This is a genomic window from Celeribacter sp. HF31 (assembly GCF_011806455.1).
Taxonomy (GTDB): domain Bacteria; phylum Pseudomonadota; class Alphaproteobacteria; order Rhodobacterales; family Rhodobacteraceae; genus Celeribacter.
This window is the reverse complement of record NZ_JAATOT010000005.1, coordinates 110,451-166,277: the sequence shown is the minus strand read 5'-3', so window position 1 is coordinate 166,277 and position 55,827 is coordinate 110,451. Positions and strand designations below refer to the sequence as shown.

Annotated in this window: 54 protein-coding genes and 1 riboswitch (2 of these 55 running past the window's edge); of the genes, 21 read left to right on the top strand and 33 right to left on the bottom strand. The window is 60.8% G+C overall.

The window, feature by feature from the left end; translation table 11 throughout:
- From pepN to HCZ23_RS12385, 3 genes are all read left to right on the top strand, one after another.
- On the top strand, nucleotides 1–2,302 hold the 3' portion of the coding sequence (gene pepN, locus HCZ23_RS12395) for an aminopeptidase N (protein ID WP_167602043.1). It extends 284 nt beyond the left edge of the window; only the last 2,302 of its 2,586 coding nucleotides appear in the window; the start codon falls outside the window, past its left edge; its stop codon occupies nucleotides 2,300–2,302.
- Between the two features lie 223 nt (nucleotides 2,303–2,525).
- Nucleotides 2,526–2,996 (top strand): cytochrome c, encoded by a 471-nt coding sequence (locus HCZ23_RS12390; RefSeq protein WP_167602042.1) that lies wholly within the window; start codon nucleotides 2,526–2,528, stop codon nucleotides 2,994–2,996.
- Nucleotides 2,997–3,013: 17 nt separating this feature from the next.
- On the top strand, nucleotides 3,014–3,610 hold the full coding sequence (locus tag HCZ23_RS12385; RefSeq protein ID WP_167602041.1) for a cytochrome b/b6 domain-containing protein: 597 nt from the start codon (nucleotides 3,014–3,016) through the stop codon (nucleotides 3,608–3,610).
- Between the two features lie 43 nt (nucleotides 3,611–3,653).
- Here the strand turns inward: HCZ23_RS12385 and HCZ23_RS12380 are convergent, their stop codons facing one another.
- From HCZ23_RS12380 to HCZ23_RS12370, 3 genes are all read right to left on the bottom strand, one after another.
- A complete protein-coding gene (locus HCZ23_RS12380; RefSeq protein WP_167602040.1) occupies nucleotides 3,654–3,890 on the bottom strand; it encodes a hypothetical protein in 237 nt (78 codons plus the stop codon).
- Between the two features lie 131 nt (nucleotides 3,891–4,021).
- The gene (locus HCZ23_RS12375) at nucleotides 4,022–4,477 is read right to left on the bottom strand and encodes an Lrp/AsnC family transcriptional regulator (RefSeq protein WP_167602039.1); all 456 of its coding nucleotides are present in this window, start codon (nucleotides 4,475–4,477) and stop codon (nucleotides 4,022–4,024) included.
- Nucleotides 4,474–4,932, bottom strand: coding sequence for an Lrp/AsnC family transcriptional regulator (locus HCZ23_RS12370; protein ID WP_167602038.1), 459 nt, complete (start codon nucleotides 4,930–4,932; stop codon nucleotides 4,474–4,476). The genes HCZ23_RS12375 and HCZ23_RS12370 overlap by 4 nt, the downstream gene beginning before the upstream one ends.
- A gap of 173 nt (nucleotides 4,933–5,105) precedes the next feature.
- On the opposite strand from HCZ23_RS12370, the gene ilvC reads away from it, so the two are divergent.
- The 6 genes from ilvC (at nucleotide 5,106) to HCZ23_RS12340 (ending at nucleotide 9,969) form a co-directional block, all read left to right on the top strand.
- Nucleotides 5,106–6,128: a ketol-acid reductoisomerase gene (ilvC, locus tag HCZ23_RS12365; RefSeq protein WP_167602037.1), complete on the top strand. Its 1,023-nt coding sequence runs from the start codon at nucleotides 5,106–5,108 to the stop codon at nucleotides 6,126–6,128.
- Between the two features lie 85 nt (nucleotides 6,129–6,213).
- Nucleotides 6,214–6,693, top strand: a complete 480-nt coding sequence (locus tag HCZ23_RS12360; RefSeq protein WP_167602036.1) for a cupin domain-containing protein — start codon at nucleotides 6,214–6,216, stop codon at nucleotides 6,691–6,693.
- A 166-nt stretch (nucleotides 6,694–6,859) separates the two neighbouring features.
- Nucleotides 6,860–7,933 carry an acyltransferase gene (locus tag HCZ23_RS12355; protein ID WP_167602035.1) on the top strand — a complete coding sequence of 358 codons (1,074 nt, stop codon included), beginning with the start codon at nucleotides 6,860–6,862 and terminating at the stop codon, nucleotides 7,931–7,933.
- Nucleotides 7,934–8,085: 152 nt separating this feature from the next.
- Nucleotides 8,086–8,967 (top strand): DMT family transporter, encoded by an 882-nt coding sequence (locus tag HCZ23_RS12350; RefSeq protein ID WP_254870298.1) that lies wholly within the window; start codon nucleotides 8,086–8,088, stop codon nucleotides 8,965–8,967.
- A 49-nt stretch (nucleotides 8,968–9,016) separates the two neighbouring features.
- Nucleotides 9,017–9,430: a hypothetical protein gene (locus HCZ23_RS12345; protein ID WP_167602034.1), complete on the top strand. Its 414-nt coding sequence runs from the start codon at nucleotides 9,017–9,019 to the stop codon at nucleotides 9,428–9,430.
- A gap of 74 nt (nucleotides 9,431–9,504) precedes the next feature.
- Nucleotides 9,505–9,969: a hypothetical protein gene (locus HCZ23_RS12340; protein ID WP_167602033.1), complete on the top strand. Its 465-nt coding sequence runs from the start codon at nucleotides 9,505–9,507 to the stop codon at nucleotides 9,967–9,969.
- Between the two features lie 79 nt (nucleotides 9,970–10,048).
- Here the strand turns inward: HCZ23_RS12340 and glmM are convergent, their stop codons facing one another.
- From glmM to HCZ23_RS12300, 8 genes are all read right to left on the bottom strand, one after another.
- The gene (glmM, locus tag HCZ23_RS12335) at nucleotides 10,049–11,395 is read right to left on the bottom strand and encodes a phosphoglucosamine mutase (protein ID WP_167602032.1); all 1,347 of its coding nucleotides are present in this window, start codon (nucleotides 11,393–11,395) and stop codon (nucleotides 10,049–10,051) included.
- The gene (gene folP, locus HCZ23_RS12330) at nucleotides 11,385–12,416 is read right to left on the bottom strand and encodes a dihydropteroate synthase (protein WP_167602031.1); all 1,032 of its coding nucleotides are present in this window, start codon (nucleotides 12,414–12,416) and stop codon (nucleotides 11,385–11,387) included. The genes glmM and folP overlap by 11 nt, the downstream gene beginning before the upstream one ends.
- A 1-nt stretch (nucleotide 12,417) precedes the next feature.
- Nucleotides 12,418–13,323 (bottom strand): dihydroneopterin aldolase, encoded by a 906-nt coding sequence (locus HCZ23_RS12325; protein ID WP_167602030.1) that lies wholly within the window; start codon nucleotides 13,321–13,323, stop codon nucleotides 12,418–12,420.
- Between the two features lie 149 nt (nucleotides 13,324–13,472).
- The gene (locus tag HCZ23_RS12320) at nucleotides 13,473–14,153 is read right to left on the bottom strand and encodes a cell wall hydrolase (protein ID WP_167602029.1); all 681 of its coding nucleotides are present in this window, start codon (nucleotides 14,151–14,153) and stop codon (nucleotides 13,473–13,475) included.
- A gap of 207 nt (nucleotides 14,154–14,360) precedes the next feature.
- On the bottom strand, nucleotides 14,361–16,916 hold the full coding sequence (locus HCZ23_RS12315) for a pyruvate, phosphate dikinase (protein ID WP_167602028.1): 2,556 nt from the start codon (nucleotides 16,914–16,916) through the stop codon (nucleotides 14,361–14,363).
- A gap of 123 nt (nucleotides 16,917–17,039) precedes the next feature.
- Nucleotides 17,040–19,268: a glycine--tRNA ligase subunit beta gene (glyS, locus tag HCZ23_RS12310; RefSeq protein ID WP_167602027.1), complete on the bottom strand. Its 2,229-nt coding sequence runs from the start codon at nucleotides 19,266–19,268 to the stop codon at nucleotides 17,040–17,042.
- Between the two features lie 2 nt (nucleotides 19,269–19,270).
- Nucleotides 19,271–19,798 (bottom strand): DUF6446 family protein, encoded by a 528-nt coding sequence (locus HCZ23_RS12305; RefSeq protein ID WP_167602026.1) that lies wholly within the window; start codon nucleotides 19,796–19,798, stop codon nucleotides 19,271–19,273.
- Nucleotides 19,795–20,739 (bottom strand): glycine--tRNA ligase subunit alpha, encoded by a 945-nt coding sequence (locus HCZ23_RS12300; protein ID WP_167602025.1) that lies wholly within the window; start codon nucleotides 20,737–20,739, stop codon nucleotides 19,795–19,797. Before HCZ23_RS12300 ends, HCZ23_RS12305 begins: the two co-directional genes overlap by 4 nt.
- Nucleotides 20,740–20,826: 87 nt before the next feature.
- On the opposite strand from HCZ23_RS12300, the gene HCZ23_RS12295 reads away from it, so the two are divergent.
- Together HCZ23_RS12295 and HCZ23_RS12290 are read left to right on the top strand one after the other, a co-directional pair.
- Nucleotides 20,827–21,048 (top strand): hypothetical protein, encoded by a 222-nt coding sequence (locus HCZ23_RS12295; RefSeq protein ID WP_167602024.1) that lies wholly within the window; start codon nucleotides 20,827–20,829, stop codon nucleotides 21,046–21,048.
- Nucleotides 21,049–21,056: 8 nt separating this feature from the next.
- A complete protein-coding gene (locus HCZ23_RS12290) occupies nucleotides 21,057–22,826 on the top strand; it encodes a serine protease (protein ID WP_167602023.1) in 1,770 nt (589 codons plus the stop codon).
- A 60-nt stretch (nucleotides 22,827–22,886) separates the two neighbouring features.
- On the opposite strand, the gene HCZ23_RS12285 is transcribed toward HCZ23_RS12290, so the two are convergent.
- The 6 genes from HCZ23_RS12285 to metZ form a co-directional block, all read right to left on the bottom strand.
- Nucleotides 22,887–23,621: a DUF998 domain-containing protein gene (locus HCZ23_RS12285; RefSeq protein ID WP_167602022.1), complete on the bottom strand. Its 735-nt coding sequence runs from the start codon at nucleotides 23,619–23,621 to the stop codon at nucleotides 22,887–22,889.
- Nucleotides 23,622–23,624: 3 nt separating this feature from the next.
- On the bottom strand, nucleotides 23,625–25,073 hold the full coding sequence (locus HCZ23_RS12280) for a TrkH family potassium uptake protein (RefSeq protein ID WP_167602021.1): 1,449 nt from the start codon (nucleotides 25,071–25,073) through the stop codon (nucleotides 23,625–23,627).
- Between the two features lie 104 nt (nucleotides 25,074–25,177).
- Entirely contained in the window at nucleotides 25,178–26,584 is a 1,407-nt protein-coding gene (locus tag HCZ23_RS12275; RefSeq protein ID WP_167602020.1) for a PepSY domain-containing protein, read from the bottom strand.
- 78 nt (nucleotides 26,585–26,662) lie between these two features.
- Nucleotides 26,663–27,034, bottom strand: a complete 372-nt coding sequence (locus HCZ23_RS12270; RefSeq protein WP_167602019.1) for a DUF2946 family protein — start codon at nucleotides 27,032–27,034, stop codon at nucleotides 26,663–26,665.
- A 57-nt stretch (nucleotides 27,035–27,091) separates the two neighbouring features.
- The gene (gene folE2 / locus HCZ23_RS12265) at nucleotides 27,092–28,195 is read right to left on the bottom strand and encodes a GTP cyclohydrolase FolE2 (protein ID WP_167602018.1); all 1,104 of its coding nucleotides are present in this window, start codon (nucleotides 28,193–28,195) and stop codon (nucleotides 27,092–27,094) included.
- A gap of 77 nt (nucleotides 28,196–28,272) precedes the next feature.
- Nucleotides 28,273–29,475 (bottom strand): O-succinylhomoserine sulfhydrylase, encoded by a 1,203-nt coding sequence (gene metZ, locus HCZ23_RS12260; protein WP_254870294.1) that lies wholly within the window; start codon nucleotides 29,473–29,475, stop codon nucleotides 28,273–28,275.
- Nucleotides 29,476–29,537: 62 nt separating this feature from the next.
- A riboswitch (SAM riboswitch) is annotated at nucleotides 29,538–29,616 on the bottom strand.
- 160 nt (nucleotides 29,617–29,776) lie between these two features.
- Between metZ and HCZ23_RS12255 the strand changes: the two genes are divergently transcribed.
- The 3 genes from HCZ23_RS12255 to HCZ23_RS12245 are packed head-to-tail and all read left to right on the top strand — an operon-like array spanning nucleotide 29,777 to nucleotide 32,579.
- A complete protein-coding gene (locus HCZ23_RS12255) occupies nucleotides 29,777–30,700 on the top strand; it encodes a hypothetical protein (RefSeq protein WP_167602016.1) in 924 nt (307 codons plus the stop codon).
- A 50-nt stretch (nucleotides 30,701–30,750) separates the two neighbouring features.
- Complete coding sequence (locus HCZ23_RS12250) at nucleotides 30,751–31,470, top strand: glutathione S-transferase N-terminal domain-containing protein (protein WP_167602015.1); 720 nt, start codon at nucleotides 30,751–30,753, stop codon at nucleotides 31,468–31,470.
- Nucleotides 31,467–32,579, top strand: a complete 1,113-nt coding sequence (locus HCZ23_RS12245; RefSeq protein ID WP_167602014.1) for an alpha/beta fold hydrolase — start codon at nucleotides 31,467–31,469, stop codon at nucleotides 32,577–32,579. Before HCZ23_RS12250 ends, HCZ23_RS12245 begins: the two co-directional genes overlap by 4 nt.
- A 3-nt stretch (nucleotides 32,580–32,582) precedes the next feature.
- Here HCZ23_RS12245 and HCZ23_RS12240 read toward each other — a convergent pair whose 3' ends face one another.
- The 5 genes from HCZ23_RS12240 to HCZ23_RS12220 form a co-directional block, all read right to left on the bottom strand.
- The gene (locus HCZ23_RS12240) at nucleotides 32,583–33,227 is read right to left on the bottom strand and encodes an inner membrane-spanning protein YciB (RefSeq protein WP_167602013.1); all 645 of its coding nucleotides are present in this window, start codon (nucleotides 33,225–33,227) and stop codon (nucleotides 32,583–32,585) included.
- Nucleotides 33,228–33,236: 9 nt separating this feature from the next.
- The gene (locus tag HCZ23_RS12235; protein WP_167602012.1) at nucleotides 33,237–34,139 is read right to left on the bottom strand and encodes a DMT family transporter; all 903 of its coding nucleotides are present in this window, start codon (nucleotides 34,137–34,139) and stop codon (nucleotides 33,237–33,239) included.
- A gap of 68 nt (nucleotides 34,140–34,207) precedes the next feature.
- A complete protein-coding gene (locus HCZ23_RS12230; protein ID WP_167602011.1) occupies nucleotides 34,208–34,636 on the bottom strand; it encodes a GNAT family N-acetyltransferase in 429 nt (142 codons plus the stop codon).
- Entirely contained in the window at nucleotides 34,636–35,997 is a 1,362-nt protein-coding gene (gene ftsY, locus HCZ23_RS12225; protein WP_167602010.1) for a signal recognition particle-docking protein FtsY, read from the bottom strand. The genes HCZ23_RS12230 and ftsY overlap by 1 nt, the downstream gene beginning before the upstream one ends.
- 41 nt (nucleotides 35,998–36,038) lie before the next feature.
- Nucleotides 36,039–36,680, bottom strand: coding sequence for a lysoplasmalogenase (locus tag HCZ23_RS12220; RefSeq protein WP_167602009.1), 642 nt, complete (start codon nucleotides 36,678–36,680; stop codon nucleotides 36,039–36,041).
- 84 nt (nucleotides 36,681–36,764) lie between these two features.
- On the opposite strand from HCZ23_RS12220, the gene HCZ23_RS12215 reads away from it, so the two are divergent.
- Together HCZ23_RS12215 and HCZ23_RS12210 are read left to right on the top strand one after the other, a co-directional pair.
- Nucleotides 36,765–37,835: an alkane 1-monooxygenase gene (locus HCZ23_RS12215; RefSeq protein WP_254870291.1), complete on the top strand. Its 1,071-nt coding sequence runs from the start codon at nucleotides 36,765–36,767 to the stop codon at nucleotides 37,833–37,835.
- 171 nt (nucleotides 37,836–38,006) lie between these two features.
- Nucleotides 38,007–38,402: a hypothetical protein gene (locus HCZ23_RS12210; RefSeq protein ID WP_167602242.1), complete on the top strand. Its 396-nt coding sequence runs from the start codon at nucleotides 38,007–38,009 to the stop codon at nucleotides 38,400–38,402.
- Nucleotides 38,403–38,605: 203 nt separating this feature from the next.
- Here HCZ23_RS12210 and xseA read toward each other — a convergent pair whose 3' ends face one another.
- Nucleotides 38,606–40,201, bottom strand: coding sequence for an exodeoxyribonuclease VII large subunit (gene xseA / locus HCZ23_RS12205; protein ID WP_167602008.1), 1,596 nt, complete (start codon nucleotides 40,199–40,201; stop codon nucleotides 38,606–38,608).
- 87 nt (nucleotides 40,202–40,288) lie between these two features.
- Between xseA and purD the strand changes: the two genes are divergently transcribed.
- Nucleotides 40,289–41,554 (top strand): phosphoribosylamine--glycine ligase, encoded by a 1,266-nt coding sequence (gene purD, locus HCZ23_RS12200; protein WP_167602007.1) that lies wholly within the window; start codon nucleotides 40,289–40,291, stop codon nucleotides 41,552–41,554.
- A 696-nt stretch (nucleotides 41,555–42,250) separates the two neighbouring features.
- Here the strand turns inward: purD and HCZ23_RS12195 are convergent.
- Entirely contained in the window at nucleotides 42,251–42,976 is a 726-nt protein-coding gene (locus tag HCZ23_RS12195) for a VCBS repeat-containing protein (protein ID WP_167602006.1), read from the bottom strand.
- Nucleotides 42,976–43,299, bottom strand: coding sequence for a 2Fe-2S iron-sulfur cluster-binding protein (locus HCZ23_RS12190; RefSeq protein ID WP_167602005.1), 324 nt, complete (start codon nucleotides 43,297–43,299; stop codon nucleotides 42,976–42,978). Before HCZ23_RS12190 ends, HCZ23_RS12195 begins: the two co-directional genes overlap by 1 nt.
- Before the next feature lie 379 nt (nucleotides 43,300–43,678).
- On the opposite strand from HCZ23_RS12190, the gene HCZ23_RS12185 reads away from it, so the two are divergent.
- Nucleotides 43,679–44,137, top strand: coding sequence for a peptidoglycan-binding protein (locus HCZ23_RS12185; RefSeq protein ID WP_254870290.1), 459 nt, complete (start codon nucleotides 43,679–43,681; stop codon nucleotides 44,135–44,137).
- Between the two features lie 76 nt (nucleotides 44,138–44,213).
- On the opposite strand, the gene HCZ23_RS12180 is transcribed toward HCZ23_RS12185, so the two are convergent.
- The 5 genes from HCZ23_RS12180 to rpiA form a co-directional block, all read right to left on the bottom strand.
- A complete protein-coding gene (locus HCZ23_RS12180; protein WP_254870312.1) occupies nucleotides 44,214–45,638 on the bottom strand; it encodes a Do family serine endopeptidase in 1,425 nt (474 codons plus the stop codon).
- A gap of 455 nt (nucleotides 45,639–46,093) precedes the next feature.
- Entirely contained in the window at nucleotides 46,094–46,966 is an 873-nt protein-coding gene (gene hflC, locus HCZ23_RS12175; protein WP_167602002.1) for a protease modulator HflC, read from the bottom strand.
- The gene (hflK, locus tag HCZ23_RS12170) at nucleotides 46,966–48,129 is read right to left on the bottom strand and encodes an FtsH protease activity modulator HflK (RefSeq protein WP_167602001.1); all 1,164 of its coding nucleotides are present in this window, start codon (nucleotides 48,127–48,129) and stop codon (nucleotides 46,966–46,968) included. The genes hflC and hflK overlap by 1 nt, the downstream gene beginning before the upstream one ends.
- A 152-nt stretch (nucleotides 48,130–48,281) precedes the next feature.
- Nucleotides 48,282–49,643 (bottom strand): glutathione-disulfide reductase, encoded by a 1,362-nt coding sequence (gene gor, locus HCZ23_RS12165; RefSeq protein WP_167602000.1) that lies wholly within the window; start codon nucleotides 49,641–49,643, stop codon nucleotides 48,282–48,284.
- Between the two features lie 116 nt (nucleotides 49,644–49,759).
- Nucleotides 49,760–50,545 (bottom strand): ribose-5-phosphate isomerase RpiA, encoded by a 786-nt coding sequence (gene rpiA, locus HCZ23_RS12160; RefSeq protein ID WP_167601999.1) that lies wholly within the window; start codon nucleotides 50,543–50,545, stop codon nucleotides 49,760–49,762.
- Nucleotides 50,546–50,739: 194 nt separating this feature from the next.
- On the opposite strand from rpiA, the gene HCZ23_RS12155 reads away from it, so the two are divergent.
- Both HCZ23_RS12155 and HCZ23_RS12150 read left to right on the top strand, forming a co-directional pair.
- Entirely contained in the window at nucleotides 50,740–51,108 is a 369-nt protein-coding gene (locus tag HCZ23_RS12155) for a YbaN family protein (RefSeq protein ID WP_167601998.1), read from the top strand.
- An 84-nt stretch (nucleotides 51,109–51,192) separates the two neighbouring features.
- Nucleotides 51,193–52,131 (top strand): DMT family transporter, encoded by a 939-nt coding sequence (locus HCZ23_RS12150; RefSeq protein ID WP_254870288.1) that lies wholly within the window; start codon nucleotides 51,193–51,195, stop codon nucleotides 52,129–52,131.
- On the opposite strand, the gene HCZ23_RS12145 is transcribed toward HCZ23_RS12150, so the two are convergent.
- Nucleotides 52,128–52,817, bottom strand: a complete 690-nt coding sequence (locus HCZ23_RS12145) for a thiamine diphosphokinase (RefSeq protein ID WP_167601997.1) — start codon at nucleotides 52,815–52,817, stop codon at nucleotides 52,128–52,130. The genes HCZ23_RS12150 and HCZ23_RS12145 overlap by 4 nt on opposite strands.
- 132 nt (nucleotides 52,818–52,949) lie before the next feature.
- Here HCZ23_RS12145 and HCZ23_RS12140 point away from each other — a divergent pair, with 132 nt between their 5' ends.
- A complete protein-coding gene (locus HCZ23_RS12140; protein ID WP_167601996.1) occupies nucleotides 52,950–55,223 on the top strand; it encodes a hypothetical protein in 2,274 nt (757 codons plus the stop codon).
- 51 nt (nucleotides 55,224–55,274) lie between these two features.
- Here the strand turns inward: HCZ23_RS12140 and HCZ23_RS12135 are convergent, their stop codons facing one another.
- Nucleotides 55,275–55,514, bottom strand: a complete 240-nt coding sequence (locus HCZ23_RS12135) for a DUF2842 domain-containing protein (protein ID WP_167601995.1) — start codon at nucleotides 55,512–55,514, stop codon at nucleotides 55,275–55,277.
- A 4-nt stretch (nucleotides 55,515–55,518) separates the two neighbouring features.
- On the bottom strand, nucleotides 55,519–55,827 hold the 3' portion of the coding sequence (locus tag HCZ23_RS12130; RefSeq protein ID WP_167601994.1) for an adenylosuccinate synthase. Its footprint extends 987 nt past the window's final position; the window shows 309 of its 1,296 coding nt (coding positions 988–1,296); the start codon falls outside the window, past its right edge; its stop codon occupies nucleotides 55,519–55,521.

Genomic DNA, 55,827 nt, shown 5'->3' with positions numbered 1-55,827 from the left:
GGTGGACGCACCCGACGCGCCCTTTGTCTGGGAGGCGGAGGTGGAGATTTCGCCGGAGACCAACACCGCGCTTGAGGGGCTCTATATGTCGAACGGCATGTATTGCACGCAATGTGAGGCCGAAGGTTTTCGCAAGATCACCTATTACCCCGATCGTCCCGATGTGATGGCGACCTTTACCGTGCGCGTCGAGGGCGATTTGCCGGTGCTTTTGTCCAACGGCAACCCGGTCGAGCGCGGCGAAGGCTTTGCCGTCTGGCACGATCCCTGGCCGAAACCCTCCTATCTCTTTGCTTTGGTGGCCGGCGATTTGGTCAATCACCCGGGCGCCTTCACCACGAAATCCGGCAAAAAGGTCGAACTGAACATCTGGGTCCGCCCCGGCGACGAGGGCAAATGTGCCTTCGGGATGCAGGCGCTCAAGGACTCGATGAAGTGGGACGAGGACACCTACGGCCGTGAATACGACTTGGACATTTTCAACATTGTGGCCGTGGACGACTTCAACATGGGCGCGATGGAGAACAAGGGGCTGAACATTTTCAACTCGTCTTGTGTGCTGGCCTCGAAAGAGACCTCGACGGATGCCAATTTCGAACGGATCGAAGGCATCATCGCGCATGAGTATTTCCACAATTGGACCGGCAACCGCATCACCTGCCGCGACTGGTTTCAGCTGTGCCTGAAAGAGGGTCTGACGGTCTACCGCGATCAGATGTTCTCCGGCGATATGCGCAGCCATGCCGTTAAAAGAATTGAAGAAGTTCTCACATTGCGCGCCCGCCAGTTCCGCGAGGACAACGGCCCGCTGGCGCATCCGGTTCGGCCCGAAAGCTTCGTCGAGATCAACAATTTCTACACCGCGACTGTCTATGAAAAAGGCGCCGAGATCATCGGCATGCTGCGCCGTCTCATCGGCGATGAGGCCTACCGCAAAGGCTGCGATCTCTATTTCGAACGTCACGACGGCGAGGCCGTCACCATCGAGGATTGGCTGGCCTCCTTCGAAGAGGTCGCAGGTCGTAATCTTGCACAATTCAAACAATGGTATTCTCAGGCTGGCACACCGCGCCTGAAGATGAGCGAGAACTGGGAGGACGGCACGTTGACGCTGACCTTCACCCAGACGACGCCCCCCACGCCGGGTCAAAGCGAGAAAAAACCGCAAGTCATCCCCATCGCCACCGGCCTCATCGGCCCGAATGGCGATGAGGTGGTGCCGACCACCGTGTTGGAGATGACCGAAGCCACGCAGAGCTTCACCTTTGAGGGCTTGGGCGCGCGCCCCGTCGCCTCCGTGCTGCGCGATTTCTCCGCGCCCGTGATTTTGGAGCGTGAAATCGACAACGACACCCGCGCTTTCCTTTTGGCGCATGACACCGACCCGTTCCAGAAATGGGAAATGGGCCGGGCGCTTGCCAAGGACACGCTCATTTCGATGATCGTCAAGGACACGAAGCCGAGCTTTGCCTATCTCGATGCAATCAAATCGGTGCTGGCGGACGACACTCTCGACCCGGCCTTCCGCACCCTGTCTCTGGGCCTGCCGTCGCAGGACGATCTGGCGCAATCGCTGGTCGATGCCGGTGTCGTGCCAGATCCGCAGCGCATCTATGACGCCCGCGAAAAGCTGCGTCATCTCCTGGCCGACCACCTGCACGACGTGCTGCCCGCGCTCTACAAGGAAAACGAAACAGGCGCTTTCGTCCCGGATGCCGAAGGCTCCGGCAAACGCAGCCTGCGCCTTGCTGTGCTGGGGCTTTTGAGCCTGCAAGACAGCGGCGTGACGGCCAAAGCCTTGTACAAACGCGCAGACAATATGACCGAACAAGCGGGCAGCCTTCAGGCCCTGCTCGCCGCAGGTCTTGGCGCGGACGAGCTGCAAGCCTTTGAGGCGCAATGGAAAGACGACCGTCTCGTGATGGACAAATGGTTCATGATGCAGGTCTCCTTCGCGGCGCCCGACAAAGCCGCAGAACTGGCCGAGGCGCTGAGCCAACATCCGGCGTTTACCAACCGAAACCCGAACCGCTTCCGTGCGGTCTTCGGCGCTCTGACGGCGAACCACGCAGGGTTCCATCATGCCAGTGGCGCGGCCTACCGGCTCTTGGCGGATCATCTCATCGCGCTCGATGCGCTCAACCCGCAAACCACCGCGCGGATGAGCGGGGCGTTCGAGACCTGGACCCGCTATGACGCCGACCGTCAAGCGATGATCCGCGCGGAATTGGAGCGCATTCTGGCCACCCCGAATCTGTCGCGGGACACCACGGAGATGGTCACGCGGATTCTCTCCGCCTAAAGCGGCCGGCCTCGCGATTCTCTCACAGGTTGTTTGCGCAAACACCCTCCGTTTGCGCAAACACCACGTATGCCATAACAGAAAGTTGAACCGTTTCCGCAGCTTGCGGCAGCGCCAGTGTTAGATTGTCACATTCAATTTCGTGAAACTTATGTCATCATCGTTTTTATCGCGCGGGCGACACGCCTTTATTTTTAGTGACCAGACAGGGAACCCCTATCCAATGCGTAAACTCATCCTTTCCACCGTGATCGCGGCCACTGCGGCCACCACGGCTGCCACCGGCGCTTTTGCTCAATCCCCCTCCGACGTGGCCAAGGCGCGCCGTGCCTTCTACACGCTCGTGGGCTTTGAAATGGCGACGCTCGGCGGCATGGCTCAGGGCAAAATCGACTATGACGCAGAGGCCGCCAGCCAATCCGCAGGCGACATCATGACGCTCGCAAGCCTCCACACCGCCGATTACTTCGCGCCGGGCACCTCGAACGAAGACCTGCCGGGCGAGACCCGCGCCAAACCCGCGATCTGGGAAGATATGGCAGGCGTTCAGGAAAAAGGCATGGCCTTTTACCAGGCCGTGGTCGAGTTGAACGAGGCGGCAGGCAACGGCCTTGACGCGCTGCGTCCGGCGGTCGGCAAAGTGGGCGGCACCTGCAAGGCCTGCCACGACGACTACCGCGCTGCTGATTTCTGATCAGGCCGGGGCGAGACATGACGGAACAGCTTGAAAAGACCTATCTCTGGGACCCGGTGGTGCGTGTGCTGCACTGGGCGCTGGTGATTGCGTTTTTCACCGCCTTCGGGCTTGGCAAATTCGGCCCGGCGCAGATGACGCTGCATTTCTACGCAGGCTATGCCGTGGCCGTGATCGTCGTGCTGCGGGTGATCTGGGGCTTTGTCGGCTTTACCACCGCGCGTTTCGCCACTTTCGTCAAAGGTCCGGGTAAGGTTTTAGCCTATGCCCGGACGCTGCCGTCCTCCAAGCCATCGCGCTCCTATGGCCACAACCCGGTGGGGGCGATTTTCGTCGTCGGCGTGTTGATCGTCTTGGCGATGCAGGTGACGAGCGGGCTTTTGGCCGACCCGGAAGATTACATCAACGTCGGCCCTCTGGCGCAATATGTGTCGAGCGATGTGGCGCGCAAGGCGCTGTCCTATCACGAGCCGCTGTCGTTTTTGTTGCTGTTGATGGTGATCGGCCATATCGGCGCGATTTTCTGGTATAAGAAGCGCAAGGGCGAGAACCTGGTGACACCGATGGTGACGGGTTACGCTCAACTCCCGCCGCGTGAAACCCCGGCGGAATGATATAGCAAAAGGGCGCCAAGAACGGCGCCCTTTTTCATTGTGCTCAATGACTTACAAAGCGATGGGGATCGTCGCGCGCCCAGCGAGACAGCGGGATACCCGCGAGATTGCGAATGGATTGCGCGTAACGCCCTTGGTCCGATTGGTAGATGTCGCCAATCCGCCCTGCCCGACGATTGGTGCCATCCGCCGGAAACGGCCCGGCGGTTTCACGCAGCATGGCAACACAGTTGAGTGCCGTGACCGGAAGCCCGGCAGCGGCAGAATCCGTGGTCGGCATGGTCATCGTGTTGTGGCATCGGCGTGTCTCCGTCGATGAACATGGTCATGTATAACGCAATCACAGGCGGATTTCGTCGCCCGGCCGATAACATTGGCATACCATGAGTGTGACCCGCGCAAGAAGCCGCGTCACAGCGGGCCGGGCCGGCGCTCCTCGGACAAGACCACATTGGCCTCGACATTGCCTACCCCAGGCAGCGTCATGATCCGCCGACGGAGCACGCGTTCAAAATCCGGCAGATCCTGCGCCACCACGCGGAGGCGATAATCGAACAGGCCCAAGACGTGCTGCACCGTCTGCACCTCAGGGATCGCGCGCACGGCACGTTCGAAATCGTCCAAACTGACGCGGCCCTTGGTGGCGAGCTTGACGCCCAAGAACACGGTCACGCCAAAGCCCAGCGCCTCAAGGTTCAAATCCACCCGACGAGGCCCGAACACGCCCGCTTCACGCAGACGTTTGATCCGCCGCCACGTCGCCGGTTGGCTCAGGCCCAACTCGCGGCCCAAAGCCCCCGCCGATTGCGTGGCATCCTCGCACAGCGCACGGATGAGGTGGCGGTCGCTGTCGTCAAGCTCGATCATAACGGCACCGACTGGCTGTCTTTGATCGTCGCCACCTGCATCAGCGCCTCGATGTCGGTCATATGCGGCAGGGTCAGGATTTTCTCGCGGTAGACCCGCTGATACTCCGCCATGTCGCGCGCGATGACCAAAAGCCGCGCGTCCACCCGGCCCAGAAACGTCCCGATTGAAATCACCTCCGGCACCTCGCGCGCGGCCTGGATGAATTCGTCAAAGGCGCGCGGTTCGGTCTTGTCGAGCGTGATCCGAAGGCTGACCTCAACGCCATACCCCATGGCCCGCCAATCGACCTCTTCGCGGATGGATTTCACCACACCGTTCTCACGCATCCGCTCCAGACGGCGCGCGAATGTGGCCGGCGTCACGCCCGCGCGTTCGGCCAGATCGGCGGCCTGCGCTTCGGGTTCGGCCTGAATTTGACGCAGGATTCTGCGGTCCGTGTCATCGACTTGCATGATATTTTCATATTTTAAAATTTTGACGCATGATTTCATCTCACAAAATGCAAAATAGGTCAAACTTTGTCACGAAAAAGCATGTTCTATGCGCGATAACCTCCACAGACATTAGGATCAGGATTTCATCCCGCGCCCATGCCTGAAGACAAGACAACAAAGGAGCGCCGAACATGCGCGTTTATTACGATCGCGATTGCGATGTGAACATCATCAAAGAAGCCAAAGTTGCCATTCTGGGCTACGGCTCGCAAGGTCACGCCCACGCGCTGAACCTGCGTGACTCGGGTGCGAAAAACGTGGTCGTGGCTCTGCGCGAAGGCTCCCCGTCCGCCAAAAAAGCCGAAGCCGAAGGCCTCAAGGTCATGGGCATCGCCGAAGCTGCCGCCTGGTGTGACGTGATCATGTTCACCATGCCCGACGAACTTCAGGCCGAGACCTACAAGAAATACGTCCACGACAACCTCAAGCCGGGCGCAGCGATTGCGTTTGCCCACGGGTTGAACGTCCACTTCGGCCTGATTGAGCCGAAAGAAGGCGTCGACGTGATCATGATGGCGCCGAAAGGCCCGGGTCACACCGTGCGCGGCGAATACACCAAAGGCGGCGGCGTGCCCTGCCTTGTGGCTGTGGACACCGACGCCACCGGCAAAGCGCTTGAAATCGGTCTGTCCTATTGCTCCGCCATCGGTGGCGGCCGCTCCGGCATCATCGAGACCAACTTCCGTGAAGAATGCGAAACCGACCTCTTCGGCGAACAGGCCGTGCTCTGCGGCGGTCTCGTCGAGCTGATCCGCTGCGGGTTCGAAACCCTGGTCGAAGCTGGCTACGCGCCGGAAATGGCCTATTTCGAGTGTCTGCACGAAGTGAAACTCATCGTGGACCTGATCTACGAAGGCGGCATCGCGAACATGGATTACTCCATCTCCAACACCGCTGAGTACGGCCAGTACGTCACCGGCCCGCGCATCCTGCCCTACGAGCAGACCAAGAAAGCCATGAAAGACGTCCTCACCGACATCCAACAGGGCAAATTCGTGCGCGACTTCATGCTGGAGAACTCCGTGGGCCAGCCGACGCTCAAAGCGTCCCGTCGCGCCAACGACGAGCACCTCATCGAAGAAACCGGCAACAAACTGCGCGGCATGATGCCGTGGATCACCGCCGGTAAAATGGTGGACAAATCGCGCAACTAAGCGTTCTTTGATCCAAGACGATTGGCCCCGGCGTTTCTGCGTCGGGGCTTTTTCTTTGCACACCGCTTTCCGACAGGAGGCCGTCATGCCTAAAGTCACACCGGACACCGCCACAAAAGACAAAGGCACGAATATGTGCGGCCCCTATGAGGCGCTGTTGTTCAGCGACATTGGCGGGTTGACGCAGTTTGGCGCCTTCCTCGAAATCCTGCCGCCGGGGTCCAGTTCCGCACTGAAACACTGGCATCAGGAGGAAGATGAAATGGTCTATATGATCGCAGGCGCGGTGACCGTGACGGAGGGGGATGACAGCTACGAACTTCGCCCCGGAGAGGCCGCGACCTTCAAGGCGGGAACCCCTCTTGGCCATTGTGTCGCAAACACCGGCGCCTGCGAGGCCCGCTATCTGGTGATCGGCACGCGGTCGACCGGCGACACGGTGACCTATCCCGACCACGACCGCATTCTGCGCTTTACCCGCATGCCCGGCACCGCAAAGGTCAGCAGCCGCGGCTACACGACATTGGACGGCGCGCCTGCGCGTTCCCCCTATGACGCGGAATAGCCCTTCTCCCGCAAGCGATCTCAAAAACCGCAAACGCCCGATTTTCCGTGCAATCCTTAAGCAGATACGCGAAAAATGACGCCCAGCCCGCCGCTTTTCACAGAGATGTCAACCGAAGCGGCTTAGCCTCACCTCAGTGGTGATCCGTAGTGGCATGGGTATAATGATGACGACACATCGGGGTGGCAAAGAGCGCGAAATCTGGGTCGACACCATTCGCGGACTGACCATTCTCATGGTGATTTTCCACCATAGCCTGCAAGCCAGCAGCCAGATCACCGACATCCCGGGCCGCCTGTTCTGGCTCGACTGGATCGGCGATCATTTCTGGATGCCCGCTTTTCTCTTTTGCTCCGGCCTGTTCTACCGCTCGAAACTGTCCAAACCTTGGGCCGTCACACTGGAAAGCCGCGTTCTGTTCTGCGCCTGGCTCATTCTTGTCTGGTCCCTGCTGTCTTGGACGGCGGAGGCCCTGGGTCTCGATCTCTATCCCTGGGGACTAACGTCAGATGCCTCTACAATGCGCCAAGGCCTGGGCATTTTCTTTCCGCCCTACGGCATCCTTTGGTTCGTCTGGGCCATTCTGATCATGTCCGTCTTCGCGCGCCTGATCGTCGCGCTGGCCCTGCCGCTACAGGTGCTGGCCACCCTCGCCCTCATGGTCGCCCTGTCGTATTGGCACGACAGCCCCGCGACCACAGGCTCCTTCGAATTCCTGCTCTACAATCTACTGCATCATGCGGTGTCCTATTTCATGCTGGGCGTCTGGCTCAGCCGTCCGGTTCTCACCTATTTCTCTCGGCCGTCCCGCGCAGTCCTGCCGCTCATTGCGGGTCTCGGTCTGACAGGCCTGATCCTTGTCCTCACCGGGCCGAATTTCCCGCTCAAAAGCTACCTTTTGGCCTTTGCCCTCACCCTCGGCTACATCAGCGCCACACGTCTGATCGCAGAAATTCCCTTTGTGGGACATGGACTTGCCATTGTCGGCGCGCTCTCATTGCAGGTCTATCTGATCCACGAATTCTTTGTCGCGCTGATCTTCGCGGGCGTGGCAAGCACGGGCCTTTCCCTATCGCCGCTCGTCACCCTCATCGTCATCGCGGGCCTTGCCTCTGTGGTGACGATTACGCTTTCTCTGATCAACGCGAAATTCGGCCCCCGCTGGCTGTTCGCAACACCGCGCTGGATCACGCGACAGCTGTTCCGCCCGAAGTTTCAGACCACTGCCAAACCGACCTGACCCCGGAATTTGGCGTGACCTTCCGGCGCGATATGGGATAAGAGGCGGCGTTAGCTTTTCCCACGGACATGCCCATGCCCCGCCCTCAGTCTCGCCCTCAGTCTCGACCCCGGGCTGCTCCCCTGCCCGAGATCACACCCGCCTCCTGGATCATGGTCGGCATCCTGGGCTTTGTCTGGGGCTCGACCTTCATGGTGATCGAGATTGCGCTCACCGGCGTGACGCCCTTTTGGCTCGCCACCTTCCGCCTTACCATCGCCGCCATCGTCATGGCCGCCTTTTGGGGCGCGGACGGGTTCAAGATCGGCAGCGATCCCGACAACAAACCGCATCCCGTCGCGTTGATTTGGGCGGGTGCGGTCTCCTCCGCCATTCCGTTCCTGTTGCTCAACTGGGGCCAGCAATATGTCACCTCAGGCTTTGCTGGAACCTCCATGGCCGCCGTGCCCTTGGTTGTCTTGCCCATGGCGCATTTCATGGTGGCGGGGGAGCGTCTGAGCCTCAGGGCCATTATCGGCGTGACCCTTGGTTTCATTGGCGTTTTCCTTCTGGTCGGGCAAGACGCGCTGCACAGCTCCGGCGCGGACCTCGAGCTTTGGGGTCGCCTTGCCTGTCTCACGGTGGCCTTCTGTTACGCGCTCAATTCGATCACGGTCCGGCGCCTTCCGCCGATCAACCCCACCGCACTGACGACGATCATGATGGCCACCGGCGCGCTGATCACCCTGCCGTTTTCCGTGCTTGCCGAAGGGGCGCCGAGTGTACCGCCGCTCAAGGCCTTTGTCGCCGTGATCTTCCTCGGCGTGGTCTCCACCGCCGCGATGAACCAATTGCGTGTCTTGGTGATCCGCTCCGCCGGGCCGACCTTCATGACGCTGGTGAATTACCAGGTCCCGGTCTGGTCGGTGGTGTTGGGCGCCTGGGTGCTGCGCGAGCCTTTGCCGCCAGCCCTGATCCTCGCGCTGGCGTTGATCTTGGGTGGTGTAATGATTTCACAATGGCCCGCCATACGCCGTATTTTCGCACGGGCCTGACTTGCAGAGGCTGGGCAATCGTGAACAGATGGGGCCAAAGGAGTCCATGATGACCGAGCCAACGAACACCTCCGAGCATGACGACCACATCCCCGCCGATCTGACCCCCGACAACGAGAGCGAGATCGAAGCCGAACGCGCGCGGATGTTCACCCTTGGCTTCTGGAAAAGCCTGCTGGCTGGACGCGAGGGCATGGGCGATACATTCTGGGCCGGGAATTACCTGGCCGCGCTGTTTTTCATCCCGGTTTACGTCCTTTTGCTGGCGATTCCGCCGCTTTACGGCTTGATCCCGGTCGTCTTCATCCTCTTCGGGATCTACCTGTTGTTCGTCGCCCGCGCCGTTTGGCTCGCCAAGCCCAAGGGCAACGCCGGCCTCGGCTGGAAAATCGCTGGCGTGATCTGGACCCTGATGAATGCGGGCATGTCCCTGGCCTACACGCCCTTCACCGGAGGTTCCTGATCTCGCAATTGCCCTGACAGGGCCTTAATTCAGCACCGGATTCCGCGCATCCTCCCGTGAAACGCGCAAAATTCATGAGACAGATGCAGATCAAAACCCTTCTTTCCGCCTTCTTCCTGACCGCCACGCCCGCCTTTGCGGACGGTCTGGCCCCCGATTATGCCGTCCTTCCGCTGGCCTCGCATCATTATGGTGACTGGGGCGAGGACGATGGCGACGATTTCAACGAATTCAATCCGGGGCTGATGTTCACATGGGCTGAGCGCGCCTATGGGCTGAACTACACGTTGGGCGCCTATCGCGACAGCCGGTCGAACACCTCCGCACATCTGTCGGCGGCCAAAATGTGGGACATTGGGGACCACGCACAGGCTGGGATCGTCGGCGCCTATATCCACTCCTTTGGCGACGGCTACACCGGCTTTGCGCCTTCTGTGCAGCTCACGTACAAATCCCTCTTCCTCAACGCCGCGACGGGCTATGACGACGATGTCTATGGCGTCATCTCGACCGGCTTCATCATCCCGCTGGGCCGTTAAACGTACAGAATCCTTGTCACAAATAAGAAAGGTGGCCCATAGAGCCGCCTTTCTTGTCTTTTTCGAACATCTACGAGATTTACTGCGTCGCGGCCTTCACCGCCGCCACGACATCCTCGACCGCCGCGTTCAAAACGCTCTCATTCACGCTTTCGGCCATGACCCGGATCAGCGGTTCGGTGCCGGATTTTCGGATCAAAAGCCGCCCGTTGCCGTTCAGCTTGGCTTCGGCCGCCGCAATCGCCGCTTTGACACCCGCGTCCTCCAGCGGCTTTTGCCCGGTGCCATAGCGCACATTCTGCAAAAGCTGCGGCACCGGCTCAAACACCTGTGTCAACTCAGACGCCTTCTTGCCCGTCTCGACCATGGCGGCGAGGAACTGAAGCCCCGCCAAAAGTCCGTCGCCCGTGGTCGCATAGTCGCTCATCACGATATGGCCGGATTGTTCGCCGCCAAGGTTAAAGCCCCCGGCCCGCATCCGTTCGACCACATAGCGATCGCCCACGGCGGTGCGTTCCAACCGCAGGCCTTCGGCCTCCAAAAAACGTTCCAACCCCAGATTCGACATCACGGTCGCGACCAAAGCCCCGCCAGACAGACGCCCCTGATCGGACCAGGCCTTGGCCATCAAGCCCATGAGCTGATCGCCATCGGCCACGCGGCCTGTTTCATCGAGGATCATCACCCGATCCGCATCGCCATCGAGACAGATGCCGACATCCGCGCCATGGGCCACCACGGCCTCGGCGGCGGTCTGGACATAGGTCGAGCCGCAATGATCGTTGATATTCTTGCCGCTGGGCGCCGTGCCCACCGGGATCACCTCTGCGCCCAGCTCCCAAAGCACCTCCGGCGCCGTGCGATAGGCCGCGCCATTGGCGCAGTCGATCACCACTTTCAGCCCCTGGAAATTCATCCCCCGCGGCAGGGTCGATTTCACCCGCTCATTGTAGCGGAACCGCCCGTCGTCGATGCGTTTTGCCCGACCGATGTTTTGCGCCTGCGCGGGCTCGACACCCTCTTCCATCAGCCGCTCGATCTCGCTCTCCGCCTCATCCGACAGTTTGAACCCGTCGGGGCCGAAAAACTTGATGCCATTGTCCTCGGCGGGGTTGTGTGAGGCAGAAATCATCACGCCGACATCGGCGCGCATTGAGGTCGTGAGCATGCCCACAGCCGGCGTGGGCACCGGCCCCAGAAGAAACACGTTCATCCCGGTCGAAGTAAATCCCGCCGTCATCGCAGTTTCGAACATATAGCCCGACAGCCGCGTGTCCTTGCCAATCACCACACGGTGCTCGCGCGATCCGTCACGCCGGAAATAGCGCCCGGCGGCGGCCCCGAGTTTCAACGCCATTTCGGCGGTCATCGGATGGCTGTTGGCGCGCCCGCGCACCCCGTCCGTGCCAAAGAATTTACGCGTCATGGCTGTCTCTCCCCAGATTTGTCACCGCCCGCCAAAGCGCAAGCGCCTGTTTTGCCTCTTTAAAATCATGCACCCGGTGGATTTGCACACCCTGCCCAAGCGCTGCCATGGTCACCGCCAGCGTGCCCGGAGCGCGGTCCTGGGCCACGGGGGCCTTGCCGATCTTGCCGATAAAGCCTTTGCGCGACACGCCCAAAAGGATGCCGCAGCCCAAAGCGTGGAACAGCGAAATCCGCTCCAGAAGCGCCAGATTATGCTTAATCGTCTTACCAAAGCCGATGCCGGGATCGACAAGGATCTGCGTGCGCAAAATGCCCGCCGCCTCGGCCACTTTGATGCGCTCTTCGAGGAAGTCATACACATCGAGCAGCACGTTGTCGTATTGCGGATCGTCCTGCATCCCCTCAGGATCGCCCTGCGCATGCATCAGACAGACCGGCGCGCCGGCCTCTGCGCTCACACGCGCCAGATCGGGGTCATGAGTGAAGGCGTAGACATCATTCACAAGACTCGCCCCCGCCTTGAGCGCGGCGTCGGCCACAGGGGCTTTCCGTGTGTCGATGGAGATCGGCACGGCGCTGATCTCACGGATCGCCGCAATCACCGGCGCAGTGCGGGTGATCTCTTCGTCGACCGCGATGTAATCCGCGCCCGGACGGGTGCTTTCGCCGCCGATGTCGATGATCTCGACCCCTGCCGCGATCATCTGTTGTACCTCGGCCAGAGCCGCCTCGGGACGGTCGAATTTGCCGCCATCGGAGAAACTGTCCGGCGTGACGTTGAGAATGCTCATCACCGAAGGCGTATTGAGAGCGAGCCCCGCCATTGGAGCACGGGCGGCAGTCAACCGCGTGCGGGCCTCATCAGAGAGCGCGGAGACCGGCAAAATCTCAGGCGGCGCGTCACGACGCAGGCGTTCGACATGGGTGAACCAGCACCAGCCACCTGCCAGCGTCAACGCGCCCTCGGGCCGGGCCGGATCGCAGCTCGGGATCGGACGGTCATAGAACGGCTGGCTCATTTCAGGACAGCTCCACCGCAGCATCCGCATCGCGGCGCTCGGCACCCTCGATCTCCACCGCGCCGAGGCTCAACACCTTGGTTGCGGAGAGTTCCTGCGCCAGCCAAGCCACCATTTCGGCGATGTCGCCTTTCGGCCCATGCACCGCGTCGAGCACCATTTTCGACGGTGCCCAGACGGAGATTTGCCCCTGTTTCATCGCCCAGTCCAACTCAGTCCGCGTCGCGCGCACAACACAGCGGGCATCACGCCCGGCCAGAACCCAGGCGTTTTGCTCAATCGCCAAAAGATCGATCCGCCGCTGCGCCGCCTGATGCCCCGCCTCGGGCCAGTCGCCAGAGGGCAGGCCAACGGTCAGAATGACAGGTCGCGGATCGGCCTCCAATGCGTCGATCCAGGCGGTGAGCTGCGCACTGGCCAAAGCCTCCGATCCCAGATGCACAATCAGCGGATGCGGCACGGGAGCTTCCATCGCCTCCGCATGCCCGACTTGATCGACGCTGCGCACGATCTCGACGCCAAGCGCGCCGGGGCCACGGTCGAGCTTTTCGACCCGCACAAAGACGCGATAGGCGCGCGGCTCGGCCAGAATGCGCTCTGCGATCCGCTCGGCGAGGGTTTCAAGCAGATTGAGACGCTCGGCCTCCAACTCGATATGGATCGCCTCGGTCAACCGGTCATAGGACAGGATGCGATCAACATCGTCGTCAATCGGACCGGTGACCGGCGTCAGTTCCACGACGATATTGAAGGACACCCGCTGGCGCACGCCGCGCTCGGCCTGAAACGCGCCGATTTCGACATCGACCACATGGTCGCGAAGCGAAATCCGGTCGAGCGGTGCGGCGTCAGAGGTCGCCAGCGCGCGCGCTTCGGGGTGCTCAAAAGCCTGTCTGATCTCGGACATTGACGGTCCCTTTTGCAAGTTTGGCCTTTGCTACAGCTTTGGCGGCGATGGGCCAAGACCCAATCGCCCGTCGCACAGGCCGACCGCTGAAATGGCAAAACCCCGCCGTTTTCCCGGCGGGGCCTGAAACAATTCCGTGATCGGAGGCGTTAGGCCTGTGGCATCCGGTAGAACATGTGCACGCCAATCTGTGCCGTTTTCGCGAAAGCCCGCGCCCAACGCGGGTTGACGGCACGGGTGTGATAGTGGGTCGCGCCCTGCGTCAGCGTGCGCGGCGCGCCGTCGATCATCAGCTTGGCCACTTTGGCGACCTGATCCCATGCGCCTTTTTCCCGCACGACATCGGCATGCCCGTCGCAGGTGTAGGTGAACTGACACTGGTATTTGCGGCCCGTGCCCTGATGCACCACGCCACAGACCGTGTTCGGGAAGGCGGGGGAGGAGACACGATTGAGGATCACCTCGGCCACCGCGAACTGGCCTTTGACGCTTTCGCCGCGGGCTTCGAAATAAAGCGCCTCCGCGAGGCACTGCCATTGCTCACCACCTTGGGCGGTAGGTTGGCTGGCGAGAAAGTCCTTGGTGTAGGAAATTGTCGGTGTCGTGGACTTGGGTTTGAAGCTCGCCAAAAGACGTTCGATCGCATCCGCATCGACGTTTTCAAGGCCGTCACGCTCCTGGTTCAACAGCGCGTTCAACTCGAGCCCGAGCACCGGGTTCGGATCGTTCGAGTGGCTCACCGTCACCTCGGCACGGGACTGGCCCGGAAGTGTCGATATGCCGAGCGTGACCACAAGCGCGAGCGCCTTGAGCTTAGCTGGGATTGTCATAGGGTTGCCCCTCCATTGCGCCCCAAAACAAAGGGGCCTCACGGGTGTTTTTCGAGCCGGGGGATAGGTCAAATGTCCCAAAAGGTCCACCCCGGGGCGCCGAAGGCCTTACCAGACAGTCAAGAAAGAAGTGTCACCCCGGCCTGAAACGCCGAAGAAAAAGACCGTCTACGCCTTTATTTTCAGCACCTTGATGGAGTGATGTGACTATTTTGCATCGTAGGCGACAAGCTGCGCAGCCGCAAGGCGCGCCACAGGCACGCGGAAGGGCGAACAGGACACGTAATCGAATCCTGCGGCCCGGCAAAAGGCGATAGATTCGGGGTTACCGCCATGTTCACCACACACAGCAACCGTCAGTTCTGGTCTCGCTTGGCGGCCCCGTTCGGCACCGATTTTCAACAGTTCTCCGACGCCCTCGAAATCGAGCATGTGAAATGGATCTTCCGGGAAGACACCTTGCTGAACATAAGAGTTCATGAATCGACCCGCGTCGTCGCGCGACAGACCATAGGCCATTTGGGTCAGGTCGTTCGTGCCAAATGAGAGGAAGGATGCGCTCTGCGCGATGTCACCGGCGCGCAGTGCGGCGCGCGGCGTTTCGACCATCACGCCCAAGCGATAGGTGAACTCCGCCCCCGTCTCATTGCGCACCGCTGCCGCCACGCCGTCGATCTGGGTTTTGACCAGCTCCACTTCGCGTTTGGCCGAAACCAGCGGGATCATGATCTCGGGCACCACCGGCGCGCCGTGTTTCGAGGCCTCGATCGTCGCTTCGAAAATCGCGCGGGCCTGCATTTCGTAAATCTCGGGGAAGGTGATGCCAAGCCGAACGCCGCGCATCCCCAGCATCGGGTTGAATTCCGACAGCCATTCGATCCGACGCGTCACATCAGAGAGCGGCAGATCGAGTGCCTCGGCCAGTTCTTTCGCGCCTTCGCGGTCCGAGGGCAAGAATTCATGAAGCGGCGGATCGAACAGGCGGATACAGACCGGGAGGCCCTCCATGATCCGGAAAAGCTCAATAAAGTCAGAGCGCTGCATTGGCAGAAGGCGCGCAATCGCTTCCGCCCGATCTTCGTGGCGGGCGGCGAAAATCATCTCGCGCATCACGGTCAGACGATCGCCTTCAAAGAACATATGTTCGGTGCGGCACAACCCGATGCCCTGCGCCTTGAAGTCCCGCGCCATGGCGGCATCTGCGGGCGTGTCGGCATTGGCGCGCACCCCGATGTCACGGATCGCATCGGCCCATTCCATCAGTTGCAGATACCAGTGATCCTTCACCGGAGGCATCATTTTGACCGCGCCCATAAGCGCCTCGCCCGCAGACCCATCAAGCGTCAAAAGATCGCCCTCAGCAAGCGTGCGACCATCAGACAGCGTCAGCGTGCGGTCTCGACCGTTGATCCGCATCGAGGCGCCGACCACACAGGGCACCCCCATGCCGCGCGCGATCACCGCCGCATGCGAGGTCACCCCGCCGCGTTCGGTCAGAATGCCGACGGAGGAATGCATGCCGCGAATGTCCTCGGGCGTGGTCTCGCGGCGCACAAGGATGCAAGGCTCACCGCGCGACTCATAGCTCTGCGCCACGCTGGAATTGAACACGATCCGCCCGACTGCGCCACCCGGCGAGGCGGCGATGCCCTTCGCCACGACGTCACGTTTCCCTTTGGGATCAACCTGTTGGTGCAACAGCTCGGTCAGGGACCGCGCGGGCACGCGGGTGATCGCCTCTTCGCGCGGGATGATGCCATCCTCGGCCAATTGCACCGCGATGCGCAGCGCGGCCCGAGAGCTGCGTTGCACCCGCACGGCATCCAGCACCGAAAGCTTGCCGTTCTCGATGGTGAACTCGACCTGCATCTCTTCGCGCAGGCGCACGCGGCAAAGTTTTGACATGTCCACGAGGCGGTCGAACAGCTCCGGCTGCGCCTCCTCAAGAGACAGCCCCCGCTTGTCGCGGGTCAGATAGAGCATTTCATCGGCGTCGAATTCGCCATTATTGATGGCTTCGCGGCCTTGCGATTGGCGTTTGTAACGGCCCTTGATCAGCGGCGCGCCGGTGTTCGAATCCACCAGCTGCATCACCCCTGCCCCGCTTTCGCCCGGCCCCAGCCCCAAGGACATGGCCTGCACGATCAACCCGAGCCCGGCGTCCGCAGGCGCGCCTTTGGCCTGACGCAAAAGCCGCGCCGTCGTGCCCTCCCAGGCGCGCGCCATGGAGCGCAGAACCTGACCTAATTGCTCAGCAGGATCTTGGGGAAACGGCTCGCCGGTTTCATCTTCATGCGCCTCAAGCGCCGTTTTCAGCGCCTCCGCCACAGGCATAGACGTGTCAAATTCGAACAATTCCGGGTCGAGACGTTCGACATGCACCGCGAAAGATTGCACAAATCGAAGATACAGCGTGTCTGCCGCCTCAGAGCCATGGGTCTGCGTCAGTTCCGCGTGGCGCGCGTCGTTCATGCCGATGTTGAGAATGGCGCCGGGGCCGCCCCAATCGGGGTCCTCGGACGAGGGCCGGACCGAGAGCAAAGGCGTATCGCCGAACACGCGCAACAGAGCTTTTTTGTCGAACCTCTGACCTTCGGCGAGGCGATGCACCGCATCGAACGACAGGGCGACGGTTTCCGGCACAGGCAGGTCAAGACGGATCAGGCGTTGCAGGCATTTTGCCCGTCCGCCATGGGTTTCGACCGCGATCGGTGCGACGCGGCGGATGCGGGTGAACCCGAGACTATCGCTCTCTTGCTGCACTGCGGCACCTCCCTGTTGCGGCACGCTACGCCTCAAGGCGGCGTGAGCGCAACCGTTAACCGTAACGGCACAGAGATTTCGTCAAAACCGTTGCCGCTAAGTTAACACAGCACCGGTCTCAGGTCAGCTTTCGATCCGGGTGAGGTCCGCGACCGAGAGACAGATGTCACGAATGCGGCCCAAAAGGTTCAGACGATTGCGACGCACGATGTCGTTGTCGGCATTGACCTGAACCGCTTCGAAAAACGCATCAACTTCCGGGCGCATCGCGGCCATGGCGGACATGGCGGCCGTGAAATCTTCGGCTTTCATCGCCGGTTTGATTGCCTCTTCCGCCGCATCGAGCGCGGCAAAAAGGGCTTTCTCTTCCGCGACTTCGGCGAATTTCAGATCGGGACCAAAGCTATATTCGACACCGTCCTTTTCCTCGGCTTGGCTGAGGATGTTGTTGGCACGTTTGAAGCCCTGAATGAGGTTGGTGCCATCTTCGGTATCGAGCATCGCCTGCAAAGCACGGGCGCGCTTAACCAGAAGCGTGATGTCGTCATTGCCCTCCATCGCGAGACAGGCGTCGATCACGTCGTGACGGATGCCTTCGTCTTTGAGGAAAACTTTGAGACGGTCGTGGAAGAAGGACAAAAGATCTTCGGAGGTGTCAGGAACATTGCCCGCCGCCTGGTTGACTGCGTCTTTTTGCGCGTCCGAAAGCTTGTCGGAGATCGCATCGAAAGCCGCACCGAAGACGCCGTGTTCCGCGATCTCGTCGAGGATTTCTTTCAGCGTGTCGATCACGCCGTCATTCTCATCGGCTTCGGCAATTTTGTGCAGCAAAAGCTGGCTGTCGATGAACCGGTCGAGGTGCAGACGCACATCATTGGTGATCAGCAAACGGATCACACCGAGGGCTGCGCGACGCAATGCAAAGGGGTCTTTCGAGCCGGTGGGCTTCTCGTCGATGGCCCAGAAGCCGGTCAGTTTGTCGAGTTTGTCAGCCATTGCAACCGCGACAGACACTGGTTCGCTCGGCACCTCGTCACTTGGGCCAAGCGGCGAATAGTGGTCGCGGCAGGCGTCAGCCACGACATCGGGAAGCCCGGCTTTTTGGGAATAGTAGCGGCCCATGATGCCTTGCAGTTCGGGGAATTCGTAGACCATCTCAGAGCTGAGATCGGCTTTGGCCACTTTCGCAGCCGTGGCAGCCTCAGCGGGGTCTGCCCCCACAATAGGCGCGATCTCTTCGGCCAGCGTCGCGATGCGCGCGATGCGGGCCGCCTCTGAGCCGAGTTTGTTGTGGAAGGTGACGTTGGCAAGCGGCGCAGACATCGCCTCCATACCGTCACGCTCGACGGTGCGCACGTCGTTTTCCCAGAAGAATTTCGCATCCGACAGACGGGCGGAAAGCACCTTTTGGTTGCCCGCGAGGATGGTCGCGCCGTTGTCCTTGGTCTCGCGGTTGGCGACGGTGACGAATTTCTCGATGCGGCCCGTTTTGGGATTGCGCACGGAGAAGAATTTTTGATGTTCCTTCATCGAGGTTTGCAACACCTCGGGCGGCAGGTCCAGGAAATCGGCACCGATCTCGCCCATAAGCACGACCGGCCATTCGACCAGCCCCGCAACCTCCGCCAAAAGACCTTTGTCCTCAACGACTTCGAGACCCTGCGCGAAGGCTTGGTTGGTGGCGTCGTGCCAGATGTGATCGGCACGTTCCGCGCCATCGAGCACCACGAAATTCTGTTTCAGCTTGGTCGCGTAATCATCAAAAGACGTCACTTTAAAGCTGCCCGAGGACATGAAACGATGCCCCCAGACCGTGTTGCCGGAGGTGATGCCGTCGATGTCGAGGGGCACAACTTCTGCGCCGTCTTCGCGGGTCATCAGGCAGACGATGGAATGCAGCGGACGCACCCATTTGAGGCTGCCCGCGCCCCAGCGCATGGATTTCGGCCAGGGGAAATTGCGCACGGTGGCCTCAAGCACCTCGGCCACGATCTCGGCCGCCGGACGCCCCGGCTTGGTGATCTTGGCGAAATAGACCTGACCCTTTTTCTCGTCGCGAATCTCCAGCTCGTCCTTCGTGACACCGGCACCACGCAGGAACCCTTCGAGCGCTTTTTCGGGCGCATCGACACGCGGGCCTTTGCGTTCTTCGACCGTGGTCGGGGAGGCGTCCAGAAGCCCTTCGATGGACAGGGCCAGACGGCGCGGCGTGGCGAAGGCGCCCGCGGAGGCATAGGTCAAACCGGCGTCGACCAGACCGTTCGTCACCAGAGATTTCAGATCCTCGGCGGCACGTTTTTGCATGCGCGCGGGGATTTCTTCGGAGAAGAGCTCGATCAGCAAGTCAGCCATAGTCAGTTTCCTTCAGGAGGGGGCGGACAGCCCACGGGTGTGGGATCGCCGTCGAACACGGCGTCGCCACAGCGGTTGATCTGGTTCCAGGCAAAGCCGCGGCCATCGGGGTAGATGGCGACCACACGGTCGATGCCATAGGGAGAATTCTCTGCGCCCAAGAAGGCGACGGCCCGGCCCGCCTCGAGGTCGGCGCCAATCGCGCCTGCGTCGAAACAGTCGAACCATTTCTGTGCCACCAGAGGGGCGGCGTCCTCATAGGGCTGAAAGGTTTCCGTCATCATCGGCAGGGAGAGGGGCGTGGTAAAACAGGCGCGAAACTTGATCGGCGAGGTGTCGGCGTCGATGCCGGTGAAATTCTCGGCCAGGATGTCTTCGGACAGGCCTTCGAAGGTGGTCACAGTGACCGAGGCCGCCGGCGCATTGGCCGGGATCGGTTTGTAATAGGCGTAGACCTGCGAATAATAGAGGCCAGCGCCGAAGACGAGTGCGGAGATCACGATACCACCTGCGACCAGTTTGCCATTCATGCGGACTCAGTCTCTGCTTTCCAGCCGCCCGCCTCGGTCAGAACGAAGGCATCGGCACAGGCCTTGGCCAGCGCGCGGACACGCCCGATATAGGCCTGACGCTCGGTGACGGAGATCACGCCGCGCGCGTCCAGCAGGTTGAAGATATGCGAGGCCTTGATGCATTGATCATAGGCCGGATGCGCCATGATGATGCGTTTGCCGGTCTTGGGGTCCATGTGTTCGACCGAGAGAATGGCGTGGCATTCTTTCTCGGCGTTGACGAAATCCGACAGGAGTTTTTCGGTGTTGGCGACGTCGAAATTGTGCCGGGAATATTCTTCCTCGGTCTGTTTGAACACATCGCCATAGCTGAGCGCGATCGGCGCCTGCGGGTCGTTGTAGGGCATATCCATGACGTGATCGACGCCCAGAACATACATCGCCAGACGCTCCAACCCGTAGGTCAGCTCGCCAGACACGGGATGGCAATCGTGGCCGCCGACCTGTTGGAAATAGGTAAACTGTGACACTTCCATGCCGTCGCACCAGACCTCCCAACCGAGACCCCAGGCGCCCAAAGTGGGGCTTTCCCAATCGTCCTCAACGAAACGAATGTCATGCAGCTCGGTGTCGATGCCGATGGCTTTCAAAGAGCCGAGATAGAGATCCTGCAAATCCGGCGGCGATGGTTTGATCAGCACCTGATACTGGTAGTAATGCTGCAGCCGGTTCGGGTTCTCGCCATAACGCCCATCGGTCGGACGGCGCGAAGGCTGAACATAGGCCGCAGCCCAAGAGTTCGACCCCAAGGACCGCAAAGTCGTCGCCGGGTGAAAGGTTCCCGCGCCCACTTCCATGTCATAGGGCTGCAACACGGCACAGCCTTTGCCGGCCCAATAGGCCTGAAGCCTCAGGATGATTTCCTGAAAGGAACGCGGTTTGTCTACAGTCTCGGACATGGGACGTCTTTCGTCAGAGGTTTTTGAGGCGCGTGTTGCCACGCATCGAACGCGGCTCTTCAATAGGCAAGCCCGGCGGGGGCGTCAATGTCGCCCATCGCCCAATCCCTCCCCAAACCCACTCCAATCCCGGTGCTTCGCCACGGAATGCCTGCAATCCGCTATATTTCGATCACATCTCTTCCATTTATGACGCTTGGGCAGCGCCCGGATATTGACCTCGGCTCCAAACCTGTTTTCTTAGCGCCCGAAGAAAAGACGACGAACGAGGGCTATGGGGCACCCTATGGTCCGTTCGACAAAAAGTAAGGGTTTTCATGACTAGGTTTTTCGCTGTTGCGCCTCTGGGCGTTGCCGCTTCGCTGTTTCTCACCACAGCTCTCTCGGCGGAACAATGGATTCAGATCGAGGCACAGCCCTCTCTGACACAGGCCACCGAAGCCGCCCAAGGCTATGCCAATGGATTGCCTAATGTCGTGGGCTTCAACCTGCCGGGCCGCTGGCACGCCATCGCGCTTGGCCCCTACGCCACAGAGGCCGAGGCAGAAGCCGCCCGTCTGGCGCTGCGTGCCCAGGGCCGCATTCCCGGCGACAGCTACCTGACCGACGGCACCCGCTTTCAGGATGCCTTTTGGCCGGTTGGTGTGAATGTCTCCACGCTCGCACCCGTTGAAGCCGCGCAAGCCTCGGACGCCCCAGCGACCAACGCCGTCGCCGAACAGGTGATCGAGACCGCGATGGAGCCGGTCGATCTGGACGAGACCCCGGCAGAGGCCCGTGCCTCCGAGCGCGCGCTTGACCGCCCGGCGCGTGAGGCGCTGCAAACCGCGCTGCATTTCGCGGGTGTGTATAATTCCGGGATCGACGGCGCTTTTGGCCCCGGCACCCGCAACGCCATGGCCGAATGGCAGTCGATGCAGGGCTATGAACCCACCGGCGTTCTGACCACCCGCCAACGCGCAGAAGTTCTGGCCGCCTATCAGGACGTGGTGAACAGCCTTGGCCTGCGCCCTGTCGTGGATGATGTCGCAGGCATCGCGATCACCCTGCCGACGGGTGTGGTGGAGTTCTCCGAATACACCCCGCCTTTTGCGAAATATGCCGCCAAGGATGGCTCGGAAGCACAGGTGCTTCTGATCTCGCAAACCGGCGATGCGGCCACTTTGGGCGGTCTCTACGAGATCATGCAGACGCTTGAAATCGTGCCGATGGAGGGCCCGCGGTCGCGCGATCAGAACGGCTTTAGCCTCACCGGCACCAATGCGCAGATCACCTCCCACACCGAAGCCAAACTGGTGAATGGCGTGGTCAAAGGCTGGACCCTGATCTGGCCCACGCCCGGCAACACCACGGACGAAAAACGTCACCAGATGGCTTTGGAGGCCATGCAGGCGTCCTTCGCGCCCACCGACGGCGTGTTGCCGGATGCTTACGGCGACGGCGCGGAACAAGACATCGACCTGATGGCCGGTCTCGACATCCGCCGCCCGGAAAAGGCCGGCAGCGGGTTCTATGTCGACGACAAAGGCACTGTCTTGACCGAGGCCGATCTGGTCGCCAGCTGCGCCAAGATCACACTCGACGAGACCTATGACGCCACGGTCACCGCGACGGCGGATGGCATGGCGCTTTTGACCCCTTCCGAGGCGCTTGCCCCGCTCGAGATCGCCCGGTTCGACAGCCAACTGCCGCGTCTGCAATCCGAGGTTTCCGTCTCCGGCTTTGCCTACGAAGGCCGCCTTGGCGCACCGACACTGAACTATGGTCTGATGGCCGAGCACAAAGGCCTGTCTGGCGAAGAAGACGTCCTGCGCCTCGCGATGACCACGCTTCCGGGCGAGGCAGGCGGTCCGCTTTTGAACAGCGCAGGCGCCGTGATCGGCATGCTCGCGCCGTCGTCGGCCATCCCCGAGGCGCAAGGCCGCAGCCTGCCCGAAGATGTGGCATTTGCCTATGACATGGAAAAGATTGCCGGGTTCCTCTCTGAAAACGGTGTGACCATGTCCGCCTCCGAAGACTCCAATGAGACCACCGACCCGGCAACCATCGGTCGTGATATGACGGTTCTGGTGAGCTGCTGGAACTGATCTGATTTTTCAGAGCCGAAAACATGCAAAACCCCGCTCAGGCGGGGTTTTTCTTTGGCATCACGCCCGAAACAAGGCCAAAGCCGCCTGATCCGCCTTGCCCTTGGTCAGCCACGCCAGCGCGAAAATCCAGATGCCCACGGCCTCGCCCCAAAAGACGATGTTGTGGCGGTCGACAAACGCCTGTCCCCCGCCCCAGCGCGCATAGACGAAAGACCCGGTGATCACCGCCAGCGCCACGAGGATGCCATACCCGCAGGCCTTGTAGATATAGGGCCGCACGCGGCTTTGGGTTTTGGGGAATTGCACAAGGCAGAACACCACGAGGCAGAGGAAAAACACCACCGCCGAGAGGTTATGCACCCAGGCCGAGAGATCGACGCCGACGAGCCTTTGCGTCACGGTGATCTCTGGCAAGGTGCAGTCTGCACGCTCGGTCGCTTTCACCACGACACAATCGTCCAAAGACGGAAACACCGCCACCAAGAGGGCGGAAACGCCCGCCACGCTGGACAGAACCTGATCCGAAAAGGTCTCGCCCCGACGGCGCGGATAGCCTTTGTAGGAAATCAGAAACACGCCGATGGCGAAAAGCGATCCGACAAAGGCCTCTCTGAGCGGCGAAAAGAAATAGTTCGACACGGAATCGCGCAGGTGATCGTCGAGGGGCAAGCCGCCGCCAATCAAGAGAAACGGCAGGATCAACGCCACGAGGCCAAGCGCCTGGCGGACGCGGTAATAGCTCAGGACGTGCTCATTCTCTTCCGCAATGTCTTCCGCCATGTCTTCCGCCATGCGTCACCCCCGCCAGAACCGGATGGTGAACAACGCGAAGACCGACATGACTTCGAGCCGCCCGATCAGCATGGCGATCGCCAAAATCCATTTCGCCGGATCGTTGATCGTCGCGAAATTGCCGGACGGCCCGATGATGTCGCCCAGCCCCGGTCCCACACAGGCCAAGGCGGTGGCCGCACCGGAGATGGCGGTGATGAAATCAAGCCCCGTGGCCGCCAACAACACCGCCGTGATGCCCAGTGTCACGATGAAAAACGAGAAGAATGCCATCACAGAGGAGAGCACGTCTTCGGTCACCCGGTGACCTTGATAGCGCGGCGTGAAGACGCCGTTGGGGCTATGGATTTTGCGGATTTGCGCCCGCATCGAGGCCCACAAAAGCTGATAGCGGAACACTTTCACGGAACAGGCCGTCGAGCCTGCGCAGCCGCCGATCAGGCCGATGAAGAAAAACGCCACCGCCGGGAAAGCACCCCAAAGCTGGTAGTCGGTCGAGGCATAGCCCGTGCCGGAAATGATCGAGGTGACGTTGAACAGGCCTTCGCGGAAGGAATGTTCGAAATGATCGGCGTTGACCAAAAGGCGGTAGACCGCAAAGGCGATGGTCAGGCCGAAAATGATGATCAGATAGGCGTGGATTTGCGTGTCGCGCCACAGGGGCTTGGCAGTGCCGGCGATAAGCTGGACGTAGCGCACGAAGGGCAGCGAGGCGAGGATCATGAAAAACGACGAGACATATTCCGCCGGACCCTGGAAGGCGCCGAAAGAGGCATCGCGGGTCGAAAACCCGCCGGTCGAGAGCGTCGTCAGCGCATGGTTCAGCGCATCGAACACGGACATGCCGACCAGCACATAGCCCAGAAAACACAGGAAGGTCAGCGCCACGTAGATGACCGAGATGCGTGAGGCAATCTCACCGGCGCGCGGCAGGACTTTGCCATCGGTATCAAAGGCTTCGGAGCGAAACACCTGCATGCCGCCCACTTTCAGTTCGGGCAGGAACACCATGGCGACCACAATGATCCCGACGCCGCCGAACCATTGCAACATGGAGCGCCACAAGAGGATACCCTCGGGCAGATCATCGAGGCCCGAGAAGACCGTCGAGCCGGTGGTGGTCATGCCCGACATCGCCTCGAAAAACGCATCTGTCAGGTTGGCCTCGGTCGCGCCCAAAATGAACGGAAGCCCGCCAAATAAGGGCAGGATGAGCCAAATGAGCGTCGTCAAAAGGAACATCTGCTGGATCGAGAGACCCTGTTGCTGGCCGTTCTGGGTCGAGAGCGTCAAAGCCGCACCGATCACGAAGGTGATGACGCCCGCACGAAAGAACACATGCCATTCGCCCGAGCCCATGAGCAGGTCCACCGCCATCGGAATCGCCATCGTCAGCCCCAAAAGGGCGACAAGCGTGCCGATCACATATCCAACAGGTCTCAGGTCCGTCATGAGGGCAAGGCTTGGCGGGGCCGCGCCCGCAAGTCAAGCGCATAAAAGACAGCAGATCGCGGAGATGGCCGGACGTCTTCCGCCCGGCCATACCTTGGCTCAGATCACAAAAATGCCCGCTTCAACGCCGGAATGCGGCTGATCACCAGCCAGTCCAGCAGCAAAACCACCAGCAATGTCAGCCCCGCCATTGGAAAGGCGAAACAAAGCACAAGACCGATGGACACGGCCCCTTTCCAGAGCGGCATGTTTTTCGGCAAGGGCGGCGGCGCGATGCGCAGGCTACCCGCGGGACGCCGTTTCCACCACATCACGGCGCCCGAGACGCAGAGGAAAATCACCGAAAGACAGTAGACTGTGTTGAGCAAAATCACCCAAAGCCCCACCGTCCCCATGTGAAGGGCGATGCCCACGGCCATCGCCTTGCCCATAAGAGAATAGTCCTCATATCGGACATCCGCGAGGATTTTACCGCTGTAACGATCAATATGGACCGTGCGGTCCGACATCGGATCAAGACTATCCGTGTTCATACTGTCGCGAGACAAGGTAAACACGCCTGTCTCCCCCATCGGCAAGTTCATCTGATACCGGGCATCAAAGCCAATCTCACGCGCCAAAGCATCCATCGTATCCAGGCTCACCGGTACGCCGGGTTTTAGCCCTTCCTCGCCAAACAACGAGCCGGACGCAGGCATGAGCGTTTGTTCAAGAGCCCATGGCACCTCTTTGGGACCGTCATTCATCGCGCCATGCGGAACATCCGAAAGCGGCGCGCCCCATTTTTCGGCCGGAAAGCTCGACCAGGCCTGCACCATTTTCTCGCCCCAGACACCGGCCCATGACAGGCCCGAAATGAGGAAGAACAGCAGAATGACAGAGATCCATATCCCGACCACCGAATGCAAATTCTTCCAAAGCGCCCTGCCCCGCGCGCGCAGGCGTGGCAGCAAGGCGTCGCGCAGACGTGTCTCTCGCGGCCACCAAAGATAGAGGCCCGTGACCAAAAGGATCACCCCAAGGGAGGCGGCGATCTCGACCATACGGTCCCCGGTCACACCGATCAGCAACTCACCATGTGTATTGTCCAGCAGATCATAGAGACCGGAGCGTCGTGGAAAGGTTTCGATCACCTCGGCGGTATAGGGATCGACCACCACCATCATTGCTCCGGCTTCTGTGTTGACACGAAACAGGGCGGCCAGGTTGTCGGCGCGGGGCGCAACATATTGGATCAGTTCTCCATCGGGAAACTCCGAGAGCGCCGCTTGCGCCTGAACTGACACGGCCAGAGGTGCCTCAAGCGGCGTGACTGCGGTTTTTTCGCCATCTCTTCCATCGAGAAAAGAAATCCACATCATCAACATGCCGGTGAGCGCCAGCATGATGAAAAACGGAATGACATAAAGCCCGGCATAGAAATGCCAGCGCCATGCGGCGCGGTAGAATTTTGCGGCATTGCCCGCAGCGTCCTGCATCTCTTGTGCAGGAGATTGATCGAGTGCGACCATGGTCTCACGTCCTTTCATGGCCTGACAGGCGCGCCTTCGGCGCGGCCCGGATCAGGTCGGTATTGGTTTTCAGATGTCTCAGGAAAGGATCAGAGACGCAGGCGGTGCCCGCGCAAAGCGGTGCACATAGGGGGCGCCGCGGCCCGAAACCTCATCGGGTTTCGGATAATCGGCCAGCCGATGCGTGGCCGGATAGGGATTGTCCAAGGTCATGCCCACCACTGTCGAGGTGACATGGCAGAGCGGACAGGGTTGCGATTTGGCGTCTTCGTGCTCGATAGGATTGCCATCGGCATCCAGCGTGATGGTCTGAAGCCCATCGCCGGTACAGATCACAATCACCTGTGTATGAATGAGGCCAAGCTGCGCCAAGAGGGCCGAAGATTTCGGCCCCACAATCCCGAGCATGAGCGCGAGAAACAGGAAAAGGCGCAGCGTCGCAAAAACCATGACGTCACCTAACCCAAGCGTCGGCGACAGGTCCAGTGTTTAGATGGTCTCCAGCGCTTATCCGACGTGGAACAGCGTCGAAAACAGTTTCGGATCGAGGCTTTGCGCGGCAAAGGTCTCCCCCTCGGTCAGGACCGACACGGCATCATGCGAATGCAGGCTTTCCTGATGCGAGGCGACCACGCGGAAGTCGCCGATGCGCGGATCGTTTTCCAAGACTTCGGAGAACAAACGCGCCGCGTCTTCGACGAAAATCGGGTTTGCGGCGTTCAGTTCAGCGAAGGCCTGTTCGTCCTCGCGTTTCACCATCACCTGCGTCTCGGTCGGCACGGCTTGGCGGCACAGATCGATCAGATCTTCGAACCAAAGCGTGTCCTGCTGGTTCTTCACCTCGACCGAAATCCGCGCCACGGAGCGTTGCGAATGCGGCGTCGCGAGTTGATGCCGTGTGCGGCGCGCATGTTCGGAAAGTTCAAGAGAACAGGGGCAAGTGGAGCTATACACATAGTCCAAATGCATGATTTCTGTCATTTTACCGGCGACTTCAACGAGTTCCAGCGCGATGTCGTAATACTGGTAGCCCTCAAGGCCCGAGCGCAAAGACGGCCGTTTCACCGGGAAGGAAAACCGCATCTGGATGCGCGCATCGAAACTGTCGAGATCGCTTTGATAGTCGCGCAGCGCCGCCTGGATCACGTCGAAAGAAAAACTGCGCTCAGCGTGTTTGTAAAACGAACGCATGATCCGGGACATGTTGATGCCCTTTTTCTCCGCCTCCAAGGACACGGTGCCAGTGACGGAGGTCTCGAGCGTCAAATCTCCGTTATCACGGGTGCGGAACCGGATCGGCAGACGGAAGTTCGAAATGCCGACATGCTGGATTTGCCGCTTGGCGCCCTTGATCAGGCTTTCCGGCCCGTTTTGCAGATCGGGAAGCCCCTCTTTATAGGCCTCGTCCACCTCGAAATCTTCCGGGTAAGCGCGGCGCAGCGCCGGGTAATTGGCGAAATCATTGGCCTCGGGCAAAAGCCGCGCGATGGCCGGGTCAAGCTCGGCCACTTCGGTCGGCGTCGCCTGAGCGGCCCAGTCTCTCAGGGTCGCAAGAGCGGCCTCGGCGGCCGCCCGGTCCTTCTTCTCAAGATCGCTCGGATGCATGTTCATCGAAAATCCCTTCAACGCTGCGCCTCATATAAGAGGTTTCACAGATATTACCACTACGAAGGGGACGCGCGTTTGGATCAAACCGCTTCGAGCGCGTTCAAAATATCCGCGATGATGTCCTCACCATCCTCAAGCCCCATCGAGAGCCGCACGAGACCATCGGTCAGCCCCAATTCCGGGCGCTTTTCGACCGGCACGTTCTTGTGAGTCGTCGTGCAGGGGTGCGTCGCGATGGATTTCGCATCGGCGAAATTGTTCGACAGCGTGAAAACGTCCAGAGCGTTGAGAAATTTGAACGCCGCCTCCTTGCCGCCCTTGAGATCAACGGTGATCACCGTGCCTGCGGCCTCGGATTGCGTTTTGGCCAGCTCATATTGCGGATGCGACTTGTAGGACGGGTAGCGCACGGAATTGAGCGCCGGATGACCGTCCAAAGCCTCGCAAAGCTTCATCGCCGTCTCCGCCTGACGCCGCACGCGCAGGTCGAGCGTGTCCAAAGATTTGAGCTGAATCCAGGCGTTGAAGGGCGAAATCGCCCCGCCGGTGTGTTTGACATACATCTCTACCGGACCCCGGATCAGCGCGCGGTCGCCCGCGATGATGCCGCCGAGACAGCGCCCCTGCCCGTCCACATGTTTGGTCGTGGAGTAGATGATCAGATCGGCGCCAGCCTCTTTCGCGTAGGAGAAAATCGGTGTGCACATGGCGTTGTCCACCACGACCAGCGCACCGACGGCATGAGCCAGCTCGGAGACGGCTTTGAGGTCGATCACCTCCAGCGTCGGGTTGGAAATGCTCTCGCAGAACACGGCTTTGGTGTCGGGGCGGATCGCGGCCTTCCACTCGTCCAGATTCGTGCCATCGACCAGCGTGGTCTCGACGCCGAATTTTGGCAGCACTTCGGTGACGATGTAAAGACACGACCCGAACAGTGCCTTCGAGGACACCAGATGATCGCCCGCTTTGAGGATCGACATCAAAGCACCCGCCACGGCGGCCATGCCCGAGGCGGTCGCGAACGCGTCTTCACAGCCCTCAATCGCCGCCATCCGATCCTCGAACATACGAGTCGTCGGGTTGCCGTAGCGGGCGTAGATGAACTCGTCCTCGCCTTGGTTGACGAACCGCGCTTCTGCGGCCTCGGCGGTGTCGTAGACAAAGCCCTGCGTCAGGAACAAGGCCTCGGAGACCTCGCCGTATTGCGAGCGACGCACGCCGTCGTGGATGAGTTTGGTTTGGGTTTTCCAGGCTTTCCCAGTCGCGTTCTTTTTGGTCATCATGATCCCTTTCGCCATTATCCCCATTCGATCAAGGGCTGGGGCGCGGAGGGTTCTGACCAACCCGGCGTCTCGTCCTGACCTCTTTAGCGGTGTTTTTAGCGTGGCCCGCAATCCGGAGAACAAATCGCCACGTCGCCTTGTATCTGGCGGGGTACAAATCCTGCGACATCCTGTCAAGCGCATGACCGATGCGCCCGCCCTCGTTAACAAAGATTCACCGCCCTGTCGCAGCATCGTGACACTTCTCGCGCATATCACAGGCAGGGAAGACACTTGGGTGAGGCAACAGAGGGTGGCGCAGATGCCCCTTTTGAAGATCAACACAGATGGGTCCTTTTTGCCCGCTGGCACGTCGCTGGTCCTGCGCGAGGCTCTGGCGAAGACGCCCACGGGCGCGCCGATTGTCATCTGTGTCCACGGCTACAAATTCTCGCCGCTTGTGCCAGAGCACGACCCGCATGACCATATCCTCTCGCTCGATCCCGGCCTGACCTGTCGCAAGGCGCTGAGCTGGCCGCGCGGACTTGGCTTTGGCAGCGGGCGCTCCGATGAGGGGCTTTGCATTGCGCTCGGCTGGCAGGCGCGCGGCTCGATCTGGCAGGCCTACGCGGAAGCCCGCGCCACCGGCGAGGCTTTGGCCCGGCTGATCTGGAAACTCGACCGTCCTGTTCATGTGATGGGTCACTCTTTGGGCGCGCGCGTGATCCTCTCCGCCTTGCCGCATCTGCCTGAAGGCGCGGTGCGCCGTGCGATTCTCCTCTCTGCCGCCGAGTTCCGTTCGACCGCCGAACACGCCCTCGACAGTGCCGCCGGGCGCACGGCGGAGGTGTTGAACGTAACCTCACGAGAAAATGATCTCTTCGACGCGCTTTTCGAGATGGCGCTGGTCCCCGATCATGCGCCGTCTCGCTCTCTGGGCGCAGGGTTGGGGCAAACCCCTCGCGGTTGGTGCGACATTCAAATCGACGACACCGCAACCCGCGCAGCCTTGGCGCGTCTCGGCTATGACATTCCCGCAGCGGACAAGAAAATCTGTCACTGGTCGCCCTATCTGCGCGCGGGCGTGTTCGCGTTTTACCGCACGGCGCTGCGTCATCCCGAACGTCTGCCGATGGGATTGTTACAAGAGGCGCTTCCGGCCACCCATGCGCCCCGGTTTTCGCATCTTTTGCCGCGCCGTCCCTTCGCTTCGCCCTTGTCCTTTTCGCGCAAAGCGTCATCCTGAGGGAAACATCCCCGGATCACCGGGGAGTGACGACAGCACGGACAAGGCATATGATCGACACCCCCATCACGCTCCACTACTGGCCCACGCCCAATGGCTGGAAAATCTCCATCGCACTTGAAGAAATGGACCTGCCCTATGAGGTCAAATTGGTGAACATCGGCGCGGGCGAACAGTTCGCGCCCGAGTTTCTCAAAATCGCGCCCAACAACCGCATGCCCGCCATCGTCGATCCCGAAGGGCCCGGCGGGCGGCCGATTTCGATCTTTGAATCGGGCGCGATCCTGCAATATCTCGCGCGCAAATCCGGCCAGTTCTACGGCGGTGGCGAGCGGGATCATGTTGCCGTCGATCAATGGCTGATGTGGCAGATGGGCGGGCTTGGTCCCATGGCCGGACAGGCGCATCATTTTCTGAGCTACGCGCCCAATATGGAGCCGCCGAACGACCTGCCCTATGCCAAGAACCGCTATCGCAATGAGGTGGCGCGTTTGTATGGCGTGCTCGACCGGCGGTTGGCGGAGGAAGAATTCGTCGCGGGGGATTTCTATTCCATCGCCGATATGGCGATCTGGCCCTGGGCGTCCCTGTGGGAAAAACAGGAACAGAGCCTCGACGACAAACCGCATCTGGCCCGCTGGATCGCGCGGATCGCCTCGCGCCCGGCGGTGCAGCGTGGACGGGCCTTGGCCGCCGAGAAACGCACAGATGCGGCGCAGGACAAGGAGGCGCAAAAGATTCTCTTTGGGCAAGGCGGAGCACAAAAGTGATCCTCACCCGGCGGGAGATGATCCTGGGCGGCAGCGCGCTGTGTCTCAGCGCCTGTTCCGTGCCCTTGATGAATGTCGCGCCGGACATAAAGGCCACGAACGCACGCGATCTTCTGGTCGTCACCAACCGCGCCGTGTCACAAGATCCGCAGCAGGTCTTTGAAGCCGCACGCTCGGACACACGTTTCTTTTGCGATTACCAAATCTCGGTGCCGAGGGATCGCAATCCCGGCGAGTTTTCCTTCCCCCGCACACCTCTCGACCCGGAGAAACAGTTTTTCGTCGCAGACAGCCGGCGGTTCGACACGGAACCCGACTTTCGCCACGCCCTGAACCAACGCGTCCGCGCCCAGCCCAAGGGCGAGCGCGGCGTTGTTTTGTTCGTCCATGGCTATAATGTCTCCTACCCCGGCGCCGTGTTCCGCGCCGCGCAGATTGCGACGGATTTCCAACTGGATCAGCCGATGGTGCTGTTTTCCTGGCCCTCTGCGGGGCGGGTTTCGCGCTACGCCTACGACCGCGATTCCGTTTTGTTTGCCCGCAAGGCGCTGGCCCAGACCCTGCGCGATCTGGCCCAAAGTCAGGCCGAACAGATCACCATTCTGGCGCATTCCATGGGCGGACTTTTGACGATGGAGGCTCTCAAACGTCTGGCGCTCGAAGGCGACCGCGAAACGCTGGACCGCCTGAACGGCGTGGTTCTGGTGCAGGCCGACATCGACATCGACCTGTTCCGCACCCAGGTCAAAGATCTGCGCCCCTATGACGTCGAGCTGGCGGTCTTTGCCTCCCGCCGGGATCGGGCGTTGAAACTGTCATCCGTGCTCACAGGCGGCCATCCCCGCGTGGGAGAGGCGGAGAATATCGAGGAATTGCGGCGACTTGGCGTTTTGGTTGTGGACACGACCGTCGCGCCCCGCCCCGGCCCTCTGGGGCACTCAAGCCTGATGAGGTCGCCGGAGCTTTTGTCGATGATCGCGTCGCGCAGCTTTGTCGATCGCATCGTCGGCGGCGCGCCCGGACAGGATATTCTGATCGAAGGGCTGAGCCTCACCGGCTCCGCAGCCTTGGCGATTGCCTATCTTCCCTACACGATCACCGGGACGTAGCGGTTACTCCGCCGCGTCCTTGTCCGCCTCTTTCGTGTCGGCCTTTTTCGTGTCGTCTTCGGTCGAGTGCCGCGCCATCAACCCGCTTTGCGCCATGAAAAACGCCAGCATCGCGATCGGCAGGCCAAAGGTCTTGAACTTCACCCAAGTGTCGGTCGTCATCGTGCGCCAGATCGCCTCGTTGGCGACGGCCAGACCGAAGAAAAACAGCATCATGCGGAACTCAAGCTTGCGCCAGCCGTCCGCATCCAAAGGCATCACCTCGCCCAAAACCAGCGAAAGATAGCTTTTCGAGCGCAAAAGCCCAACGCCCAGAATGGCCCCGAACATGATGTAAATCATCGTCGGCTTCATCTTGAAAAACCGTTCGTCGTTGAGCCAGATCGTCAGCCCCCCGAAGACGACGACCAGCACCAGCGTCATGATCTGCATCGCTGACAACTTGCCGGTCAGACGCCACAGGATCAGGGTCGAGAGCGCCAAAAGCGGGATGAACACCGCCGTCATCACGATAAACCCGGAATACTCCGTGCCCGCGATGGTGAACACGTGATCGCGCAGCGCGATATAGCCCGCGAAAAACGCCAGGATCGGCCCCATTTCGAGAACCGGTTTCACCCAGGGCTTGATCTGTTTTTCTTCCGACATGCGCGCTCCTTATCCACCCATCTCAACTATGACCGCACCCAAGGCAATCAAGGCCATGAGGGACAATCTTCTCGGCCCCACCTTTTCGCCCAACACGATCCATCCGATCAAAGCGGCAAAGACAGTGGAGGTTTCCCGCAACACAGCCGCCTCGCCGACATTATCGAGACGGGTCGCCAACATGATACAGCCAAAGGAGAAATAGGCGACGATGCCACCAAAGAACCCTTTGACCGCGAGCGGCCCGAGTGCGGGTTTGAACTCCATATTCCGGTAGCGCAGAAACGCCACCACGGGCATCACCAAACCGTCGAGGAAAAAGAACCACGCCAAGAATGTGAACGGATCTGCGGTGGAGCGGATGCCGTAGGCGTCATAGGTCGTGTAAAGTGCGACGAAAGCGCCCGTCAGCACCGCGAGCATCAAGGCGGGCACCATGGTGTCGCGCCCGACCGTGATGGTCCGCAAATTGTAAAGCGCCAGCCCGAAGATGCCGGAGATCAGCACCAAAACGCCGAGCCACTGCACCAAGGTGAAATGTTCGCCAAAGACGAACCCGGCAGCGACCACCGCAAAAAGCGGCCCCGAGCCGCGCACCACCGGGTAGACGACCGTATAGGCGCCCTTGGTGTAAGTGTAGCCCTGGGCGATTTTATAGCCCATGTGGATCACGAACATGCCGAGGAAAATCAACCACATATGCGGTTCCGGCCAAGGCACAACGAACAATGCAAAAGGTGCCGCCATGATGCCGTAAAAGAAATCCATCGCTCCGCGCGACAGCCACGGATCGTGCCGCCCTTTTTGCAGCGCGCCAAAAAGTGCATGCAAAAACGCCGCCATCAGCGCCAGGATCAGCGCCGCGTGGTGGCCCGTTTCCGTGCCCTCAAGGGAAAGGATGAAATCGCTCATGCGTCCCTGCTATCTCTCGCTCCGACAAAGGTCCAGAGCCTGAAACTGCACAGCGACTGAGCAAGCCTTTACGCCGCGCGCGGATCGGACCGCGAAAGCCCCGGCATGTCGGAATAGGGATTCGGCACCAGCATCCCGTCGGTCGCCTCGATAAACGGGTATGCCGGGTCCAGATAGCCCGCCGTGATCAGCGCTTCTTCCAGCGTGCGGATCACGAAATCGGTGCGAAACTCCGGCAAAACCCCCATGCCCCAGATGCGGGCCGGGCGGTCTTCGCGGTCAGGGTCCACCACCAACATGGCCGTGCCCACCAGGCTCTCCCCCTTGACCACGACCATTTCAGCGTAAAGCTCGCGGTCTTCGGGCCAATCCTCCGCCGTGTCGTCCGGGCAGACCGGGTGATCGAAAAATAGCTCCTGAATCGCCTCGCGTCGTTCCAGCGGGTTCCCCGCAGAGACCCAGCTCTGGGGACCAATGGCGTGCAGAATTTCGAGCATCAAACCTCCAGACCCGTCAGGGCCGCGGCAAATTCTTCGGGATCGAAAGGGGCGAGATCGTCAATCTGTTCGCCCACGCCAATCGCGTGGATCGGAAGGCCGAATTTATCGGCCAGACTGACCAGAACCCCACCCTTGGCGGTCCCATCGAGTTTCGTCATCACAAGGCCGGAGACATCCGCGATCTTTTGGAAAATCTCAACCTGAGAAACCGCGTTTTGCCCTGTCGTCGCGTCGAGTACAAGCAAAGTGTTGTGCGGCGCGGTCTCGTCCTTTTTGCGGATCACGCGGACGATCTTGGCCAGTTCTTCCATCAGGTCGGCGCGGTTTTGCAACCGGCCCGCCGTGTCGATCATCAACAGATCGGCGCCGGTCTCCTGCGCCTTGGTCATCGCATCAAAGGCCAAACTTGCCGGATCGGAGCCCTCAGGCGCGGTCAGGACCGGCACACCGGCGCGCTCGCCCCAGACCTGCAATTGCTCAACAGCCGCCGCGCGGAAGGTATCCCCCGCCGCGATCACCACCGATTTTCCAGCGGCCCGGAATTGGCTCGCGAGTTTGCCGATGGTGGTGGTCTTGCCCGAACCGTTCACACCGACAACCAGCACGACCTGCGGCGTCTTTGTGTAGAGCGGCATCGGTTTCGCCACCGGCTCCATGATGCGCGCGACCTCTTGGGCCATCAGGCGTTTGATCTCTTCGACCGAAAGCTTCTTGCCATAACGCCCCTCGGCCATGGCGGCGGTCACCCGCATGGAGGTCTCGACCCCCATATCGGCGGTGATCAACAGCTCTTCGAGCTGCTCCAGCATATCGTCATCCAGCGCGCGGCGGACAACGGTCTTGGTTTCCTTGCGGCCCAGAAGGCGGCCCAAAAAGCCCGGTTTGACGGTTTCGGCCCGAGTTTGGGTGGGAGTTTGAACTGGGGCTTCGATCACGGTTTCAACCGGGATTTCAACCGGCATCTCTACCGGAACTTCAGCCGGCACCTGCACAGGCATCTCAAGCGGCGCGACGTCGGAGGGCGGCGTCACATCCGGCGACGGCGTGTCCGGCACATCCTTTGGCAAGTCCTGCGGCAGTTCTTGAGGCACATCCGTCGGCAGCTCTTCGGGCAAAGGCGCGGGGGCTGGCTCCGGCGTCGACTCAGGGATCGGCTGCGGCTCGGGGGTAGGCTCCGGCAAAGGCTCCGGCGTCACATCGGGCGCAACGGGCAGCTCCGGCTCTGCCGCGACCTCTTCGACATAGGCTTCCTCGACGCTGCTTTCCTCGCCACCGTCCTCGACAATGGCTTCCAACCCTTCGTCGAGCTTCGACGAGGTTTTCATCAGACGGGATTTCAGTTTCGAAAAAAGCGACATGGGGCCTCCGTTCCTGTCGTCACTTAATGGGTCTTGGCCCTTTATGAAAGCCCCCAAACGCGCGGCACAAAGGCCAAAAGGATCGCGCCCTGCCCGCAAATATAGAGCGTCCAGAGCAGATAGCCCGCGGATCGCGCCGCCCGCGTTCCTGGGCGCATGCGAAAGAGTTGGATCGCGAGGGTGAGATCGGAGAGCAGGAACAACACCGCGCCGAGGCTCGCCAGGCGCCAGGTCTCGGGCAAGCTCAGCGCCAGCACCGTCATCCCCGAAATGAGCAGGACATAGACCCGCACCGGTGCGCGCAAGGCCCCTGTATATGGCGCCAGCCAAACTTCCGTCGAGAGCGCCAGACCGGTAAGGAGGACAACGCCGGGCCAAAAGAGGACGTCGACCTCAGCCCAAAACAGGAAAACGTAGCAGAGATGCGCCAGCGCGAAGCTGATGAGGCCGATCAAAAAGTAACGTTCGCCCTCACGCGACAGGGCCAAATCCCCCAGCGCCGATAAAATCAGTCCGAAGATTAACCAAGATGACCCGCCATGGATTAACGCCAAAACTGCAAAGAGGCTTAAAGGCATGGTCTTGATCGCGCTGCGCCAAAGCGCTGGCACGCCTCCGGTCAAAGGCAGGTAGGCCAATGCGCTCGCCCCCGCCAAGCCCCATAAAATTGTGTTCAAAATCATGCCTCCCCCCCTCTCAGCCGCAGGTTTCGCTTTTGCAGACCGCAGGCTCATGCCTATAGTCAGCACAGATTTATAGGGACGTCCATGACACAGACGATGGCGCAGAAAACCACTCACATCATTCGCTTTTTCGCGGTCACAACGCTGGCGCCCGTGGCGTTTTTGGCCTTGGGCGCGCTGTTTGGCGGGCTTTGGGCCGTGGCCGGGTTTCTCTACATGACCGCGCTGGCCTATTCGCTCGATCAACTCGTCGACCTTGCCCGCTCACCTGAAACTCCGGAGGCTGAATTCCCCGACGCCAACGCCCTCTCGACTGTTCTGGCGCTTTCGCATTTTGCACTTTTGCCGCTCGCGGTCTGGGCGCTTTCCAATGGACAACTCGCATTTTGGGAAAGGCTTTTCGTGTTTCTCGGCATGGGGTTGTTCTTTGGACAGGTGTCGAATTCCAATGCGCATGAGCTGGTGCATCGCTCCGACCGAACGCTGCGCCGCCTGGGCACTTGGGTCTATATCACGCTGCTGTTCGGCCATCATGCGACCGCGCACGTCCGTGTGCATCACCGTTACGCGGCCACCGCCCGAGACCCCAACTCCGCCCCGCTCGGCATGAGCTATTACCGGTTCCTGCCGCGTGCTTGGTTTGGATCGTTCCGGGCCGGTCTGCGTGCGGAAAACGTCCTGCGCAAACGCACCGGATCGACCGATCTGCACCCCTATGTCCTCTATGTCGGGGGCGCGGTCGCCTGTCTCGCGCTGGCCTATGTCATCGGCGGTTTCACAGGCATTTTCAAATACATGCTGCTCGCAGGCTATGCCTCCTCTCAGCTCATGCTGTCGGATTACGTGCAGCATTACGGGCTCCGTCGTCGTGAAATCTCTCCCGGAAAATTCGAACCCGTCGGTGCAGAGCATAGCTGGAACAGCCCACAATGGTTCACGTCTTTTCTCATGCTCAACGCCCCGCGTCATTCGGACCATCACGCCCATCCGATGAAACCTTACCCAGCGCTGGAATTGACACAGGACATGCCGCAATTGCCGCGCTCACTTCCCGCCATGGCCACGCTCGCCCTGATCCCCCCCTTGTGGCGTAAAGTCATGGACCCGCGCGTCGCGCGCCTGCATGCCGCCACAGGAACACAAGAGCCCGGTTAAAGCGTTTCTCAAAAAACTTGAGGTACTCAATTTTTGAGAAACGCAGCAATATCAATTCAGTGTGGCAACGTTTTTCGCTCAATCTGATTCAGATGAAACGAAAAACGCTTTAACCAGCTGTTAAGAATGTGAGTGGAGCGACTCGGCGCCTTGTGTCATGGTTGCCAAATGATGAAGACCTGCCTCCTCCCCCTCGCCTTTACGCTCTTGAGCGCCACGGTCGCAAACGCCGATCCCCTGACCGGCGACGAATTCGACGCCTATGCAACGGGCAAGACCCTGACCTTTGCCGAGGACGGTCAGCCCTATGGTGCGGAGGAATATCTGCCGGGAAATCGCGTGCGGTGGGCCTTTGATCAGGACACCTGCAAAGAGGGCATTTGGTACGAACGCGAAAAGGACATTTGCTTCATCTACGAAGACGGCCTTGCGCCGCAATGCTGGCAGTTTTTCGTCGAAAGCGACAAGCTCAAGGCCGTGTTCCAAGGCGACAGCGGCACCGAGCTTTATGAGGCCTGGGCCTCCGAGGGGCCCTTGGCCTGTATGGGGCCTCAGGTCGGGGTCTAAGCCCGCGCCCCATCCCGTAGAACATAGGTCGACATTCCGCCTTTTCGCCCCGGCGTGCCTCGCGTCATATCCCCTCCGCATTAACCTTAACCGATATTAAGGTTAATAAGATTAAGGTTAACGCCAGAGGGGAAAGAGGCGCGATCACTGCGTGCAAGCCACACCTTGCGCCGGGACCGCAGCGCGTATCACGGCGCAAGGCCTCAGAATAAACTGCCCTGAGCAGGCCCGCTGCCCGATCCCGGCTCTTTCTTGGCTTTGGGTTTGGTGGCGTGTTTCGCGGGGGGCTTGGCAGGCTTCGACGCCACGCCGCCACCGATCTGCACCCGCCCATCGGAAAATTGCACCTCATGCATCCGTGCCGCGTCCTTCGACGAGGTCACAACACCGCCCTCGGCATCGCGCACCACGGCATAGCCGCGCTTCAACGTCTCTTGATAGGACAGAGCCGACAACATCCCCGCGCGCTGATCCAAAGCCGCGCGCCAGCGATGGGTCTGGCCTTGCGCGGCACGGGCGAACCGGTCAGAGAGCTGCGTGAAATCGCGGCGTGCCTGCACGGTCGTACGCGAGACGGTCATAGGCGACAGACGTGCCGACAAACGGTCGAGATCGCGCCGGTGTTGTCCCGCACCGCGCGCCAAAGCGGGCGCAAGCCGCAAGGACAATGTGGACAGGCGATCCTTATGCGCCGTGATCCTCCCCTGCAAGATCGAAGGCCGCAGCACCGTTGCCGCCTCAGACAGCGCCAGCCGCCGGTTGCGCACCCCGTTGATCAGCGCCTGCGTCAAACGCAGGTCGATCTGATCGACACGCTGACGCGGCCCATCGAGCAGGCGGTCTTTCTGCGGCAAGGCGCGGCCCAGATCGCGCAACCGCTGACGGCGCAACTCGACACCACCGGTCAAAGCCCGCTCTATCCGGGCACGCAATTCCTGAATAGTGACCCACAATTCGCGCCGCACCGGCACGGCCAGCTCTGCGGCGGCGGTCGGTGTCGGCGCGCGTTTGTCGGAGGCGAAATCAATCAGCGTCGTGTCGGTCTCGTGCCCGACAGCGGAGATCAGCGGGATCGCGGAGTCTGCCGCCGCACGCACCACGATTTCTTCGTTAAACCCCCAGAGGTCCTCGACCGATCCCCCGCCCCGCGCGACGATAATGAGATCAGGCCGCGGGATCGCACCGTCTGCGGGCAAAGCGTTAAACCCGCGAATGCCCGCCGCAACTTCTGCGGCTGATTTCTGACCTTGAACCGCCACCGGCCAGATCAACACATGACGCGGGAAACGGTCGCTCAGACGGTGCAAAATATCGCGGATGACGGCGCCCGAGGGCGAGGTCACCACGCCGATCACCTCCGGCAACCAAGGCAACGGCTTTTTACGAGAGGCATCGAACAGCCCCTCGGCGGCCAGCGCTTTCTTGCGCTTTTCCAACATGGCCATGAGCGCGCCCGCACCCGCAGGTTCGACATTGTCGACGATGATCTGATAGCGCGAGCCGCCGGGGAACGTCGTCATCCGCCCCGTGGCGATGACCTCCATCCCCTCTTCGGGCTGCACCTCCATCCGCGCGACCTGACCCTTCCAACTCACCGCATTGATGACCGCTTTTTCGTCTTTCAGATCGAAATACAAATGCCCCGAGCGCGGACGCGACACGCGCCCCACCTCGGCGCGCACCCGCACATAGCCGAACTCGCCCTCGATCATCGCCTTCACCGCGCCGGAGAGTTCGGAGACGGAAAATTCCGGGGCGTTAGAGGTTTTGGGGCTGTCGTCCTCGAAAAGATCGGACATGTTGGGCCTCCGGGGGCTGCTCGTGCTTGTGTCAAACTCTCGGTGACCTTAGAACGCGCGCAAGCAAAGGTGAAGCGGAGAGCGTTGATGAACATTCTGATCCTCGGCAGCGGCGGGCGCGAACATGCGTTGGCCTGGGCGGTGATGCAAAACCCGAAATGCGACAAGCTGATCGTGGCGCCGGGCAATGCGGGCATTGCTGCGATTGCGGAATGCGCGTCTTTCGACATCAACGACGGCCCGGCTGTAGTGTCTTTTGTTGAGGAAAATGCGATTGATTTCGTCGTGATCGGCCCGGAAGCGCCGCTCGCCGCCGGTGTCGCCGACGATCTGCGCGCATCTGGCGTGCTGACCTTTGGCCCCTCTAAAGCGGCTGCGCAACTTGAAGCCTCGAAAGGCTTCACCAAAGAGATTTGCGACGCCTCCGGTGCGCCGACCGCAGGTTACGCCCGGTTCGATGATGCGGAAAAGGCCAAGGCCTATATCCGCACACAAGGCGCCCCCATCGTGGTGAAGGCCGACGGTCTGGCGGCCGGCAAAGGCGTGATCGTCGCCATGGACGAGGCGACCGCTTTGGAGGCCATCGACGACATGTTCGGCGGCGCTTTTGGCGGTGCGGGCGCGGAGGTCGTGATCGAGGAATTCATGGAGGGCGAAGAGGCCTCCTGGTTCATTCTGTGCGACGGCGAAAACGTCCTGCCCATCGGCACGGCGCAGGATCACAAGCGCGTTGGCGACGGGGACACGGGACTGAACACCGGCGGTATGGGCGCCTATTCGCCCGCGCCGGTGATGACCGACAGCGTCATTCAAAAGGCCATGGACGAGATCGTCAAACCGACCGTCAAGGAAATGGCGAAACGCGGCATGCCCTATCAGGGCGTGCTCTATGCCGGGTTCATGATCAAGGACGGCCAGCCGCGCCTTGTCGAATACAACTGTCGTTTCGGCGACCCGGAATGTCAGGTGCTGATGATACGTCTGGGCGCGCAGGCTTTGGATCTGATGCTTGCGACCGCTGAGGGCACGCTGGATCAGGCCAAGGTGAACTGGGCCGACGATCACGCGATGACCGTTGTGATGGCGGCGAAGGGCTATCCGGGGGCCTACGAGAAAGGCTCTGTGATCAAGGGCTTGGACGCGTTGCCCGAGGACAGCATGAACATGGTGTTCCACGCGGGTACCGCCGAGAAAGACGGCCAGATCGTCGCGACCGGCGGGCGGGTACTCAACGTGACGGCGCGGGGCGACAGCCTACAGGATGCGCGCGACCGCGCCTATGCGATGATTGCTCAGATTGATTGGCCCGAGGGCTTCAACCGGTCCGATATCGGCTGGCGGGCGCTGAAATAATTCAGGCGAAATAAATCTGGGGACGCAGGTTTCGGTTAAGCCCGTGTTAACCTTACCCATGGCATAACCACGTTGCGAAAGGCACCAAAGGCTCGAATGGCCATCCGGTTTGAACCCCTCACGGTTCGAAACTTCGGTGTAAAAGCCCGGTTGCGGCTGTCGCGACAGAATAGAGGCGCGCTCGAACGGCGCGCCTTTTCTATTGCCGTGTTTCTTTTGAAATGACGCTGACTTGGGGCTGCTCTCCCCACACTCACCTTTTGCGGGCCAGCCCCCATACGCTCTATTTGTGGGGCCAGCCCCCACGCCCACTTTTTGCGGGGGCCAGCCCCCCGCACCCCCGGGATATTTCCAGACAAAAGAAGCGCAATCCACCGGCCATTAACCGTAACCCGCCATGCTGCAAGCGCGGTACAGGCGGGGACGCCGATGACCGTGACGGAAGAAGCCCCCTGTCCTCGTGAGTTTGCTCAGGGGACAGCGGGATACGCCAAGGCTTCAGCATGGATGGGGACGCGTGCTTCTTTCGCCTGAAAGCGTTTTGCGAAATATCTGTGTCACGGATTTCCGGGAAGCGCTGTGCAACATCTGTATGTTGCGAGCCTTTTGCAATTGATCGGAGACGCAGAGCAATTGCAAAAGGCTTAAAGTATCCCGGGGTGACTGGCCTGAAAGGCCAGAGGGGCAGCGCCCCTTTTACGGGCAGGTGAGGAACGGCGTGAAAGACGCAGGGCCCTCGTAAGTCCCAAGGGTCGTTGAAACCAATTCGCCATCTTGCCAGCGCGTCTCGACAACTTGTGTCCAATCCGCATCCGCCGTCAGGATCACCGGTGCGTCATCAGGGCAGTCTCGTACACCCCCTTCGATCTCCGCTGCGCCGAGATGATGATTGGTCAGACCGGAACGTCGTGCCAAAGGCACCAACATGCCTTCACGCGCCAGGTCAACCTGCAGGAGTACCAGCTCTTTTGTCAGATGCGGACGATCGACATAGGCGATCTCCTCCACCCCATCGCCATCGAAATCGGCAATGCCCGCGATGGCGAGCCAGCGGTGGCGTTGGCCGATGGGCGCGCTGGCCTTGGCCGGAATCAGGCGGGCTTGATCGTCGAGGAACCAGACTTGTACCCAAGCGCCGGTGACAAAGCCGCTGACGACCGTCACCACCTCCGGCGCGCCGTCGCCGTTGAAATCGTGAAGCCGGGGCGCGGTGTCTTCGAACACGCTTTTCTTGAAAGAGGCCTCGCGCGTTGTGCCGTCGTCCAATGTCACGACCAGACGGCCATATTCGCCATTCGCAACGGCCCCGTGGCCGTAAACCTCAGTGGGCTCCGCATAATGCGCGCCGCTGATTGTGGCGGCGGCCAGCGGGGCAGCGAAAAGACTGGCCGCCAAGGCGAGCAAAGCGGCCAGTTTCAGCATCAGATCTGCTTTTCAGGCATATTGACCAGAAGGCCTTCGAGGGCCTCGGTCACCTTGATCTGACAGGTCAGGCGCGAACGCACGGGATCCGGCTCGAAGGCGAAATCGAGCATGTCTTCTTCCATGTCGTCACGTTCGGGGAGCTTTTCGACCCACTCGGGCGCCACATAGACGTGGCAGGTGGAACAGGCGCAGGCCCCGCCACAATCGGCGTCGATGCCCGGAATGCCATTGTCGCGCGCGCCCTCCATCACGGTGCGCCCCACGGGGACATCCACAACGTGTTCGGTACCGCCGAATTCGACATAGGTGATTTTGACCATGGGCTCATTCCTTTCCGCTGCTTTCACTTGGGGCTGAAAGCCTGTTCTCGTCCGACCTGCCCCGATGGGACCGATGTGGCCATGGGGACGTTTTTCGACACCTGCTTTAGCGCGACAGGGGGCGCGAGAAAAGGGTCATTCCGTCGCGACCACAAGTCCAGCTCCGGTCACAGGGATATCCCCGGCGACTGTCCAGTTTTTAGGCAAATTCCGTGCTCGCACCTGCGTCTTATTCGACCTTTGGAAATTCATAAGATCGGGGTAACATGGGGAAAACACCCCGCAACGGGCAAACTCAACAGGCGAGCAGATGACAGAGCGACATTCATTTAGGCCGATCGCGGTTTTACTGGCCACAGCCCTTTTGGTCGCTTGCCAGATGGCCACGACAGATGACGAGATTCTGCGCGCTTCGGAAACGCCCGGCGCGCCTCCCGGCGCCGATCCCAATGCCTGTTACGCCCGCCATGTGACCCCCGCGATCATCGAAACCGTCACCGAACAGGTGCTGGTGCAACCGCCACAGATCGACGCCTCGGGTGCCGTGACCTACCCGGCCGTGTATCGCACAGAAACCCGTCAGGACATCGTCCGCGAGCGCAAGGAGTTGTGGTTCGAAACGTTGTGCCGCGAGGATTGGACCCCGGAGTTCATCGCCTCGGTGCAGCGTGCCCTTGCCGCGCGTGGCTATTATCAGGGGCAGGCCCATGGCCGTATGGACCACGCCACCCGGCGCGCGATCCGGGCCTATCAGCTGGAACAGGGGGTGGACAGCGAAGTGCTGTCTCTGGCCGCCGCGCGGCAGTTGGGGCTCAAGGAAGTGGCGCGCGAAGAGTAGCTGCGGAGCTCTCCTCGAGCTTAAACGAAAAAGGCGGCCCCGAGGAGCCGCCTTTCGCATATATTCAACGTTGGTGTTACTCGCCAACACCCAAGGCCACAAAGCGCGGCTCGCCAGCGCGACGCACCAGAAACAGGACGGTTTTGCGACCGGCCTCTTGCGCCTCGGTGACACGGGCCTCCAGATCGGAGAGGCTTGCGAGCTTTTGCTGACCGGCTTCGGTGATCACGTCGCCCGCCCGCAGACCTTTGGTGAAGGCCTCGGAGGTCTCATCCACCTCGACCACGGCCAGACCGGTGGTCCCGGCAGAGACGCCCAGTTCTTCGCGCAACGTGTCATCCAGAGGCTGAAGCGTCAGACCCAGCATCTGAACCGTTTCCGGCGCTTGCGGGGTCATGCCTTCGCCCTCGACCGGGAAAGCCACGTTTTCGGCCTCTTCACGACGGCCCAGAGTGACCATCAGCGTCTTGGTCTTGCCATCGCGGAACACCACGACGCGCACGGCCTTGCCCACCTCGGTCTCACCGACGGTGCGCACGAGGGCGCGGTCGTCTTCGACATCTTTGCCGTCAAAGGACAGGATCACGTCGCCGCTCTCGATGCCCGCCTCTTTCGAGGGGCCGTCCGGCACATCGGTGACCAGAGCGCCCTTAACCTCTTCGAGACCCATGGCTTCGGCCACATCATCGGTCACACGCTGGATGCGCACACCCAACCAACCGCGACGGGTTTCGCCGAATTCCTTGAGCTGATCGACCACTTTGGTCACCACATTCGAGGCCATCGAGAAACCGATGCCGATAGAACCGCCGTTGGGCGACAGGATCGCGGTGTTCACGCCGATCACCTGACCGTCCATGTTAAAGAGCGGACCGCCGGAGTTGCCGCGGTTGATGGCGGCGTCGGTCTGGATGTAATCGTCATAAGCGCCCGACAGAGCGCGACCACGTTGCGACACGATGCCGGCGGAGACGGAAAAGCCCTGACCCAGCGGGTTGCCCATCGCCATGACCCAATCGCCGACGCGGGCGACATCGCTGTCCCCGAAGGGCACGTAAGCCAACGGCTTGTCGCTGTCGACCTTCAACACGGCGATGTCGGTTTTCGGGTCGGTGCCCACGAGTTTCGCGGGCAAGGTGAAGCCTTCGAAGAACTCGATCTCGATCTCATCGGCGCCTTCGATCACGTGGTTGTTGGTGACGATATAGCCGTCTTCAGAGATGACGAAGCCGGAGCCCAGAGCTTGCGAACGGCGCGGGGCCTGACCGCCGGGGCCATTGCGATCCATGAAATCGCGGAAGAAATCCTCAAAAGGCGACCCTTCGGGCACGATGGGTTGTTGATTGGTGGAGGCCTCAACCACGGTGGTCGTGGTGATGTTGACCACGGCGGGGCTGACTTTTTCCGCGAGATCGGCGAAACTTTCCGGCGCGCCACGCGCCTCTGCCGCGATGGTTTGGAACATGATCGCGAGAGCGCCCATCAGCGCCAGAACCATCATGCGCAAACCAACGCGCGTGTCCTGAGGGGTGAAAGTGACGGCGCGAGCCTGTGTCACGGCCTGTGTCATAGGTCTAATATCCTCCGTATGATGCGCCTGTCGAAGCATCTCGCTTCCCTCTCGGCGCGGGCGACTGTCCTCAGGGGTACAAATAGGGGTTGAGCAACACAACTCAATGTCGGTCGCGTTCAGTCAACAGCATGTGAGCGGGGTGTGACAAGGAGAAAGGCGGCGATTTCGAGGGGAATTCCGGCGCAGGGCCGTCATCTCACGCGATCTTGTAGGGGGCAACCGTCTGCGCAGCCCTCAAGCGCCAGCCCCAAATGCCGGCAGTAAGGTTAATCTGATTAAGGTTCATGCGCGGGAAAGAGACCTGAAAACAGGACGAGCCGAGCGAGACCAAAAGAAAAAGGGGCCCGAAACAGGCCCCTTTTCAATGACTTGTCACGCGAGACTTAGCGTCCGACGTCGGACTTCAGATAATCGAAGAACTCGCTGTCGGGCGACAGGACCATCGTCGTGTTCGAGCCCTTGAGGCCCTGACGATAGGCGTCGAGAGAGCGGTAGAACTCAAAGAACTCCGGGTCCGCACCGTAAGCGTCGGCGTAGATTTTGTTCTTCGCCGCATCCGCTTCACCGCGGGTGATCTCCGCCTGACGACGCGCGTCGGATTCAAGCTCGACCACAGTCCGGTCAGCCTGCGCCCGCACACGTTGTGCCGCCTCTTGACCGCGCGCACGTTCGTCGGCAGCCTCACGGGCCCGTTCTGCGCTCATCCGCGCAAAGGTCGCGTCAAGGTTCTGCTCCGGCAGGTTGGTTTGTTTAAGACGCACGTCGATCACTTCGATCCCGAAGCCCTGCGCACGTGCTCGGGACTGTACGGTGATCTTCTGCATCAGAGCGGCGCGATCGGAAGACAGGATTGTGTTGGACGTCACCCCATCTTCACCGAGCACAACCCGGATACGGTCGAGCAAAATGCCCTGAAGTTCCTGACGCGCCTGAGACATACCCAGCGGCATATTCCGTTTGAAGGCCTCGACATCGCTGATGCGGAATCGCGCGAAGGCGTCCACAACAAGACGACGGTCATCAGAAGGCGTGACCTCGATGGCGGCCGTGTCGAGCGAGAGGATACGGTCGTCGAAATATTCGACATTCTGGATGAAGGGAATTTTAAAGCCGAGACCCGGCTCTTCCTTCACAGCCTTGATCTGACCGAACTGCAGCACGAGCGCCTTTTGGCGTTCGTCCACGATGAAAAGCGAGGACATCACCAGCACAATCGCGACAAAGACCAGGCCGAAAAGAATGGGAAGTTTCTTCATCAGTTCGCTCCCTCATCGGTGGTGCTGCGGCGCAGTTCATTGAGCGGCAGATAGGGCACGACGCCCTGCCCGTTTCCGGTGGTGTCGTCGAGGATGATCTTGTCCATGCCGCCGTAGACCTCTTCGATCGCCTCAAGATAGAGACGTTTGCGCGTCACATCGGGCGCGTTTTGATATTCGGCCAAAACGGCGGAAAAGCGTGAGGCCTTGCCTTCGGCGTCGTTGACGACCTGCGAGCGGTAAGCTTCGGCTTCTTCCAGGATCTGAGCCGCGGTCCCGCGCGCGCCAGCCACAACCGTGTTGGCATAAGCATCCGCCTGACGTTGCAAACGGTCGCGTTCCTGCTCGGCGGCCTGCACGTCGCGGAAGGAGTCGATCACTTCGGCAGGCGGGTCGGCTTTGTCGAGGTTGACCAGCTGAATGGCGATCCCGGAATCGAGCCCGTCTAGGGTCGATTGGATCAGGTCTTTCGCGTCGATACCGATCTGCGCACGATCCCTGTTGAGAATCGGCGCCAGCCTGGAGGCCGCGATGATCTCACGCATCGAGGATTCGGACACAGCCTGAATGGTGCCGCGCGGATCGGCGAGGTTGAACAGATATTTCTGCGGATCTTTCACCGTCCAGACGACGCTGAAGTCGATGTCCACAATATTCTCGTCCGTGGTCAGCATGAGACCGCTGTCCGCACCGCTGCCTTTGCCGATGGTCTCGGTCCGGCGTGCGGTGGTCAAAACTTTCTCATGGGTCACAACAGGCCAAGGCGCAAACCGCAGACCTTCACCCGTGGTGCGGTGATACTCGCCGAGGAACAGTTCGACACCGTTTTCTTGCGGTTGAACCGTATAGAAAGAGGAAAAGGCCCAAAGACCGATGGCACCCAGCACAGCAAGGCCGATCATGCCCTTGGACACGCCCGGACCTTCGCCACCGCCAGAACCGCCGGAGCGGCCATTGCCGCCACCTTTGCCGCCCATCAGCACCTTCAGGTACTCGTTGCCCTTGTTGAGCATTTCGTCGATTTCGGGGATTTGCGGCTGCTCGCCCGGGCGGCGATTGCCGTTGTTGCCACGGTTGTCACCGCCACGCCCGTTTCGGTCATCTCCTCCGGTCGGGCGATTGCCACCGCCGCCGCCCCAAGGTCCGCCATTGTTGCTGGCCATTAAGGTCAAGTCCTCTCTCGTATGGGTCTGGCCCGGCAGAAAAATCCTGTCTGGATTTCTGTCGGGCCAAGGCTCCCCTGTAACCTGTTCGTTCTAGGGCCGGGTTTCAAGGGGGCGACGGTGTCGCAGCCCGTTTAAATCCCGGCAAGTCTTCACTTATGGATGCGGATCGGCTCTTTCATCAGGACGATCTCTTCGGCCATGGTCGGGTGCACCGCCACGGTGGCGTCGAAATCCTCTTTCGTGGCGCCCATTTTCACCGCCACACCCGCGAGTTGGATCATCTCGCCCGCTTGCGGCGCGATGATATGACAGCCAAGCACTTTACGCGTGTCCGCGCAGACGATCAGCTTGAACATCACCCGGTGGTTTTTCTCGATGAAGGCATTCTGCATCGGGCGGAAGGCGGCGGAATAGACCTCAATGGGGCCCTCTTCGCGGGCTTGCTCTTCGGTCAGACCCACGGCGCCATATTCCGGCTGGGTGAAGATCGCGGAGGGCACGTTGGAGTGGTCGGGCTTCATCGGATTGCCCTTGAACACGGTCTCATGAAAGGCCACCGCCTCGCGGATCGCCACCGGCGTCAATTGGATGCGGTCGGTCACATCGCCCACGGCAAAGATCGAGGGGATGTTGGTCTGGGAATAGTCATCCACCTTGACCTCGCCATAGCGGCCCATCTCGACACCCGCCTCTTCGAGGCCAAGCCCCGCCGTCGCCGGTTTGCGGCCCGTCGCGTAAAGCACCACGTCAAAAGTGCCTTCGCGGCCATCCGTCGCCTTGACCCAAATGCCATCGTCGCGCTTTTCAAGCCGCTCGACATCGGTGCCGACATGCAGGTTGATGCCCTGCTCGTCGATCAGCTCCGCAATGTGGCCGCGTGCCTCGTCGTCAAAACCACGCAGGATTTGCGCACCGCGATAATATTGCGTCACCTCGGAGCCAAGACCTTTGAAAATGCAGGCGAATTCGCAAGCGATATAGCCGCCGCCGACGATCAGGATGCGCTTCGGCAGCTCGGGAATGTCGAAAATCTCGTTGGAGGTGATCGCCAGTTCGATCCCCGGCACAGTGTCCGGCACAAAGGGCGTGCCGCCCACGGCGATCAGGATGTGTTTCGCGGTCTTCTCCGTCCCATCGGCCAGCACAACGGTGTGCGGGTCCTTGACGGTGGCGCGCTGGTGCAGAATCTCGACGCCTGCGTTGCCGGCGTTCTTGGTGTAGATGCCTTCGAGACGCGACAGTTCGTCCTTCAACTTGCCTTGAAACTGCGGCCAGTCGAATTGACCGATGCGTATGTCCCAACCGTATGTCTTGCCGTCTTCTGCATGACCGGAATATTGCGAGGCGAAGACCATGAGTTTCTTCGGCACACAGCCGCGAATGACACAGGTCCCGCCCATGCGGAATTCCTCCGCCATCGCCACCTTATGGCCGTCCGCCGCCGTCAACCGCGCCGCGCGCACGCCGCCAGAGCCACCGCCGATCACAAAGAGATCATAGTCGAAATCCATCAGTCCCGCCTTTTTGGAAGAATTCTAAAGTTGACACAGATGTAGGAGGTTTGCCCGCAAAGGAAAACCCCGCGCAGACTGCACGGGGTCCTTGCAAAATCACAGCAACATTAGGTTCAGTCGAGATCCGCGAAAATGTTTTCGCTCTCTTCGAACTCTACGTGATCCTCGCTCTCCTCGCCGGAGATGATGTCACGCGTCGTCACCCGACCGTCGCCATGGCCGATGATCACCTTGTCACAAATGTCGATGAACAGCCCGTTTTCCACCACGCCTGGGATTTGGTTGAGCACCAGCGCAAGCTGCCGCGCGTTGCCGATGCGTTGCAGATGCAGGTCGATGATGTGGTTGCCCTCATCGGTGACATAGGCCGCCTCGCCATTCATCCTGAGCGTCGATTGCTGGCCCAACACATCCATCGAGACCAGCGTTTCCTCGACCAGCGCCTTCGTCGTCTGCCAGCCAAAGGGGATCACCTCGACCGGCAGCGGGAAGGCCCCCAGCATATCGACCTGTTTCGAGACATCCGAGATCACGATCATCTGATCCGAGGCCGTCGCGACGATCTTTTCCTGCAAAAGTGCACCACCGCCGCCCTTGATCAGGTTCAGCTCGCCGTCGAATTCATCGGCGCCGTCAATCGTCAGGTCGAGCCATTTCGCCTCGTCGAGAGAGATCACCTTGATCCCCTGTTGCCGCGCCAGTTCCGCCGTGCGCGACGACGTGGGAACGCCGACGATATTGAGCCCCTCTTCGCGCACCATCTCGCCCAGACAGCGCACCATCCAGGCGGCGGTCGATCCCGTGCCCAGCCCGATCTTCATGCCGTCCTCGACATAATCCACCGCCTTTTTCGCGGCGACGAATTTGGCGGTGTCGATGGGCGACAGCGTGTCGGACATGGTGTGGCTCCGGTTGGCTTCAATCACTGAGGACGTGGCGGTATCTTGCCGCTTATCGGCCCCCGTTATAGGCCCCTGCGGGCTGTTTTGACAGATAAAATCAAGCCACCTTGCGACCAATTTCGGATGAAAACTGGACAGCCGCGACAACTGGCGTAGATGATTTCGAAAGACACCTATGTCAGGCTCTCCCCATGACGGACCGGATCGTGAAATACATACATCTGACGCTTGGCGCGCTTTGTGTGGCGCTGGGGGTAATCGGTGTGTTCTTGCCCGTGATGCCGACCACGATTTTTCTCATCCTGGCCGCGTTTTTTTTCACCAAAGGCTCGCCGCGCCTACGTCAAATGTTGCTCGACAACGCCCGGTTCGGCCCAAGTATCCAAAACTGGGAAGAGACCGGCGCCATCCCGCGGCGGATCAAACTGCTGTCGATCACGATGATGATGTCGAGCTTCATCCCTACTCTGCTCCTGCGGGTCCCTCCGCTCTATCTCGGGCTTCAGGCCGTGCTGATCGGCATCGGGGCGCTTTATATTCTAACCCGACCTGACGCGTGAGCTGAGCGCTCTCTCTCACCGCAAAACCAGCGATGCACAGCCACAAGGCTTGCATCTCAGACAGTGCGCATCGCAAATGAGCGCATGACACAGACCGCCTCCAGCCCCAAACAAGACCGCCCGCTTCTGGGCATGGCGATGATGCTCGTCTACTGCGCCGTCGCGCCGGTGATCGACGTCTTTGCCAAGCTCGCAGCCGCAGAACATGCGGTCGGCCAGATCACCGCCGCGCGGTTTCTGGTGCAGGGCGCTTTGTTGTTGCCCATCGCCTTGATGATGCGCTTGCCGCTGTTGCACTCGGCGCGCGATGCCGCGCTGATCTTTCTGCGTGGGCTTTTCACGCTGGCGGCGACTTTCGCCTTTGTCTGGGCCGTCTCGATCATGCCCTTGGCCGATGCGCTGGCGATCACCTTTGTCGAGCCTTTCATCATTCTCCTCCTCGGCTGGATGCTCTTTGGCGAAGAGGTCGGTCCGCGTCGCATCCTCGCCGCATTGGTCGGCTTTGTCGGCGTGTTGATCGTGGTGCGCCCCGGTCTGTTGAATTTCGGCTCGGCCGCACTTTTGCCGCTCGCGGCCGGGTTCTTTTTCGCCTGCTACATGCTGGTGACGCGGGCCCTGCGCCAGTATCACCCGGTCGCACTGCAAAGCACCACGGCGCTCGCCGCCCTCATCGTCGCCCTGCCTTTGCTCCTCATTTTCGACGGCTCCGGCGGTCCGCTCGACCCGGTAATGCCGCAGGGCATTTTCTGGCTTTGGCTCATCGGCGTCGGCATTGCGGCCACGCTCTCGCATCAGGGGCTGACGCTCGCGCTCACCCTCGCGCCCTCGGCCACCATCGCGCCTCTGGCCTATCTGGAGCTGGCGTTCTCGACGCTCGCGGGGTTGTTGATCTTTGGCGACTTTCCGACGCCCATGGTCTGGCTCGGCATCGCGGTGATTGTCGCCTCAGGGCTTTACCTGATCCACCGCGAGCGGGTGAACCTGCAAAAACCCGCCGTCCCCGGCGATCCCACCGCCTTTTAAAGCGACCATTTTGGCGCCGCGATCAGCCGCGCCACCAGTTCACCATCGCAGCTTTCACGCGGCAGGATCACCATCATCCCCGGCTGATCGAACTCCAGCCGCACCTCTGTCGCCACCGCCTCGTTCGAGGTGCCGACACGGCGATCCGGCGCGAAATCCAGACCTTCGATGGGCCAGCGCAGCCCCTCCGAGCGCCCCGCCACCCGCGCCATTGGAAAGAGCGACACGCGCAGCCCCGGCTCTGTCGGCAACATCAGATCAGGCGGCGCCATGAAACACACGTCTTCCGCCCCCAAAATCACGCAGCGTTTGTTCGGAAAGCGCGTCAATGTCGCATAGACCGCCAACTCATGATCGATCCGCGCGCCGGTAAAGCCCACGCCAAAGATCATCGGCGCCTCCACCCGCGTCAGGCATTTCTCGAAATCCGTGCTGTCCTGTTCCGGCACATGGATCAGGCTTTCTTCGGGAATCTCCGCGCGCATCTCATCTGTCAGACTGTCGAAATCGCCGATGACTCGGTCAGGGCGATGCCCCAGCGCCAGCGCCTGCCCCGCCGCTCCGTCCGCCGCCACAAGACACGGCGCGTGAACAAGCGTCTCTTTCAGCAAAGTGCCACAAATTGTACCACCGCCCAGCAAAGTGACGTTTTTCTCAGTGATTAGAACGGGTTCTATATTTTTCATAAGAAACGGTTAACCTTTTCGCCACATTTTGGACAGGAAAAGATCACGACCATTTCCTTGTTCTGTTCCGATTTCGGAACCAATTCATGGTAAACAAGGAGCTGCTGAGCAAGTCAGAAAGCGAGTTTAGGCATGGTAAGTGACAGTAAAATTCTGACCGTATCCTATGGGACATTCTCCTGTACGCTGGAGGGATTCGACGATCCCTTCAACACGATGCGGTCCATCGCGGAGTATTTCCGCGATCTTGCAGCCGATGACCGGTATTTCGGGGCAGAGCCTCCGACGCCGGATCCGCAGATGTTGAGTTCCATCGCGGAAAAGGAAATCCAGCGCCGGGTTGAGGCCCGTGTGCAAGAGGGCGGTCTTGTGCTGCGCCAGATGGGTGAGGCCCAAGACGAGGCGAACACCGCCCCGGCCCCTGCGGCCCCCGTGGCCCCTCAAGCCGCGCCCAAAACCGCACCTGTCGCAGAGACTCCGGCGCCTGCCGCCGTTGAGGCCCCTGTCACCGAAGAGCCTGTCACCGAAGAGGTTGCACCGGAAGTTGTCGAGAAAGCCCCCGAAGAAGATGTGAAAGCGGTCGCTGCTCAGCCTGCCCCGCGCCCCGCTGTCACACCTTCTGCCGCGCCTGCACTGGCTGCGGGCAGCTCGATTGCCGACAAACTCGAACGCATCCGCGCCGCCGTCGCTCAGCGCAATCAAGCCGATTTCGTCGAGGATCAGAACGAAGCCATGAATTTCGGCGCGCCGCTGGCTCAGGAGCCTGCGCAGGACATCGTGGAAGACGCTGTCGAAGAGCAGATCGAAGACATCGTTGAAGACGAGATCATCGCGGAGGCGCCCGTCGAGGTGGCTCTTGAAGAGGTCTCCGTTGAAGCGATTGAGGAAGAGGTCCTTGAGGTCGCAGACGCGCCCGAGATCGAAGAAACGGTCGATGAGATCGCGCCGGAAGAAAACGAGATCGAAGCCGAAGCCGAAGCCGAAGCCGAAGCCGAAGAAGTGTCCAGCACAGCCGCTCCGTTTCAAGAGGCCGCGGCCATCCTCGCCGAAATGAATGCCGAAATCGCCGCGGAAGATCAGGACGAGACCGCTGAAGTCGAGCCCCTCGAAGTTGAAACTCTCGAAGTTGAAACTCTCGAAATCGAGACCACCGAAATTGAAACTGAAGAAGCCGAAACCGTCGCTCTCGAAGAGATCGAAAAGCAGGCGGATGAGGCAATCGCCGATGAGGACGAAACCCTCGGCAATGTGCTGTCCTCCCTGACCGAAGAGACCGCAGAGGAAGAGACGCCCGTCCAGGATGCCGACACCGAGTTGCATGAGATGGACCCGAACCTGGCCGCCGATATTGCCGAGGCCACCCGCCCGGCAGAGGACGCCGCAGAAGAGGAAGAGACCGCCAACGACCCGCTGCGCCGCGTGCGCGCCCGCGTCGTGAAAATGCGTCGCGCCGATTTCGAGGCGCAAGCCGAGGTTGAAGCGGACAGCGAAGAGACCGCCGAAGCAGATGACGATCTCGCCGCCAAACTGCGCCGCGAACTGGGCTCCTCCACACTCGACGCCGAGGACGAAGACGATCTGATGCGCGAGCTGGCCGAAGTCGCCGCCATCGGCGCGGAAACGGACGAGACCGAAGAGGTCGAGGAAGACACTGCGCTGTTCTCCGACAGCGACGAAGAGGGCGATGACGACAGCGCCGACACCGCAAATGTGTTCGACGCCTCCGACGCCTCCATGTCGCGCCTGATGGACGAAACGGACCGCGAAATGGCCAAGGGGGAAAACACCCGCCGCCGCAACGCGATCCAGCATCTCAAGGCCGCTGTCGGCGCCATCCGCGCCGAGAAAGCCGACAAGGGCGACACCATCGAGGAAGACGAGGCCCAGGATTACAAAGAAGATTTGGCCCGCGTCGTCCGCCCGAGCCGCCCGGAAGGCACGCATCAGACCCGTCGGCAATTGCCGCCGCTGATGCTGGTGTCTGAGCAGCGCATCGACACGCCGACCGAGGTTCCCGGCGGCGCCAACATCACGCCCGTGCGTCCGCGCCGGGTGTCGCGCACCGCTTTGGCCGTGCAGGAGACGGAGCGCTTTGACGAGACCGATGCCATCGCCTCCGAGGCCCCTGAGACCGGCGTGAGCTTTGCCGAATTTGCTGAATCTCTTGGCGCCGAAAGCCTGCCGGAACTGTTGGAAGCCGCCACGGCGTTTTCCAATTTCGTGCAGGGCCGCGAAACCGTGACGCGCCCGCAGATCATGCATCTGGCGCAAGAGGCGATGCCCGCCGACATGCCGGTCGAGGAGCGCCTGCGCTCCTTCGGTCAACTGCTGCGTCAGGGCAAGATCCGCAAGCTGAGCCGGGGTCAATTCGCGGTCGCTGAGAGCACCCGGTTCAAACCGCGCTGATCGCGACAAAGATAAAAGAAAAAGGCCGTCCTTTGGGGCGGCCTTTTTGCATTACTCGGTGTGATCGTCCTGTGGCGGCGCGTCCGGATCGGCCTGACCGATGCCTTTGAAGATCGCCTTGAGCGGAAAGGCCCAGAGCACACCAAGCCCGACATAGATGCCGAACTCGACCGAGATCGAAGGGCGCTCGAAGAGGTTCACGAGCGTGACCGCCAGCACGATGTACCCCGGCAGCCCCAGCACCAGAACCAAAAGCGCCAGACGGCGCCGGGCCTTGTAGCTCAGCGCCATCGGATCAATCCACGAAAGGATCGGTTACGAGGATCGTGTCGTCGCGCTCGGGGCTGGTGGACAAAAGTGCCACCGGGCATTCGATCAGCTCTTCGACGCGGCGGACGTATTTCACCGCATTGGCCGGCAGATCGTTCCAAGACCGCGCGCCTTCGGTCGACTCGAACCAGCCCGGCATTTCCTCGTAGATCGGCGTGCAACGCGCCTGCTCTTCGGCGGCGGTCGGGAGATAATCGAGCGTCTTGCCGTCCAGCTCATAGCCGACGCAGATTTTCAGCGTCTCGAAACCGTCGAGAACGTCGAGTTTGGTGAA

Bases quoted from the DNA above. Each gene is read 5' to 3' on its own strand.
- HCZ23_RS12390 (WP_167602042.1), top strand. From the start codon at position 2,526: ATGCGTAAACTCATCCTTTCCACCGTGATCGCGGCCACTGCGGCCACC.
- HCZ23_RS12385 (WP_167602041.1), top strand. From the start codon at position 3,014: ATGACGGAACAGCTTGAAAAGACCTATCTCTGGGACCCGGTGGTGCGT.
- HCZ23_RS12380 (WP_167602040.1), bottom strand. From the start codon at position 3,890: ATGCCGACCACGGATTCTGCCGCTGCCGGGCTTCCGGTCACGGCACTC.
- HCZ23_RS12375 (WP_167602039.1), bottom strand. From the start codon at position 4,477: ATGATCGAGCTTGACGACAGCGACCGCCACCTCATCCGTGCGCTGTGC.
- HCZ23_RS12370 (WP_167602038.1), bottom strand. From the start codon at position 4,932: ATGCAAGTCGATGACACGGACCGCAGAATCCTGCGTCAAATTCAGGCC.
- ilvC (WP_167602037.1), top strand. From the start codon at position 5,106: ATGCGCGTTTATTACGATCGCGATTGCGATGTGAACATCATCAAAGAA.
- HCZ23_RS12360 (WP_167602036.1), top strand. From the start codon at position 6,214: ATGCCTAAAGTCACACCGGACACCGCCACAAAAGACAAAGGCACGAAT.
- HCZ23_RS12355 (WP_167602035.1), top strand. From the start codon at position 6,860: ATGACGACACATCGGGGTGGCAAAGAGCGCGAAATCTGGGTCGACACC.
- HCZ23_RS12350 (WP_254870298.1), top strand. From the start codon at position 8,086: ATGGTCGGCATCCTGGGCTTTGTCTGGGGCTCGACCTTCATGGTGATC.
- HCZ23_RS12345 (WP_167602034.1), top strand. From the start codon at position 9,017: ATGACCGAGCCAACGAACACCTCCGAGCATGACGACCACATCCCCGCC.
- HCZ23_RS12340 (WP_167602033.1), top strand. From the start codon at position 9,505: ATGAGACAGATGCAGATCAAAACCCTTCTTTCCGCCTTCTTCCTGACC.
- glmM (WP_167602032.1), bottom strand. From the start codon at position 11,395: ATGACGCGTAAATTCTTTGGCACGGACGGGGTGCGCGGGCGCGCCAAC.
- folP (WP_167602031.1), bottom strand. From the start codon at position 12,416: ATGAGCCAGCCGTTCTATGACCGTCCGATCCCGAGCTGCGATCCGGCC.
- HCZ23_RS12325 (WP_167602030.1), bottom strand. From the start codon at position 13,323: ATGTCCGAGATCAGACAGGCTTTTGAGCACCCCGAAGCGCGCGCGCTG.
- HCZ23_RS12320 (WP_167602029.1), bottom strand. From the start codon at position 14,153: ATGACAATCCCAGCTAAGCTCAAGGCGCTCGCGCTTGTGGTCACGCTC.
- glyS (WP_167602027.1), bottom strand. From the start codon at position 19,268: ATGGCTGACTTGCTGATCGAGCTCTTCTCCGAAGAAATCCCCGCGCGC.
- HCZ23_RS12305 (WP_167602026.1), bottom strand. From the start codon at position 19,798: ATGAATGGCAAACTGGTCGCAGGTGGTATCGTGATCTCCGCACTCGTC.
- HCZ23_RS12300 (WP_167602025.1), bottom strand. From the start codon at position 20,739: ATGTCCGAGACTGTAGACAAACCGCGTTCCTTTCAGGAAATCATCCTG.
- HCZ23_RS12295 (WP_167602024.1), top strand. From the start codon at position 20,827: ATGTCGCCCATCGCCCAATCCCTCCCCAAACCCACTCCAATCCCGGTG.
- HCZ23_RS12290 (WP_167602023.1), top strand. From the start codon at position 21,057: ATGACTAGGTTTTTCGCTGTTGCGCCTCTGGGCGTTGCCGCTTCGCTG.
- HCZ23_RS12285 (WP_167602022.1), bottom strand. From the start codon at position 23,621: ATGGCGGAAGACATGGCGGAAGACATTGCGGAAGAGAATGAGCACGTC.
- HCZ23_RS12280 (WP_167602021.1), bottom strand. From the start codon at position 25,073: ATGACGGACCTGAGACCTGTTGGATATGTGATCGGCACGCTTGTCGCC.
- HCZ23_RS12275 (WP_167602020.1), bottom strand. From the start codon at position 26,584: ATGGTCGCACTCGATCAATCTCCTGCACAAGAGATGCAGGACGCTGCG.
- HCZ23_RS12270 (WP_167602019.1), bottom strand. From the start codon at position 27,034: ATGGTTTTTGCGACGCTGCGCCTTTTCCTGTTTCTCGCGCTCATGCTC.
- folE2 (WP_167602018.1), bottom strand. From the start codon at position 28,195: ATGAACATGCATCCGAGCGATCTTGAGAAGAAGGACCGGGCGGCCGCC.
- metZ (WP_254870294.1), bottom strand. From the start codon at position 29,475: ATGATGACCAAAAAGAACGCGACTGGGAAAGCCTGGAAAACCCAAACC.
- HCZ23_RS12255 (WP_167602016.1), top strand. From the start codon at position 29,777: ATGCCCCTTTTGAAGATCAACACAGATGGGTCCTTTTTGCCCGCTGGC.
- HCZ23_RS12250 (WP_167602015.1), top strand. From the start codon at position 30,751: ATGATCGACACCCCCATCACGCTCCACTACTGGCCCACGCCCAATGGC.
- HCZ23_RS12240 (WP_167602013.1), bottom strand. From the start codon at position 33,227: ATGTCGGAAGAAAAACAGATCAAGCCCTGGGTGAAACCGGTTCTCGAA.
- HCZ23_RS12235 (WP_167602012.1), bottom strand. From the start codon at position 34,139: ATGAGCGATTTCATCCTTTCCCTTGAGGGCACGGAAACGGGCCACCAC.
- HCZ23_RS12230 (WP_167602011.1), bottom strand. From the start codon at position 34,636: ATGCTCGAAATTCTGCACGCCATTGGTCCCCAGAGCTGGGTCTCTGCG.
- ftsY (WP_167602010.1), bottom strand. From the start codon at position 35,997: ATGTCGCTTTTTTCGAAACTGAAATCCCGTCTGATGAAAACCTCGTCG.
- HCZ23_RS12220 (WP_167602009.1), bottom strand. From the start codon at position 36,680: ATGATTTTGAACACAATTTTATGGGGCTTGGCGGGGGCGAGCGCATTG.
- HCZ23_RS12215 (WP_254870291.1), top strand. From the start codon at position 36,765: ATGACACAGACGATGGCGCAGAAAACCACTCACATCATTCGCTTTTTC.
- HCZ23_RS12210 (WP_167602242.1), top strand. From the start codon at position 38,007: ATGAAGACCTGCCTCCTCCCCCTCGCCTTTACGCTCTTGAGCGCCACG.
- xseA (WP_167602008.1), bottom strand. From the start codon at position 40,201: ATGTCCGATCTTTTCGAGGACGACAGCCCCAAAACCTCTAACGCCCCG.
- purD (WP_167602007.1), top strand. From the start codon at position 40,289: ATGAACATTCTGATCCTCGGCAGCGGCGGGCGCGAACATGCGTTGGCC.
- HCZ23_RS12195 (WP_167602006.1), bottom strand. From the start codon at position 42,976: ATGCTGAAACTGGCCGCTTTGCTCGCCTTGGCGGCCAGTCTTTTCGCT.
- HCZ23_RS12190 (WP_167602005.1), bottom strand. From the start codon at position 43,299: ATGGTCAAAATCACCTATGTCGAATTCGGCGGTACCGAACACGTTGTG.
- HCZ23_RS12185 (WP_254870290.1), top strand. From the start codon at position 43,679: ATGGCCACGACAGATGACGAGATTCTGCGCGCTTCGGAAACGCCCGGC.
- HCZ23_RS12180 (WP_254870312.1), bottom strand. From the start codon at position 45,638: ATGATGGTTCTGGCGCTGATGGGCGCTCTCGCGATCATGTTCCAAACC.
- hflC (WP_167602002.1), bottom strand. From the start codon at position 46,966: ATGAAGAAACTTCCCATTCTTTTCGGCCTGGTCTTTGTCGCGATTGTG.
- hflK (WP_167602001.1), bottom strand. From the start codon at position 48,129: ATGGCCAGCAACAATGGCGGACCTTGGGGCGGCGGCGGTGGCAATCGC.
- gor (WP_167602000.1), bottom strand. From the start codon at position 49,643: ATGGATTTCGACTATGATCTCTTTGTGATCGGCGGTGGCTCTGGCGGC.
- rpiA (WP_167601999.1), bottom strand. From the start codon at position 50,545: ATGTCCGACACGCTGTCGCCCATCGACACCGCCAAATTCGTCGCCGCG.
- HCZ23_RS12155 (WP_167601998.1), top strand. From the start codon at position 50,740: ATGACGGACCGGATCGTGAAATACATACATCTGACGCTTGGCGCGCTT.
- HCZ23_RS12150 (WP_254870288.1), top strand. From the start codon at position 51,193: ATGACACAGACCGCCTCCAGCCCCAAACAAGACCGCCCGCTTCTGGGC.
- HCZ23_RS12145 (WP_167601997.1), bottom strand. From the start codon at position 52,817: ATGAAAAATATAGAACCCGTTCTAATCACTGAGAAAAACGTCACTTTG.
- HCZ23_RS12140 (WP_167601996.1), top strand. From the start codon at position 52,950: ATGGTAAGTGACAGTAAAATTCTGACCGTATCCTATGGGACATTCTCC.
- HCZ23_RS12135 (WP_167601995.1), bottom strand. From the start codon at position 55,514: ATGGCGCTGAGCTACAAGGCCCGGCGCCGTCTGGCGCTTTTGGTTCTG.